General features: G+C 65.1%; 54 protein-coding genes (2 of these 54 running past the window's edge). 19 read left to right on the top strand and 35 right to left on the bottom strand.

What is annotated here, in order from left to right; genetic code table 11:
- Both DFR52_RS02140 and DFR52_RS02135 read right to left on the bottom strand, forming a co-directional pair.
- Positions 1-272, bottom strand: the 5' end (the start) of a protein-coding gene (locus DFR52_RS02140) for an LL-diaminopimelate aminotransferase (RefSeq protein WP_110031079.1). It extends 949 nt beyond the left edge of the window; only the first 272 of its 1,221 coding nucleotides appear in the window; it begins with the start codon at positions 270-272; its stop codon lies beyond the left edge, outside the window.
- Between the two features lie 80 nt (positions 273-352).
- Complete coding sequence (locus DFR52_RS02135) at positions 353-742, bottom strand: hypothetical protein (protein WP_146215525.1); 390 nt, start codon at positions 740-742, stop codon at positions 353-355.
- A 256-nt stretch (positions 743-998) separates the two neighbouring features.
- On the opposite strand from DFR52_RS02135, the gene phaC reads away from it, so the two are divergent.
- Positions 999-2,834, top strand: coding sequence for a class I poly(R)-hydroxyalkanoic acid synthase (phaC, locus tag DFR52_RS02130; protein ID WP_110030264.1), 1,836 nt, complete (start codon positions 999-1,001; stop codon positions 2,832-2,834).
- Positions 2,835-2,896: 62 nt separating this feature from the next.
- Here phaC and ilvD read toward each other — a convergent pair whose 3' ends face one another.
- From ilvD to DFR52_RS02100, 6 genes are all read right to left on the bottom strand, one after another.
- A complete protein-coding gene (gene ilvD, locus DFR52_RS02125) occupies positions 2,897-4,732 on the bottom strand; it encodes a dihydroxy-acid dehydratase (RefSeq protein ID WP_110030263.1) in 1,836 nt (611 codons plus the stop codon).
- 276 nt (positions 4,733-5,008) lie between these two features.
- Entirely contained in the window at positions 5,009-5,944 is a 936-nt protein-coding gene (locus DFR52_RS02120; protein WP_110030262.1) for a sulfotransferase domain-containing protein, read from the bottom strand.
- A gap of 105 nt (positions 5,945-6,049) precedes the next feature.
- Positions 6,050-7,435, bottom strand: coding sequence for an FAD-binding oxidoreductase (locus DFR52_RS02115; protein WP_110030261.1), 1,386 nt, complete (start codon positions 7,433-7,435; stop codon positions 6,050-6,052).
- Positions 7,436-7,505: 70 nt separating this feature from the next.
- Positions 7,506-8,135 carry a hypothetical protein gene (locus tag DFR52_RS02110; protein ID WP_210205746.1) on the bottom strand — a complete coding sequence of 210 codons (630 nt, stop codon included), beginning with the start codon at positions 8,133-8,135 and terminating at the stop codon, positions 7,506-7,508.
- Positions 8,136-8,336: 201 nt separating this feature from the next.
- A complete protein-coding gene (locus DFR52_RS02105; protein ID WP_110030260.1) occupies positions 8,337-9,668 on the bottom strand; it encodes a GAF domain-containing protein in 1,332 nt (443 codons plus the stop codon).
- On the bottom strand, positions 9,649-10,221 hold the full coding sequence (locus tag DFR52_RS02100) for a hypothetical protein (RefSeq protein ID WP_146215524.1): 573 nt from the start codon (positions 10,219-10,221) through the stop codon (positions 9,649-9,651). Before DFR52_RS02100 ends, DFR52_RS02105 begins: the two co-directional genes overlap by 20 nt.
- 177 nt (positions 10,222-10,398) lie before the next feature.
- Here DFR52_RS02100 and sfsA point away from each other — a divergent pair, with 177 nt between their 5' ends.
- From sfsA to DFR52_RS02080, 4 genes are all read left to right on the top strand, one after another.
- Positions 10,399-11,118 carry a DNA/RNA nuclease SfsA gene (gene sfsA / locus DFR52_RS02095; protein ID WP_110030258.1) on the top strand — a complete coding sequence of 240 codons (720 nt, stop codon included), beginning with the start codon at positions 10,399-10,401 and terminating at the stop codon, positions 11,116-11,118.
- A 51-nt stretch (positions 11,119-11,169) separates the two neighbouring features.
- Positions 11,170-12,003, top strand: coding sequence for a type I methionyl aminopeptidase (gene map, locus DFR52_RS02090; RefSeq protein ID WP_110030257.1), 834 nt, complete (start codon positions 11,170-11,172; stop codon positions 12,001-12,003).
- A 25-nt stretch (positions 12,004-12,028) separates the two neighbouring features.
- Positions 12,029-12,835 (top strand): RadC family protein, encoded by an 807-nt coding sequence (gene radC / locus DFR52_RS02085; protein ID WP_110030256.1) that lies wholly within the window; start codon positions 12,029-12,031, stop codon positions 12,833-12,835.
- 155 nt (positions 12,836-12,990) lie between these two features.
- Positions 12,991-13,443: a Fur family transcriptional regulator gene (locus DFR52_RS02080; RefSeq protein ID WP_110030255.1), complete on the top strand. Its 453-nt coding sequence runs from the start codon at positions 12,991-12,993 to the stop codon at positions 13,441-13,443.
- Between the two features lie 88 nt (positions 13,444-13,531).
- On the opposite strand, the gene DFR52_RS02075 is transcribed toward DFR52_RS02080, so the two are convergent.
- The 5 genes from DFR52_RS02075 to DFR52_RS02055 form a co-directional block, all read right to left on the bottom strand.
- Positions 13,532-14,332 carry a metal ABC transporter permease gene (locus DFR52_RS02075; RefSeq protein WP_170132222.1) on the bottom strand — a complete coding sequence of 267 codons (801 nt, stop codon included), beginning with the start codon at positions 14,330-14,332 and terminating at the stop codon, positions 13,532-13,534.
- Between the two features lie 41 nt (positions 14,333-14,373).
- On the bottom strand, positions 14,374-15,234 hold the full coding sequence (locus tag DFR52_RS02070) for a metal ABC transporter permease (RefSeq protein WP_110030253.1): 861 nt from the start codon (positions 15,232-15,234) through the stop codon (positions 14,374-14,376).
- Positions 15,231-16,136 carry a manganese/iron ABC transporter ATP-binding protein gene (locus DFR52_RS02065; RefSeq protein WP_110030252.1) on the bottom strand — a complete coding sequence of 302 codons (906 nt, stop codon included), beginning with the start codon at positions 16,134-16,136 and terminating at the stop codon, positions 15,231-15,233. The genes DFR52_RS02070 and DFR52_RS02065 overlap by 4 nt, the downstream gene beginning before the upstream one ends.
- Positions 16,133-17,041, bottom strand: a complete 909-nt coding sequence (locus DFR52_RS02060) for a metal ABC transporter substrate-binding protein (RefSeq protein ID WP_110030251.1) — start codon at positions 17,039-17,041, stop codon at positions 16,133-16,135. Before DFR52_RS02060 ends, DFR52_RS02065 begins: the two co-directional genes overlap by 4 nt.
- 217 nt (positions 17,042-17,258) lie before the next feature.
- A complete protein-coding gene (locus DFR52_RS02055) occupies positions 17,259-18,011 on the bottom strand; it encodes an SDR family oxidoreductase (protein WP_110030250.1) in 753 nt (250 codons plus the stop codon).
- Between the two features lie 131 nt (positions 18,012-18,142).
- On the opposite strand from DFR52_RS02055, the gene DFR52_RS02050 reads away from it, so the two are divergent.
- On the top strand, positions 18,143-19,036 hold the full coding sequence (locus DFR52_RS02050; RefSeq protein ID WP_110030249.1) for a LysR family transcriptional regulator: 894 nt from the start codon (positions 18,143-18,145) through the stop codon (positions 19,034-19,036).
- A gap of 53 nt (positions 19,037-19,089) precedes the next feature.
- Here the strand turns inward: DFR52_RS02050 and DFR52_RS02045 are convergent, their stop codons facing one another.
- The 9 genes from DFR52_RS02045 to hutC form a co-directional block, all read right to left on the bottom strand.
- Positions 19,090-20,034: a DMT family transporter gene (locus tag DFR52_RS02045; RefSeq protein ID WP_110030248.1), complete on the bottom strand. Its 945-nt coding sequence runs from the start codon at positions 20,032-20,034 to the stop codon at positions 19,090-19,092.
- A 228-nt stretch (positions 20,035-20,262) separates the two neighbouring features.
- On the bottom strand, positions 20,263-21,210 hold the full coding sequence (locus tag DFR52_RS02040) for an ABC transporter ATP-binding protein (RefSeq protein WP_110030247.1): 948 nt from the start codon (positions 21,208-21,210) through the stop codon (positions 20,263-20,265).
- A 19-nt stretch (positions 21,211-21,229) separates the two neighbouring features.
- Positions 21,230-21,865, bottom strand: coding sequence for an ABC transporter permease (locus tag DFR52_RS02035; protein ID WP_110030246.1), 636 nt, complete (start codon positions 21,863-21,865; stop codon positions 21,230-21,232).
- Positions 21,862-22,491, bottom strand: a complete 630-nt coding sequence (locus DFR52_RS02030) for an ABC transporter permease (RefSeq protein WP_110030245.1) — start codon at positions 22,489-22,491, stop codon at positions 21,862-21,864. The genes DFR52_RS02035 and DFR52_RS02030 overlap by 4 nt, the downstream gene beginning before the upstream one ends.
- 43 nt (positions 22,492-22,534) lie before the next feature.
- Positions 22,535-23,314 carry a phosphate/phosphite/phosphonate ABC transporter substrate-binding protein gene (locus DFR52_RS02025; protein ID WP_110031077.1) on the bottom strand — a complete coding sequence of 260 codons (780 nt, stop codon included), beginning with the start codon at positions 23,312-23,314 and terminating at the stop codon, positions 22,535-22,537.
- 39 nt (positions 23,315-23,353) lie between these two features.
- Positions 23,354-24,358, bottom strand: coding sequence for an ornithine cyclodeaminase family protein (locus DFR52_RS02020; RefSeq protein ID WP_110030244.1), 1,005 nt, complete (start codon positions 24,356-24,358; stop codon positions 23,354-23,356).
- A 118-nt stretch (positions 24,359-24,476) separates the two neighbouring features.
- Complete coding sequence (locus DFR52_RS02015; RefSeq protein ID WP_110030243.1) at positions 24,477-25,361, bottom strand: glycine betaine ABC transporter substrate-binding protein; 885 nt, start codon at positions 25,359-25,361, stop codon at positions 24,477-24,479.
- Between the two features lie 94 nt (positions 25,362-25,455).
- The gene (locus DFR52_RS02010; protein WP_110030242.1) at positions 25,456-26,961 is read right to left on the bottom strand and encodes an HAL/PAL/TAL family ammonia-lyase; all 1,506 of its coding nucleotides are present in this window, start codon (positions 26,959-26,961) and stop codon (positions 25,456-25,458) included.
- 209 nt (positions 26,962-27,170) lie between these two features.
- Positions 27,171-27,992, bottom strand: coding sequence for a histidine utilization transcriptional repressor HutC (gene hutC, locus DFR52_RS02005; protein WP_110030241.1), 822 nt, complete (start codon positions 27,990-27,992; stop codon positions 27,171-27,173).
- A gap of 113 nt (positions 27,993-28,105) precedes the next feature.
- Between hutC and DFR52_RS02000 the strand changes: the two genes are divergently transcribed.
- The 5 genes from DFR52_RS02000 to DFR52_RS01980 all read left to right on the top strand — a co-directional run bounded on the left by DFR52_RS02000 (position 28,106) and on the right by DFR52_RS01980 (position 34,075).
- Positions 28,106-29,065 carry a tripartite tricarboxylate transporter substrate binding protein gene (locus DFR52_RS02000; protein WP_110030240.1) on the top strand — a complete coding sequence of 320 codons (960 nt, stop codon included), beginning with the start codon at positions 28,106-28,108 and terminating at the stop codon, positions 29,063-29,065.
- A 137-nt stretch (positions 29,066-29,202) separates the two neighbouring features.
- Complete coding sequence (locus tag DFR52_RS01995; protein ID WP_158284834.1) at positions 29,203-29,622, top strand: tripartite tricarboxylate transporter TctB family protein; 420 nt, start codon at positions 29,203-29,205, stop codon at positions 29,620-29,622.
- Positions 29,613-31,121 (top strand): tripartite tricarboxylate transporter permease, encoded by a 1,509-nt coding sequence (locus tag DFR52_RS01990; protein ID WP_110030238.1) that lies wholly within the window; start codon positions 29,613-29,615, stop codon positions 31,119-31,121. Before DFR52_RS01995 ends, DFR52_RS01990 begins: the two co-directional genes overlap by 10 nt.
- Before the next feature lie 587 nt (positions 31,122-31,708).
- Positions 31,709-33,139, top strand: a complete 1,431-nt coding sequence (gene sthA, locus DFR52_RS01985) for a Si-specific NAD(P)(+) transhydrogenase (protein ID WP_110030237.1) — start codon at positions 31,709-31,711, stop codon at positions 33,137-33,139.
- A gap of 129 nt (positions 33,140-33,268) precedes the next feature.
- Positions 33,269-34,075, top strand: a complete 807-nt coding sequence (locus DFR52_RS01980; protein ID WP_110031076.1) for an endonuclease/exonuclease/phosphatase family protein — start codon at positions 33,269-33,271, stop codon at positions 34,073-34,075.
- Between the two features lie 46 nt (positions 34,076-34,121).
- Here DFR52_RS01980 and DFR52_RS01975 read toward each other — a convergent pair whose 3' ends face one another.
- From DFR52_RS01975 to DFR52_RS24400, 6 genes are all read right to left on the bottom strand, one after another.
- Positions 34,122-35,534: a mechanosensitive ion channel family protein gene (locus DFR52_RS01975; RefSeq protein ID WP_110031075.1), complete on the bottom strand. Its 1,413-nt coding sequence runs from the start codon at positions 35,532-35,534 to the stop codon at positions 34,122-34,124.
- A gap of 240 nt (positions 35,535-35,774) precedes the next feature.
- Positions 35,775-36,212 carry a hypothetical protein gene (locus DFR52_RS01970; protein ID WP_110030236.1) on the bottom strand — a complete coding sequence of 146 codons (438 nt, stop codon included), beginning with the start codon at positions 36,210-36,212 and terminating at the stop codon, positions 35,775-35,777.
- A 449-nt stretch (positions 36,213-36,661) separates the two neighbouring features.
- Positions 36,662-37,738, bottom strand: a complete 1,077-nt coding sequence (locus DFR52_RS01965; protein ID WP_110030235.1) for a sensor histidine kinase — start codon at positions 37,736-37,738, stop codon at positions 36,662-36,664.
- 127 nt (positions 37,739-37,865) lie between these two features.
- Entirely contained in the window at positions 37,866-38,009 is a 144-nt protein-coding gene (locus DFR52_RS24560; RefSeq protein WP_170132206.1) for a hypothetical protein, read from the bottom strand.
- Positions 38,010-38,149: 140 nt separating this feature from the next.
- Positions 38,150-38,587, bottom strand: a complete 438-nt coding sequence (locus DFR52_RS01960; protein WP_110030234.1) for a hypothetical protein — start codon at positions 38,585-38,587, stop codon at positions 38,150-38,152.
- Positions 38,588-38,888: 301 nt separating this feature from the next.
- Positions 38,889-39,053 (bottom strand): hypothetical protein, encoded by a 165-nt coding sequence (locus DFR52_RS24400; protein WP_158284833.1) that lies wholly within the window; start codon positions 39,051-39,053, stop codon positions 38,889-38,891.
- A gap of 401 nt (positions 39,054-39,454) precedes the next feature.
- Here DFR52_RS24400 and DFR52_RS24395 point away from each other — a divergent pair, with 401 nt between their 5' ends.
- The gene (locus tag DFR52_RS24395) at positions 39,455-39,619 is read left to right on the top strand and encodes a hypothetical protein (RefSeq protein ID WP_158284832.1); all 165 of its coding nucleotides are present in this window, start codon (positions 39,455-39,457) and stop codon (positions 39,617-39,619) included.
- A gap of 20 nt (positions 39,620-39,639) precedes the next feature.
- Positions 39,640-41,664 (top strand): hypothetical protein, encoded by a 2,025-nt coding sequence (locus DFR52_RS01950; protein ID WP_110030232.1) that lies wholly within the window; start codon positions 39,640-39,642, stop codon positions 41,662-41,664.
- Positions 41,665-41,787: 123 nt separating this feature from the next.
- Here the strand turns inward: DFR52_RS01950 and DFR52_RS01945 are convergent, their stop codons facing one another.
- The 3 genes from DFR52_RS01945 to tpiA form a co-directional block, all read right to left on the bottom strand.
- Complete coding sequence (locus DFR52_RS01945; protein ID WP_110030231.1) at positions 41,788-43,416, bottom strand: CTP synthase; 1,629 nt, start codon at positions 43,414-43,416, stop codon at positions 41,788-41,790.
- Positions 43,417-43,802: 386 nt separating this feature from the next.
- Positions 43,803-44,273 (bottom strand): preprotein translocase subunit SecG, encoded by a 471-nt coding sequence (secG, locus tag DFR52_RS01940; RefSeq protein ID WP_110030230.1) that lies wholly within the window; start codon positions 44,271-44,273, stop codon positions 43,803-43,805.
- A 118-nt stretch (positions 44,274-44,391) separates the two neighbouring features.
- Positions 44,392-45,156 (bottom strand): triose-phosphate isomerase, encoded by a 765-nt coding sequence (gene tpiA / locus DFR52_RS01935; RefSeq protein ID WP_110030229.1) that lies wholly within the window; start codon positions 45,154-45,156, stop codon positions 44,392-44,394.
- A gap of 253 nt (positions 45,157-45,409) precedes the next feature.
- On the opposite strand from tpiA, the gene DFR52_RS01930 reads away from it, so the two are divergent.
- Genes DFR52_RS01930 through DFR52_RS01910 form a run of 5 tightly spaced genes read left to right on the top strand, consistent with a single transcriptional unit; the run spans position 45,410 to position 50,893 of the window.
- A complete protein-coding gene (locus DFR52_RS01930) occupies positions 45,410-47,299 on the top strand; it encodes a peptidylprolyl isomerase (protein ID WP_110030228.1) in 1,890 nt (629 codons plus the stop codon).
- Between the two features lie 21 nt (positions 47,300-47,320).
- Positions 47,321-48,355: an anthranilate phosphoribosyltransferase gene (gene trpD, locus DFR52_RS01925; protein ID WP_110030227.1), complete on the top strand. Its 1,035-nt coding sequence runs from the start codon at positions 47,321-47,323 to the stop codon at positions 48,353-48,355.
- Between the two features lie 2 nt (positions 48,356-48,357).
- A complete protein-coding gene (trpC, locus tag DFR52_RS01920; protein WP_110030226.1) occupies positions 48,358-49,173 on the top strand; it encodes an indole-3-glycerol phosphate synthase TrpC in 816 nt (271 codons plus the stop codon).
- A 2-nt stretch (positions 49,174-49,175) separates the two neighbouring features.
- The gene (gene moaC, locus DFR52_RS01915; RefSeq protein ID WP_110030225.1) at positions 49,176-49,676 is read left to right on the top strand and encodes a cyclic pyranopterin monophosphate synthase MoaC; all 501 of its coding nucleotides are present in this window, start codon (positions 49,176-49,178) and stop codon (positions 49,674-49,676) included.
- Positions 49,676-50,893, top strand: a complete 1,218-nt coding sequence (locus DFR52_RS01910) for a molybdopterin molybdotransferase MoeA (RefSeq protein ID WP_110030224.1) — start codon at positions 49,676-49,678, stop codon at positions 50,891-50,893. Before moaC ends, DFR52_RS01910 begins: the two co-directional genes overlap by 1 nt.
- A gap of 310 nt (positions 50,894-51,203) precedes the next feature.
- Here the strand turns inward: DFR52_RS01910 and DFR52_RS01905 are convergent, their stop codons facing one another.
- The 3 genes from DFR52_RS01905 to DFR52_RS01895 form a co-directional block, all read right to left on the bottom strand.
- The gene (locus tag DFR52_RS01905; protein WP_158284831.1) at positions 51,204-52,166 is read right to left on the bottom strand and encodes a transporter substrate-binding domain-containing protein; all 963 of its coding nucleotides are present in this window, start codon (positions 52,164-52,166) and stop codon (positions 51,204-51,206) included.
- A gap of 310 nt (positions 52,167-52,476) precedes the next feature.
- The gene (locus tag DFR52_RS01900; RefSeq protein WP_158284830.1) at positions 52,477-53,559 is read right to left on the bottom strand and encodes an amino acid ABC transporter permease; all 1,083 of its coding nucleotides are present in this window, start codon (positions 53,557-53,559) and stop codon (positions 52,477-52,479) included.
- 20 nt (positions 53,560-53,579) lie between these two features.
- A complete protein-coding gene (locus tag DFR52_RS01895) occupies positions 53,580-54,752 on the bottom strand; it encodes an amino acid ABC transporter permease (RefSeq protein ID WP_110030221.1) in 1,173 nt (390 codons plus the stop codon).
- 81 nt (positions 54,753-54,833) lie between these two features.
- On the opposite strand from DFR52_RS01895, the gene DFR52_RS01890 reads away from it, so the two are divergent.
- Complete coding sequence (locus tag DFR52_RS01890; RefSeq protein WP_110030220.1) at positions 54,834-55,418, top strand: phosphatase domain-containing putative toxin; 585 nt, start codon at positions 54,834-54,836, stop codon at positions 55,416-55,418.
- 29 nt (positions 55,419-55,447) lie between these two features.
- On the opposite strand, the gene DFR52_RS01885 is transcribed toward DFR52_RS01890, so the two are convergent.
- Positions 55,448-56,575, bottom strand: the 3' portion of a protein-coding gene (locus tag DFR52_RS01885) for an HlyD family type I secretion periplasmic adaptor subunit (RefSeq protein WP_110030219.1). It continues 366 nt past the right edge of the window; only the last 1,128 of its 1,494 coding nucleotides appear in the window; the start codon falls outside the window, past its right edge; its stop codon occupies positions 55,448-55,450.

The raw sequence follows: 56,575 nt of genomic DNA, 5'->3' as shown, positions 1-56,575 counted from the left end.
GGATCGAGCTTGACCCCGAATCGGCGCTCGTAATAGGCCGCCTGGGCCCGGCGCAGGCCGGGAATGCCGCGCGAAGTGGAATAGCGGTGGGTGCGCGGGTCGCGGACCGCCTCGCAGAGCTTGTCGACGATCGCCTGCGGCGTGGGCAGGTCGGGATTGCCCATGCCGAGATCGATGATGTCGGCGCCGCCGGCGCGCGCCGTGGCCTTGAGGCGGTTGACCTGCTCGAAGACGTAAGGCGGCAGGCGGCGGACCTTGTGAAACTCTTCCATGACCATCCCCAGAATTGCAGGCCCATCGGCCAAGACCCGGATTTCATCGGTTTGCGTCCAAATCAAGCCGGACGCAAGCGCTATTTGACGATCTCCGCCTCCGCCTCGGCGGCATGGGTGGCGGCGACCTTGCGCAGATAGGCGCGCCGCTCCGCATAGGTCATCTGCGCGGAGGGCGTGCCCGCGCGGGCGCGCAGCAGATCAGCCATCTGCTTCTCTGCAGCCCGTTTCTCGGCGTCGCTCAACTGGGAATTGGCCGACTGCAGCGCCTCGAACCGCGGGAACTCGCCGGTTCTGCTGGCGCCTGTTGCAACGAAATCCCGTGTCTCTGGAATCGGCCGGGCGCTCGGCAGCACCGTCGGCAGCCCCATCCGGGTCGCAGCCGACGGCGCCGGCTCGACCGCCGCGGTTCCCGCATCCGCCGGAGCGGTCGCCGCCAGTTGCGCCCGGGTCGGGGCGGCATCTTCCAATGACGCAGTCTGGCAGCCGGCCGCGGACATCACCACGCCACAAAACAGGCCGACAAGAGAGGCTCGACATATGAGGGTCATCGCAGCGGTTTTCCGATCTCGATCCATTGACGGTCATGACAGCCGCCGCAAAAGGCCCTATCACAGAGTTGCGGGCTTGCCGAAGGTCAATCATGATTGTCTGGCAGTCCATCCAAGCCGTTTTAAGGCAAACTGCCAGCCGGACACAACAGCCGGCATCCGGGGAGAGGTATCGATGACCGACAAGGACAAGGCGAAACCGGAAGACGCGACGGTCTCTCCCGCCGAGGCCTATGTCGTCAAGGATCCCGAGGCCATGGCCCGCAACATCGCGCGCATGCTCGAAGAGCTCGGAAAGGCCGCCTCGGCATGGGTGGAGCCGCGCGAACGAGGCGAGATCAGCGACACCATGTCCGAGCCGATGGCCGACATGGTCAAGACCTTCTCGAAGGTCGGCGAATACTGGCTCTCCGACCCCAAGCGCGCCATCGAGGCGCAGACCAGCCTGTTGTCGGGCTATTTCGATCTCTGGTCGAAATCGATGCACAAGCTTGCCGGCGATCAGGCCGACACCCCCGCCGCGCCACCGCCCAGGCCCGCGGACAAGCGATTCGCCGATCCGGAATGGGAGACCAATCCGTTCTTCGACCTGCTCAAGAACACCTATCTCGTCACCTCGCAATGGGCCAACAAGCTTGTCACCGACAGCCAGGGTCTCGACGCGCACACCCGCCACAAGGCCGAGTTCTACGTCAAGCAGATTACCAGCGCGCTGTCGCCCGCCAATTTCCTGATCACCAACCCGGAGCTCTACAAGGAAACCGTCGCGTCCAACGGCGAAAACCTGGTTCGCGGCATGCACATGCTGGCCGAGGACATTGAGGCCGGCCACGGCGAACTCAAGCTGCGCCAGTCGGACCTGTCCAAGTTCAAGGTCGGCGAAAACATCGCCATGACGCCCGGCAAGGTGATTGCACAGGACGACATCTGCCAGATCATCCAGTATGCGCCGGCCACCGACAAGGTGCTCAAGCGGCCGCTGATGATCGTGCCGCCATGGATCAACAAGTTCTACATCCTCGATCTCAACCCGCAGAAATCGTTCATCCGCTGGGCCGTCGAGCAGGGCCACACGGTGTTCGTCATCTCCTGGGTCAATCCCGACAGGCGCCACGCGAAAAAGGACTGGGAGGCCTATGCGCGCGAAGGCATCGGCTTTGCGCTCGACACCATCGAGACGGTGACCGGCGAAAAGAAGGTCAACGCCATCGGCTATTGCGTCGGCGGCACGCTGCTGGCCGCCACGCTGGCGCTGCACGCCCAGGAGAAGGACCGCCGCATTGCCTCGGTGACCTTCTTCACAACCCAGACCGACTTCACCCATGCCGGCGATCTCAAGGTCTTTGCCGACGAGGCCCAGATCGGCTCGATCGAGGCGGCGATGGAGAAGAACGGCTATCTCGACGGCTCGAAGATGGCGACAGCCTTCAACATGCTGCGCGCCTCCGACCTGATCTGGCCCTTCGTCGTCAACAACTACCTCAAGGGCAAGGACCCGATGCCCTTCGACCTGTTGTACTGGAACTCCGACGCCACGCGGATGCCTGCGGCCAACCATTCCTACTATCTGCGCAACTGCTATCTCGAGAACAACCTCTCGCATGACCGCATGCAGCTCGCCGGCCATACGCTGCATCTGAAGGACATCAAGATCCCGGCCTACAATCTCGCCGCACGCGAGGACCACATCGCACCCGCCCGCTCGGCCTATATCGGTGGCCGGATGCTTGGCGGACCCGTGACCTATGTGATGGCCGGCTCAGGCCACATCGCCGGCGTCGTCAATCCGCCGGCGGCGGGCAAGTACCAGTTCTGGAGCGACGGCCCGGCGGACGGCGATTTCGACAAATGGGTGGACGGCGCCAAAGAAACGCCCGGCTCCTGGTGGCCGCACTGGCACGCCTGGGTGAGCGACCTGGCAGGCAGCAAGGTCCCTGTCCGCGAACCCGGCGGCGGCAGGCTCGAGCCGATCGAGGATGCTCCCGGCTCCTATGTCCAGGTCAAGGTGTAGGCCGCCCGCAGCCCCTGATGGGGCTGCGGAGCCCGGCCATCCAGGCTCCGCGACGGCTTGCCTCAGTCCGGCAGGATCCGCACCGCGCCCTTGTCGGCGGATGAAGCAAAGGCCGCATAGGCTTTGAGCGCCGTGGTCACATTGCGCCGGCGCGGAGCGGCCGGTTTCCAGCCAAGCGTGTCCTGCTCGGTGCGCCGCACCGCCAGCTCCTCCTCGGACACCGCCAGGTGGATCGTCCGGTTGGGAATGTCGATCTCGATGATGTCGCCGTTGCAGACGAGACCGATGGTGCCGCCCTGCGCCGCTTCCGGCGAGGCGTGGCCGATCGACAGGCCAGAGGTGCCGCCCGAGAAGCGGCCGTCGGTGATCAGCGCGCAGGCCTTGCCGAGCCCCATCGACTTGAGATAGCTCGTCGGATAGAGCATTTCCTGCATGCCCGGGCCGCCCTTGGGGCCCTCGTAGCGGATCACCACCACGTCGCCCTCGCCCACTTCCTTGCCGAGAATGCCCTTGACCGCCGCGTCCTGGCTCTCGAACACCACCGCCGGGCCCGAGAACTTCAGGATCGATTCATCGACTCCCGCGGTTTTGACGATGCAGCCGTCGAGCGCGATGTTGCCCTTGAGCACGGCCAGTCCGCCGTCCTTGGAGAAGGGATGCTCGACCGAGCGGATCACGCCGCTCTCGCGGTCGAGATCGAGCTCTTCCCAGCGCGCCGACTGGCTGAAAGCCGTCTGCGTCGGAACGCCGCCCGGTGCCGCCTTGAAGAAATCGCGGACGCTGTCGCTCCGGGTGCGGTCGGTGGCCCAATGGTCGATCGCGGCGCCCAAGGTCGGCATGTGCACCGTGGGCGTGTCGCGAAAAATCAGCCCGCCGGCATCGAGCTGGCCGAGAATCGCCATGATGCCGCCGGCGCGGTGGACGTCCTCCATGTGCACGTCCTGCTTGGCCGGCGCCACTTTCGACAGGCACGGCACCTTGCGCGACAGCGCGTCGATGTCGTCGAGGGTGAAATCGATCCCGCCCTCATAGGCCGCGGCGATGATGTGCAGCACGGTGTTGGTGGAACCGCCCATGGCGATGTCGAGCGACATGGCGTTCTCGAACGCCCGCTTGTTGGCGACATTGCGCGGCAGCACCGACGTGTCGTTCTGCTCGTAATAGCGCTTGGCGATGTCGACGATGAGATGACCGGCGTCAAGGAACAACCGCTTGCGGTCGGAGTGCGTGGCAAGCACCGAGCCGTTGCCCGGCAGCGACAGGCCGAGCGCCTCGGTCAGGCAGTTCATCGAATTGGCGGTGAACATGCCCGAGCAGGAGCCGCAGGTCGGGCAGGCGGAGCGCTCGATGGCGTCGACATCGGCATCGGACACGCTGTCGTCGGCGGCCACGACCATGGCGTCGACCAGGTCGAGCGCCTTGGTCTTGCCGTTGAGCACCACCTTGCCCGCCTCCATCGGACCGCCGGAGACGAAGACCGACGGAATGTTGAGCCGCATGGCGGCATTGAGCATGCCGGGGGTGATCTTGTCGCAGTTGGAAATGCAGACCATGGCGTCGGCGCAATGGGCGTTGACCATGTACTCGACCGAGTCGGCGATGATCTCGCGCGAGGGCAGCGAGTAGAGCATGCCGTCATGGCCCATGGCGATTCCGTCATCGACGGCGATGGTGTTGAACTCCTTGGCGATGCCGCCGGCCTTCTCGATCTCGCGCGCCACCAGCTGGCCCAGGTCCTTGAGATGCACGTGTCCGGGCACGAACTGGGTGAAGGAATTGACCACGGCGATGATCGGCTTGCCGAAGTCGCCGTCCTTGACGCCGGTTGCCCGCCAGAGGCTGCGGGCGCCGGCCATGTTGCGGCCATGGGTGGTTGTCTTTGAACGATAATCTGGCATGGGGCTGTCGACTTTCACTGGCATGTCGCTCTGAACGGAGCGGGATCACGGGGCATGAGTAAACATTCGCACTGCCCGATACCATAGCGGGCAGCGCGGCGGGAACCCATTCCTGAGCAATTTCGCCCCAATGTCCAGCCATCGGCGGCCGAAAGCACATCGCGTGAATTCGGATTCACGCGATGTGCTTTAGCTTTTGTGATCATACATGTCGTGATCCCGAAACCGCTGCCCGATTCGGGGGGAGACGGCCTGCATGCCGTCTGCATCCCGCGCTCAGGCGGCATCCCTCGGGCCCGAAACGGCGGCGACCGTCCCCCGGGCCAGCCACGCGGCGCAGTCCGGCCCCAGCTCGGCCAGCGCCCGTTCCTCGTAGGCGCGGCTTTCCGATGCGCTGAGCACGTCGTGCCAGCGCCCGTTGACGCCCTTGTGGATAAAGGTCTGCGCGCCGCCGTCCCAGAACGCACCGCCGAGCGGCACGCTCTTCGTCGCATTGGCCTTCATGTAGTCGAAGCTGCAATGCCTGAGGATCGCCGGCCAGGTCACCTCGTCGATGGCAATGCCGAGAAACCCGGCGATGCGCCGGATCTCGCCCGGCATGTCGGCCTTGAGGTCGGCGAAATGCAGAAGCATCACGTTCGGCAGATGCCGGATCTGCCACCAGGTGCGGATGTTTTCCCAGAACGACCAGAACGGGTAGCCGTCGCCGTCGAGCCATTCCCGGAAATACTGCCGCACCGAAGCCGGCGGCGGCGCAATCGGCGGGCCGACCAGACCGGGCGAATCGTTGACCGCCGCATACCAGGCCGCGTTGGCGTTGGCATGGTGGTTGAACAGCGAAAACAGCACGTCGCGGCCGTCGCGGGCGATGTAGATGTATTTCGCCCGCGGCGAGAAGACGAGCGCATCGACCGGCAGATGGGTCTTGATGAAGCGCCGGTGGGTCTGCGCCTCGACGGCCGGCAGCTTGATGTGCTTGGGCGGCACCCGCAGGTCGAGCCAGGGCGACATCTCGGCCACCTCCAGGTCCTCGGCGCCGTTGAAGATGAGCTGCGCGATGATCTGCTGCGTCCAGGTGGTCCCGGACTTGGCATAGGTGCCGATGACGATGTCGTCGTCCCGGAAGGTGAAATCGTTCCAGATGGTGGAATCGAAATGGTGGCTGTGCAATTCGCGCGTCTTGCGCGGCCGGGGGGTGGTGATCGCGGTCATGCTGGTCTCCTCATGGGGTGGGGTTGATGTCGGGAAATTGGCGCCTGTCGGCGGGGCGGACATCCGTCCCGCCGCCGGGCGATGCTTGGGTGTTGTCAGCGGTGCTCAGCCGGCGAGCCGGCTTGCCGCTTCCGCCCGCACGGCGGTCGGCCGGTCGAAGCGGCTTTCGGGGTCGTGGCGGCGCTGCAGCTGGCCAAGCCGGGCCCAGGCATCGGGCGCGAAGCAGTCGCGGGTCCGCTCGGGCCTTTCGAGGTCGGCCTCGCCGATGTAGTGGCCGAGCGAAACCGGAGCCAGCCGTTCGCTCGTCTCGCGCAGCCAGCCCATGTTCACCGCATCCCCGGATGCGTCCGACCAGGCCGCATAGAGTGCCGAGAACACCGGTGCGGCCATCGAGAAGGCGGCATCCGGCATCGGACCCGGCGGCGGCGGCAGCACCACGCCGAGCGCGAAGCACTGCGGCGTCGGCGCCGAAGCCACTGCCTCGGCCAGCCCCGACATCAGCGCCGGACCATCGGCGGACCAGTGGGTGTCGGCGGCAAACCGCAGCCCTTCCGGGAAAAACTGGCCCATGATCTGGTAGAGCGTGTCGAAGGGCGTCGCCATGGCCGGCTGCGCGAACAGCGGTTCCCGCGGCGCAAGCGCTGCGACACTCGCCAACACGGCGTCGGCCTCCGCCTCGTTGTCGGCGAACACCGTCGCCACGCCGGAGACCACCTTGGCGACCTTGCCGTCGAGCGGCGGCGGCGCGGCCGTCATCACCGCGGTGAACTCCAGGATGCTGGGCGCCGTGGCCATGGTGGCGGTCATCCAGCGCTCGACCTCGTCCGTCCGATCGATCGGATAGGCCCAGACGGCGGTGCGGATGGCGCGCGGCAGCGTGTACAGACGCACCCGGTAACGGGTGACGATGCCGAAGAACTCCGGTCCCGCGCCGCGCGCGGCCCAGAAGATGTCGGCGTTCTCGGATTCGCTGGCGGTGACCAGCGAACCGTCGGCAAGCACCACCTCGACCTCGAGCACATTGTGGCAGGCAAGGCCCACCGCGCCGGAATTCCAGCCGAATCCGCCGCCCAGCATGTAGCCGCTGACGGCGACGCTGGCGCAATGACCGACGGGAAATGCAAGGCCGAGCTCCGCCAGCTGGGCTGCGAGTTCGCCATTGGTGATGCCGGGCCCGATGACCGCAGTCATCGCATCCGCGTCGACCGTCACCCGGTTGATCCGCGACAGATCGACAAGCACACCGTCCTGCATCGACAGGAGCGCGAAGTGGTGGCCGCTGCCGCGCGCAGAAACCGTCAATCCGTTGGCGGCGGCATAGCGCACCGCCGCCTGCACGTCGGCGGCGCATTCGGCGCGAACCACGGTTCGCGGCGTCTTCGCGCTCTTGCGGCCGTTCCAGATCAGTGCGTCCTTCAGGGCGCGATAGTCGCGATCGGTCTGGGAGATAACAGCTCCCCTGACCTGTCGCTCAAGCATCTCGATGTTCATTTCAAGGTCCTTTCAGAGGTTTGATTCCGTCGCCATGCGTCGAGCACGGCGGAATTGCGGAGGAACGGGTTCAGTGGGTGTGGTGCGCATGCGCGCAGGTCACCGTGGGGTTGAACGGCATCAGGTCGCCGGCCGGGTTCTTGCGGAGCCAGACATGGTGGTCGAAATGCGGCTCGAAGCCATGCGCCTCGTCACCCTGCGTCGCCGGATCGTCGGCCATGTGATCCCAGTCGCGGCCGACAAGCTTCGGCGGCCCGTCATGGCCGGCAGCAAGCCAGGCCTTCTCGAAGACCAGGTTCTCCACGCCCACCAGTTCGAGCGAGCCGTCGGCCTGCGGTTCGTAGAGCAGGATGGCGGGCTCGCGGAAATCGGTGTGAATGCCGTGGCCGTCAACGCGCGGCGTGTCGGTGGTGACGCCGAGCCGGGCCATGTTCATGTAGTGGATGCCCATGGCGCCGACTTCAGCCGGCAGCCCGGCCATGGCCGCATCGACGCAATGGCCCGACGGATCGGGAATGAAGCCCTCGGCGAGCGCCACATTGACATCGGCATAGCGCGCAGCGGCGGCACGGATCGCGTCCACCGCCTTGGCCACGTCGTGATGGCCTTCATGGGCGCCGGCCGTGGAAAGACCCACGATTGTGGCGACCATCAGTGCAGCGATAAGCGGCACAGACGCCGTGCAAGGATTGGTGTTCATGATGATCTCCCTGTGCTGGTGCAGCCCCTGCTGCATCGATCCGCCACCGGGGCGGCACGGCATGGAGATACGGGATCACCCTCCCGGGCGCTTGCTAAAACACCCTCCAAGGTTTCTTAAAATATTGCTATTCAACCAGGATGACGGTCTGGTCGGGGCAGCCGGCGCATCACTGCAGCAGGCCGCGGGAAGGCCTTCGGGTCAGGCCTCTTCGAGCTGCAGCGTTGCATCGGTCGCCAGCCGGAAGCGGCCGCGCCCGGCCTTGCAGATCTGGATGCAGGCGCCGCGTTCGCTAAGCCTTCGCTGCAGCAGCAGCAGCCGCGCCTCGAGATTGTCGATGTAGTCGGGCAGCCTGAGCGCCTTGTCGAGCCGCAGCTCGCGGTTGGAAAATTCGGTCCGCCCTTCGGCGTGATACACGCTAACCAGCCTCCAGAAGATGGCGCCCGCCACCCCCTTGATCAGATAGGCCTGATCAAGGAAGACGCTGTTGTCGTGCGGATAATGGCGCACACGGACGACGGCGTCTCCGGCGGCCACCCGCCGCCGCTGCACAGCCGGCGGCGCAACCGGCCGGTCGTCCTGCTGTACCATCAGGATGCGCAATCCGAGATCACCCGTGACCAGCGCCAGCCCGTCCTCGTCGTCATAGCCGAAGCGGTTGGGTTCGAGCGCTTCGGCAAACAGCACGCCGATGGTCTTGCCGAGCGGCCGGATCGGCAGCGCGATCTGGCTCAGCGGCGCGGCCAGCCCCGGATAGGGAATGCTTGCCGCCGCCCAGTGCAGCCCCTGGCGCTCGGCGCTGTCGCGGATGGCCGCGCTGTAGGAATATTCGCCCGCCAGATGCCCGATCCGGATCGGCACTCCCTCGTTGGCCGCCACCCCGATCACCCCCTGCCAGGGCGCGATTTCCGATCCGATGCCGCTTGTGGGATAGCCGCGCGAAGCGACGGTGAACAGCCGGCCATCGGTGCCATCGGCAATCAGCACCATGGCGTGGTGGATGCCGAGATGGGTGTCGAGCGCGTCGAGCAGCCGGTCGAACAGATCGCCGAGATCGGTGGCCAGCGCCAGTTCCTGGGTGACGCGGCGGGCCGAGGACAACGGGTTGCGGACCGCCGGGTCGGGGATCAGCACCGACTGCAACGGGGTGATCGAGCGCACCCGGTAGATGTCGGCGCCCAGGAGCTTGAAGACGCCCTGCATGCCGAAATAGGAGGCGATGCCGGCGAGCTTGGCGCGCATCGCCTCGAACACCGGCCCGGTCTCCCGGGTCTCGAGATAGTCGAGATCAAGCCGGTACTGCGCGTTGGTGTCCGGATCGACGACAATCACCGAGGCCTTGCGCGTCGCCAGCACGTTGCGGCGGGTCTTGTTGAAGAACTGGTAGGACAGCGCCACGTGCCCGGAGTCGATATACTGCACCTGTGAAATCTCCGAGGCGTTGGGCAGGCCGTCGTCGTCGCAGGTCGCCATGAAGGAGGGGATGATGCCCTCGAGGCAGTTGCGGATTCGGTCAAGCGTCGGAACGGTCATCGCGCGCGTCATCCATGGCGACGCGGGTGCCCGCGCCCGGTCCCGGGGTCTGGGTGAAGGCCTGGTCGGGGGTATACTGGATCGCCACCAGTTCGGCGGGCTCGTAGCTGCAATAGGCGGCGGCGAAGGCATCGCCCAGTTCCAGGTCGATGATCATGTCCCGGAAGGCGCGGGCCTGCCGGGTGGCGGCGCGCAGATCCTCGGGCTGCACGGCGCCGATGACGGCATCGAGCCCCTTGAGCTGGATCGACCTGTGGTCGCTGATCCTGGTGAAGGTGGCGGCGATGCGGCTGTCCCGGGTCAGCGCCATCAATGCGTCGTCATTGGGCTTGCGCAGCACCAGCAGCCGGACCTGCCGGTTGTCGACGATCCGGCAGGCGAGGCCCAGACCGGCGATCGGGGCGCCGTCGAGCCCCCTCACCCCGAAGATGATGCTCGCCCCGACCTGGCAGAGCGCCACCACGTCCGCGGCAAGCTGGTGCTCCGCCTCTCCGCGATACGGGTGCGCGACAATATCCTGGTCAGGCGTAAAGGGCTTCTCGAAGCGCGACATCGTGAAATGGAACACCAGGGGCCGAGTGGTCAGACAGCGGCAAAACGATAACACGAATCCGACGCGGGGAAAACGACCGCGATGGAACGCCCGGAAAGCTTGCGGCGCGAACATCCCTCGCATCAGGGCGCGGACCGCCGGTTTGCCGGACTCCGCGAAGCCTGCTAATCGGCATCCATGAAATATGCCCAGCCGCTCAAGCCCGCAACGCTGATCCGCCGCTACAAGCGCTTCCTGTTCGACGCCGAGCTCGACAGCGGGGAGATCATCACCGGCTCCTGCCCCAACACCGGCTCGATGCTCGGCCTGTCCGAGCCCGGCTCGCGGGTTCATGTGCAGCTGCATGACTCGCTCACGCGCAAATACAAGCACAGCCTGGAGCTGGTCGAGGCCGACGGCACCCTGGTCGGCATCAACACCGGCCGTCCCAATGCGCTGGTCGAGGAGGCGATCCTGTCCGGCCTCATCCCGAGCCTCGCGGGTTACGAGACCCTCAGGCGCGAGCAGAACTACGGTGTCAGGTCGCGCATCGACCTGCAACTCGACGATCCGGTCCGCGGCCGCGCCTATGTCGAGGTCAAGAACGTGCATTTCCGCCGTCAACCCGGACTTGTGGAATTTCCCGATACGGTGACCGCCCGCGGCGCCAGGCATCTCGAGGAACTGGGCGCCATGGCCGAGGCTGGCCACCGCGCAGTGATGGTCTATCTGATCCAGCGCGGGGACTGCGAGCGGCTGTCGATCTGCGGCGATCTTGATCCGGCCTACGCATTAGCCTATGTGCGTGCCATGAAACGCGGGGTTGAAGCCCTCGCCGTCCGGTGCAAGATCAGCCTCAACGAAATTGCGCCGGACTCTCTGGTTCCCATTGAGGAACTGCCCGCCTCAAGCATATGATGAGCCGCCCGCCGATGCGGGTGCCGCCAGACAATCGAAACGAGCCAGACCATGGTCACCTATATCGACGCCGCATCCGCACCGCTGAAGAACACAGGCCAGATCCGCCTCTACGGCCCAGACGACTTCGAGGGCATGCGCAAGGCGTGCCAGCTGACGGCGCGCTGCCTGGACGCGCTGGTGCCGATCGTCCAGCCGGGCGTGACCACCAACGCCATCGACCGGTTCGTGTTCGAATTCGGCATGGACAACGGCGCCCTGCCCGCCACGCTCAATTACCGCGGCTACACCAAATCCTGCTGCACCTCGATCAACCATGTGGTCTGCCACGGTATCCCCAACGACAAGCCGTTGCGCGAGGGCGAGATCGTCAACATCGACGTCACCTACGTGCTCGACGGCTGGCATGGCGATTCCAGCCGCATGTATCCGGTGGGCGAGATCAAGCGCGCCGCCGAGCGGCTGATGGAAATCACCCATGCGACACTGATGCTCGGCATCCGGGCGGTCAAGCCGGGCGCGCGCATCGGCGCCATCGGCGACGCCATCCAGTCCTTCGCCGAGGCCGAGCGCTGCTCGGTGGTGCGCGATTTCTGCGGCCACGGGCTCGGCCGGCTGTTCCATGACGCGCCCAACATCGTCCATTACGGCCGGCCCGAGGACGGTCCGGAAATGCGCGAGGGCATGATCTTCACCATCGAGCCGATGATCAATCTCGGCCGTCCGCATGTGAAGGTGCTGTCCGACGGCTGGACCGCGGTCACCCGCGACCGCTCGCTGTCGGCCCAGTACGAGCACACGGTCGGCGTGACCCGCGACGGCTGCGAGATCTTCACCCTGTCGCCCGCGGGCCTCGACCGCCCCGGCCTGCCCCCGGCCCCGTGAGCGGCCGCGTGATCGGCATCCGCAGATGAGCTCCACCCCCCGCTCCGGTTTCCCAGACGAGGAAAGCGACACGGGCTTGCCCGACGAGCGGGATTTCTTTTCGGATCAGGCGCCGGCAAAGGGCAGGACCCGCGCCGAGCCGGAGCAGACGAACTCCGGCGCCGAGCATTATCACGGTCACCGCGAGCGGCTGCGCGCGCGGTTTCGCGACGGTGGCGACGCGGCGCTGGCCGACTACGAGCTGCTCGAACTGCTGCTCTTCCGGCTGATTCCGCGCCGCGACACCAAGCCGATCGCCAAGGCGCTGATCGCCCGCTTCGGCTCGCTGTCGGAGGTGATCGGCGCGCCCGTCCACCTGCTCACCGAGGTTAGCGGCGTCGGCGGGAATGTCGCCACCGATCTCAAGTTGATCGCGGCGATCGCCCACCGCATGCTCAGGGGCGATCTCAGGGGCCGCCAGGTGCTCGGCTCCTGGTCGTCGGTCATCGACTACTGCCGCGCGGCGATGGCGTTTGAGGCGCGTGAGCAGTTCCGGATACTGTTTCTCGACAAGAAGAACGCGCTGATTGCCGACGAGGTGCAGCAGACCGGCACCGTCGACCACACCCCGGTCTATCCGCGCGAGGTGGTCAGGCGGGCGCTGGAACTCTCGGCCACGGCCGTCATCCTGGTCCACAACCACCCCTCCGGGGACCCCTCGCCGTCCCGCGCCGACATCGAGATGACGCGGCTGATCATCGACACGGCCAAGCCGCTCGGCATCACCGTGCACGACCACATCATCATCGGCCGCGACGGCCATGCCAGCCTGAAGGGGCTGAAGCTGATCTGACGGGAGGAGCGGTTCGACCGGCGCCCTGACGTGACCCCGCTGCTCTCCCCCATCAGCCCTGGCGTTATTGCGATTGCGACGCAATTGGAGTATGGGTTGCGCCATGTTTCGGCATCGGGGGATCGCCGTGAAATGCCGGCGAACGGACCGATCAGATGACCAATTCTGCCAACAGCGACATTGCCAGGCTCTGCAAGGAGCACGGGCTGCGGCTGACCGGAGCCCGCAAGATCATCATGCAGGTGCTGCTCAAGTCCAACGACCATCCCGACGCGGTTGAACTGCACCGGCGGGTGAGCAAGATCGATTCCCGCGTGGCCATCGCCACCGTCTACCGCACGCTCAACATGCTGCGCGACAAGGGCGTGCTCGAGCGCCACACCTTCGCCGACGGCCGCGCCCGCTACGAGACGACGGACAACGAGCATCATGACCACCTGATCAATGTCGAAACCGGCGACGTGGTCGAATTCCGCTCCGACGAGATCGAGCGGCTGCAGGAGGAGATCGCCCGCGCCCACGGCTTCGAGATCGTCAACCACCGGCTCGAGATCTATGTCAGGCCGCTTGAGAAGCCGCAGCGGCGCGCCGGCCGCGCCAAGGCCTGACCGAGCGGCTGATCGCCGCTGACCGGCCGCGGGCGCTTGCCCCGAACGGCTGGTGGCGCCGCACCGCCGAAAGGCCGGCGCATTCCGATCAGACCGCCTCGGGGGTTTCGACCCGCGCCGCCTTTCGCGTGACATGGATGAAGGCCAGCACGAAGACGATGGACATGAGCAGCACGATCGTCGGCGCCGGCGCGCTGTCGATGAAGAACGACAGATAGACGCCGAGGAACGAACCGACGACGGCGATGGCGACGGCGGTGGCGAGCATGGTGCGGAACCTGCGCGTGAGCAGGAACGCGATGGCCCCCGGGGCGATCAGCATGGCGATGGCCAGGATGATGCCGACGGCCTGCAACGCGCCGACGATGGTGAGCGATATCATGCACAGCAGTCCGTAATGCAGCGCCCTCACCGGCAGGCCGAGCACCCTCGCCTGCGCCGGATCGAAAGCGTGCAGCAAAAAATCCTTCCACTTGACGGCGATGACGCCGGCTGTGACGACGGCGATCAGCGCCGACTGGGCGATGTCGGCCCATGAGACGCCGAGCATGTCGCCGAACAGGATATGGTCGAGATGAACCTCGGACTGGATGTTGACGAAGAGCACCAGGCCGAAGCCGAACATGCCGGAGAAGACGATGCCCATCACCGTGTCCTGCTTGATGCGGCTGTTCTCCGCCAGAAAGCCCGTCGCCACGGCGCAGACCATGCCGGCGACGAAGGCGCCGATCGCATAGGGGAAGCCGACGATGTAGGCAATGACGACGCCCGGGAAGACGGCGTGCGAGATGGCGTCGCCCATCAGCGACCAGCCCTTGAGCACGAGGAAGCAGGAGAGCAGCGCCATGGGAATGGCCACCAGCACCGAGATCACCAGCGCGTTGACCATGAAGGCGAACTGGAACGGAGCCAGCAGGGTATCGATCACGCTCACAGCCCTGCCTCCAGCGCGCGGGCGGCGCGGCGGCGGGCGGCGAGCATGCCGTGCTTGGGGGCGAACACGAACACCGCGAGGAAGATCAGGGTCTGCAGGCAGACGATGATGCCGCCGGTGGCGCCGTCGAGGAAGTAGCTGGCATAGGCGCCGGTGAAGCTGGTGACGGTGCCGATGGCCACCGCGATGACCAGCAGCCGCGGGAAGCGGTCGGTGAGCAGGTAGGCGGTGGCGCCCGGCGTGACCACCATGCAGATGACGAGGAAGGCGCCGACTGTCTGCAGCGCGGCCACCGTCGAGGCCGCAAGCAGCGTGAAGAACATGATCTTGAGCGCCGTCGGATTGAGTCCGATCGAGCGCGCGTGGCTCTCGTCGAAGAAGACCACCATCAGGTCCTTCCATTTGACGATGAGGATCGCCAGCGAGACGAAGCCGATGATGGCGAGCTGAAGCGTGTCGCCGGGCGTGATCGCCAGGATGTTGCCGAGCACGATGGTCTGGATGTTGACCGAGGTCGGCGAGATCGAGACCATGAACAGGCCGAGGCCGAAGAAGGCCGAGAAGATCAGGCCGATGATGGCGTCTTCCTTGAGCTTGGTGCGCTGGTTGAGAAACAGCATGGCGGCAGCGGCCAGTCCGCCGGCAAAGAAGGCGCCGATCGAGAACGGCAGGCCCAGCATGTAGGCTCCTGCCACGCCCGGCACGATCGAATGCGAGAGCGCGTCGCCGATCAGCGACCAGCCCTTGAGCATCAGGTAGCACGACAGAAAGGCGCAGACGCCGCCGACCAGCGCCGAGACCCACATGGCGTTGACCATGTAGCCGTAGCCGAAGGGCTCGAGCAGAATGGCCATCAGTGCCTGTCCCCGTTGCCCGTGTCGGGCGTCCGCGCCGTCGCCCTGCCGTCCTGGAACACCAGCGGCCTTTCGTCGTCGCTGAAGACGCCGATCGCCTGCGGCTTGCCGCCCGGGTCGCCGTTGAGCACGAAGTGGCGCAGCACGCCGCCGAAAGCCATTTCCAGATTGGCCTGGGTGAAGGTCTCGACCGTCGGGCCGTAGGCGAGCACCGTGCCCTTGATCAGGATCGTCTGGTCGCAGAACTCCGGCACCGAGCCGAGATTGTGGGTGGAGACCAGCATGACGCGGCCCTCGTCGCGCAGTTCCCTCAGAAGCGTGACGATCTGGTCCTCGGTCTTGACGTCGACGCCGGTGAAGGGCTCGTCGAGCAGGATCACCCGGCTGTCCTGGGCCAGCGCGCGGGCGAGGAACACGCGCTTCCTCTGGCCGCCGGACAATTCGCCGATCTGGCGCTTGCGCAGCTCGCTCATGTTGACCCGCGCCAGCGCCGCGGCCACCGCCTCGTGGTCGGCCTTGCGGGGGATGCGCATCATGCCCATGTGGCCGTAGCGGCCCATCATCACCACGTCCTCGACCAGGACGGGGAAGTTCCAGTCGACCTCTTCGGCCTGCGGCACATAGGCGATGAGCCTGCGGCGCAGCGCTTCCTCGACCGGCCCGCCGAGCACCCGGATGTCGCCCCGGGCGAGCCGCACGAAGCCCATGATCGCCTTGAACAGCGTCGACTTTCCCGATCCGTTGACGCCGACCAGAGCGGCGATGGTGCCGGTCGGAATCGCGAATGTCGCGTCCCGGATCGCCGTATGGCCGTTGCGGTAGACGACGGTCGCACCCGTCACCGCGATGCCCGAGCCGGCATCGGCGGATGCTGCCCGGACCTGGGGAACCACGGGAACGGTCATTGCGTAAGCCCCTTGGCGATGGTGTCGGAGGTCACGCGCAGCAGGTCGAGATAGGTGGGCACCGGGCCGTCGGCATCGGTGAGCGAATCGACGTAGAGGACGCCGCCGTAGCGCGCGCCGGTTTCGCGCGCCACCTGTTCGGCCGGAGCGGAGGGGACAGTGCTCTCGGAGAAGACCACCGCGATGCCGTGCTTGCGGATGGCATCGATCACCTTGCGAAACTGCTGCGGCGTGCCCTGCTGGTCGGCGTTGATCGGCCAGAGATAGAGCTCGCTCAAGCCGAAATCGCGGGCGAGATAGGAGAAGGCGCCCTCGCTCGACACCAGCCAGCGCTTGTCCTCGGGCACGGCGGCGAGCTCCGCCCGGATCGGCTCGACAGTGGCGGTGATCTTCGCCTTGTAGGCCTCCGCATTGGCCCGGTAGGTCTCGGCGTTGGCCGGATCGTGCTCGGCGAAGGCGTCGCGGATGTTGTCGACATAGATGAGCGCCGCCTGCGGCGACATCCATGCATGCGGATTGGGTTTGCCGGCATAGGGGCCTTCGGAGATTCCCATCGGTTCGACGCCCTGGGAGACGACCGCGCTCGGCACGTCGCTGAGGTTCTGGAAGAAGCGCTCGAACCAGAGCTCGAGGCCGAGCCCGTTCCACAGCACCAGTTGGGCGCCCTGCGCCCGCTGGATATCGCCCGGGGTCGGCTGGTAATTGTGGATCTCGGCGCCGGGCTTGGTGATCGATTCGACGGTCGCCGCCTCGCCGGCGACATTGCGGGCGATGTCGGCAATGACAGTGAAGGTCGTGACCGTCTTGAACTTCTCCTGCGCCGCGACCGGAGCCGCCGGGAGCATGGTTGCCGCCGCGGCGCTCACCAGTCCGGCCATGACCGACCGCCTTACCCTATCGAGCATTCTTCACTCCTCTGGCCAATGAGACTGAATTGCATCTGTCGGCAGACTTTCCGTCACGGGATCGAAACCACCGCTACGAGGACAACATCCAAGGCTGAAGTTATTCTGCAAATGCGAGTGAATTGCAATAAGAATTCGACACGGCGCGCGAAATGGCCGCGTTCACCCCGGTGCGGCGGGCGCTGCCGGCCTGCCGCACCGGGTTTTGGCCGAAGCCTCAGCCGTTGAGCGTCCGTCCGCCGTCGACCACGATTTCCGCGCCCAGCGTCCAGCGCGACTCGTCGGAGGCGAGATAGACCACGGCGTCGGCGACCTCGCCGGGCGTTCCGAAGCGGCCGGCGGGAATGCCCGCGCGGATGTCGCTGTCGACCTGGGCGCGGTAGCCGTCGGGTATGCCGAGCTTGTCGTAGAGCGGCGTGTCCACCGGACCGGGGCTGACGGCGTTGAAGCGCACGCCGCGCCCGAGCAGTTCCGTCGACAGGGTCTTGCTCATGGAGAGGAAGGCGGACTTGGTGGCGGCATAGACCGACGAGCGCGCAGCGCCGACATGCGCGTTGATCGATGTGTTGAGGACGACGGAGGCCGGGTTGGCGAACACCGGCAGCAGGGCCTGGATCAGGAAATACGGCCCCTTGACGTTGACGGCGAAGGACCGGTCGAACCCCTCCTCCGACCAGTCCTCGATCGACTGCCAGACGGAAACCCCGGCGTTGAGGAAAGCGATGTCGAGCGCGCCATATTCGGCGGCGACCCTGTGGCCGAGATCGCGTTGCGCTTCGACGCTGGCGGAATCGGCGCCGAGCACCAGGACCTCGGACCCCAGTTCCTCGCGCGCCCGGGCCAGGCTGTCGGGATTGACGCCGGTGACGATGACACGGGCGCCCTCCTCGAGAAAGCGCCTGGCGGTGGCGAGGCCGATGCCGCTGGTGCCGCCGGTGATCAGCGTGCGTTTGCCGGTAAGTCGTGACATGGAAAACTCCTGGGAACCGAAGGCGACGGATGTGTCGTCTTCTCTGCCCCGACCATGCACCTATGCGTCCTTCGCTATAAGCCAGTCGTTTTGCATAATATTCATACATGCACCGTATAAATGATCCGATGATGGATCGCTTCGTTCTGATGCAGTGCTTTGCCCGGACGGTGGAAACGGGAAGCTTTTCCGCCGCCGCGCGCGACCTCGGCCTCAGCCAGCCCAATGTCAGCCGCTACGTCGCAGCGCTCGAGGAGCATCTCCGCATCCGGCTGCTGCAGCGCTCGACGCGGACGCTCAATCTCACGCCCGAAGGCGAGCGCTACTATGCCGAAGCACGCCGCATTCTCGACGCGGTCAACGAGGCGGAATCCGCCATCGGCAGCGAGGTGGCGCCCTCCGGCCTGTTGCGGGTGGCCTGTCCGACCGCGCTGGCGCATGATTTTGTCATGCCGCTGGTCCCCACCTTTCTCAAGACCTATCCGGGCCTCGACCTCGACCTGCAGGTCTCCGACCGCTTCGTCAACCTGATCGACGAGGGCGCGGAACTTGCCTTGCGCATCGGGCACCTCGGCGACAGCGCGTTGCGGGCGCGCCGCGTCGGCCTATTCGGCCGCATCTGCGTGGCGGAAACCGGCTATCTGCACGACCGTGGCGTGCCGCAAACGCCGGAGGATCTCGCTGGCCACGACTGCATCGTCTACTCCCTGCTGTCGACCGGCGCCTCATGGAGCTTTGCGGGAACCGAGGTGCGTGTCTCGGGCCGGTTCCGCGTCGATTCCCCGCACGCCGTGCGCGAGGCTGCCATGGCCGGCCTCGGCATCGCGCTCGGACCCTCATGGCTATTCGAGGGCGGGCTGAGAACCGGACGGCTGCAACGGCTGCTCACGGGCTTCGAGGCCCCCCTCGTCCCGATTCACATTCTTTACGGCGGCCACCGCCTGTTGCCGCGCCGCGCCGGGGTATTCATGGATTTCATCGCCGCCGCCTTCGGCAGGATCGACGCCCTGAACGCCGGCGCCTAGTTCGAAGCAGGTCCGGCATTGCATCGAGGTCCGGTGCGCGTGCGCGCCGCCGGTCAGGGCTGTAAGGGCCCGGCACTGATCTCCGGCTCGCGCGCCTCGGCCAACACCTGCTGCCTGCGGCGCTGGCTGACCACATGCTCGCGCCAGACCGTGAAGACGCCGGAGGCCACGACGATCAGCGCGCCGACGATGAGGTTCAGCCCGAGCGCCTCGCCGAACACGAACACGCCGATGACACCGCCCGCCACCAGTTGCAGATAGCTGATCGGCTGCACGGCCACGGCGTCGAGCACGGCATAGGCCTTGATCAGCAGGAAGTGGCTGCTCATTCCGGTGATGCAGAGCAGGCCGATCCAGAACCAGCCCTGGGGATCGGGCCAGACCCAGAAGAAGGGTCCGATCAGCGCCATGACGACGACGCCGGGAACGCCGGTGTAGAAGAAGCTGGTGCGGGCGCTGTCGGTCTGCGAGGCGAGCCGCGTGGCGATGCCGTAGATGGCGAGCAGGAAGGCGCCGAGCACAGGCAGCAGCGCGGTCCAGCCGGCCGTGCCGCTGGCGGCCCAGACCCGGACGGGATCGAGCAGGATCATAACGCCGGCCAGGCCGATGAGAATGGCCAGCCAGCGCCGCCAGCCCACCTTCTCGCCCAGCACGGGCATCGACAGCAGGGCCACGAAGATCGGCGCTCCGGCAAAGATCGCCTGGCTCTGGATCAGCCCGACGCGGGTGAAGCAGTAGATGGCGACGATGATCTGCACGGCCAGCAGCACGCCGCGGAACCACTGCAGCAGCGGCCGCCTGGTGCGCGCCGCCTCGCGGATGCCGCCCGGCGCCCGCGCCGAGATCACCAGCACGAAGGCGCCGAAGGCGATGTAGCGCATGAAGGTGATGAAGACCGGCGGATACAGCCCGCCCAGATGCTTGGAGATGCCGTCCTGGATGCCGAAAATGACGATCGCCAGGATCGCGAACAGATAGCCTTGCCGGCTGGAATTCATGCCAAAGTTCACTATTCGAGAGGAGTGAGATCCGCGCCGGCCCTCCGGCCGGGAAATCATGGGAGTGGCCCAGCATCCCCCTCCTCCCGCCGATGTCAATCTCCGACGCGAATGCGCGGCCACATGGACACCGATCCGGACCGGCGCGCATGGGTGATTGCCGTTCCCTGGCCGCATTGGCGGCCGGCGGGCCAGGCTTGCACTGCAAGATCTGGGCTGTCGTGCCAACTATCCTGCCGCAGTATGGGCCGCGAAAAGGGCGTCACGGGAGAGATACCCGACCCGATGGCCATCGACGGTAACCACGTCCACACCTTCCAGATCGTCCGCAATGATCGTGGACAGGGCAATATGAAGGCTGTCCCCCGGATAGACCGTCGCGCCTTTCGGATTCTCTCGAGCGGGGGACATCATGCTTTCAACTTCAATCAGGCTCAGGCGCTTTATGGCGCGATCCTTGCCCAGAAAGCTGCGCACGAAATCATCAGCCGGTTTGGCGAGAATCGCCTGCGGCGTATCATATTGCAGAAGCCTTCCGTCGCGCATGATGGCGATGCGGTCGCCCATCTTGATCGCCTCGTCGAGATCGTGGGTGACCATGACGACGGTCTTGCTCACCTTTTTCAGGATCAGGCGGAACTCGTCCTGAAGCTTGACACGGGTGATCGGGTCGATCGCCCCGAAGGGTTCGTCCATCAGCATGATTTCGGGATCGGCGGCCAAGGCGCGGGCGAAACCCACACGCTGACGCTGGCCGCCCGACAGTTCGTGCGGAAGGCGCTTGCGCATCACGGCGGGATCCAGGCCCACCAGATCGAGCAGTTCGTCGATACGGCGACCGGTCCTGGCCTTGTCCCAGCCGAGCAGCCGCGGCACGGTCGCCACATTGCGTTCGATGGTCATGTGGGGGAAGAGACCGACCTGCTGAATCACATATCCGATGCGGCGGCGAAGATCGCGCGGGTCGATCCCGGAAATGTCCTCGCCATTGACGAGAACGCGACCGGCGCTTGGCTGCTCCAGCCGGTTGATCATCCGCATCGTCGTCGTCTTGCCGCAGCCGGAAGGGCCAATCAGCGCGACCGTGGTGCCATTCTCGATGTCGAGATCGAGGCCATCGACGGCGTGGCGGCCGCTGCCTTCGTAATTCTTGGTTACATGCTCGAGCTTAATCATCCAATGTGACCTTCCGGGATCAGCGTCTCTGGGTGAGCCAGCGCTGCAGCCAACCGAAGAAAACTTCGGCGAAAATGGCGAGCAGAGCGATAGGCAGGGCGCCGACGACAAGTCGTGGCATGTTCATGATGGCGATGCCGGCATTGATGAAATCACCGAGACCGCCGCCGCCGATAAAGGACGCAAGTGCGGCTCCGCCGATCACCTGGATCGCGCCCGTGCGAATTCCGGCGATGATGGAGGGAACGGCCAGCGGCAATTCGACCTGCCAGAGGATCTCGCGCCGGCCCATGCCCATGCCATCGGCGGCGTCGATGATGGACGGCTCGATCTCGCGGATACCGACCACCGTGTTGAGCAGAAGCGGTGGCACGGCCAGCACCACCAGCGCCACCACCGACGGCAGCAGGCCAATGCCGAGAAAAGGCATCGTCCCTGCCAGGATCGCCAGGCTGGGGATGGAGCGCAGCGACCCGGCGATGTTGATCGCAACGAAAGACGCCTTTTGCGAGCGGGCAACCCAAAAGCCGAGCGGCAAGGCGATTGCCGACGCAATCGCAAGCGAGATCAGGCACAGCGCCAGATGGCGGTTGAACGCGGAGAAAAACTCGGTCTGATGTGCGAGGATCCAGTTGAACGCTTCGACAACGATCATGCCGGCCTCCCATTTCTGCGGCGCAGATATTTTTCGGCCGAGGAGAGCAGATAGTCGGCGGACAAGGCCAGCGCGGAGGTCATCAGGCCGCCGGCAATGATCTTTTCCGGAAAGCGCTGATCGATGCCCTGGAAGATGATGGTGCCCAGCCCGCCGGCATTGATATAGGCGGCGACCGTGGCGATCCCGATCACCGTGACGACGGCAATGCGGATGCCGCCGACGATGAACGGCATGGCAATCGGCAGTTCCACCTCCCAGATGCGCCGGACCCGGCCATAGCCCATGCCATGGGCCGCTTCCATCACGTCGTCGGGAATGGACTGGAAGCCCAGGCCGATATTGCGGATCAGGATCATGAGCGAATAGAGCGAAAGACCGGTGATCGCCGGCGCCGTGCCGATCCCCATGACCGGAATGAAAAGCGCAAACAGCGCCAGGCTCGGAATGGCAAACAGCACGCCGGTGATGATGATGATCAGGCCGAAGCTGCGCGGGTGGCGGGCGCTGGCGATGCCGATCACCAGCGAGATCACCAGCGCGATGCCCACGGACGTGACGACGAGATAGAGATGCTGAAGCAGCGCTTCCAGCAAGGTATCAAGATGTTTGGGAACCCACTTCATCGTCCTGCTCCCTGATGTGTCGGCGACCTTGTCGCTTGTTGCGTCACCATGCGTCCCCCAGGGTTTCGGCGGCGCCGGCCGCGCGCGCCGGCAGTTCGTCCACCGCGGCAAGGTCCGGATCGGCGAAGCGGGAAAGGCCCAGCGCAGCAAGCCGGGCAAGGCCCTCAGGCTTTTGGTGAAGGCCTAGCAGGGCAATTTTCAAAGCGGCAATCATGTCCTGCGGTTGAGTGCGGCCTGCCACAAGCATGGGTGCGGGCGCTCGTTTCGTGGTCGCGATGATGTCGACCGCCTCCACCCGCCTGGGATCATGCATCTGCATCAGCTGGAACGCATAGGCGTCGATGGCGCCGATATCGATCCGGCCTTCGGTGAGCGCTGCGCCAATGCCGTCCGGATTGAGATGGGGTCCATCGGTCGCGACAGCCCGGTTCATAAGGGGCAAGCCGGCCAGATATTCGCGCAGGGCGTTGTATCCCGACTGGGAATCGCGAACCGTCCATCCCCACCGCAAATCGCCAAGCCCGTTCGCCTCGGGGGCTTCGCCCTTTCTGACCACCACATGGCTGGCATAACAGGGGCCGTCGCCTGACCACTCCCTGATCGAGACCGGCGCCGCCAGCGGCCGCGGCCTCTGTTCGACGGGAAGGATCGAGAACGGATACCCGCACATGAAGACGGCACCCAGGTCGGGCCTTGCCCAGAGGTCAGCCAGCGGCGCCGGCGCGGGATGGGCAATCACTTCCAGAGGGACGCCCGATAGGTCGGAGACATGGTCGAACAGCCCGGCCCAGAGGGCCTGAACCTCGGGGCCGACAGTGTACATCCGCGCATTGGCGATCGGCGAAGGCGTCATTCCGCGGCCTCAGGCGAAACGAAGGCGCTGGCCGATGCCGAGCTTTGCAGCCTTGTCGACCATCGCCGCGCCCAGCGCAACGTCGGTGGTGGAGAGGCCGCGATGCCAGAACAGGATCGATTCCTCGTCGTTTTCGCGACCGGGCCTGGCGCCACAGACGATCTGGCCGATTTCGGCATGCAGGTTTTCGGCGGTCACCTTGCCTTCATCGACGTGGCGGCGAAGCGCGCCATACGGCCGGCCGGGACCGCACTGACCCCAGTCGTCGACGACAACCTTGCTCATGATGTCGGTCAGGTCGAATTCGAGCGCGCTCATCGTGCCGTAGGGAACGACGAAGGCGCCCTTCTTGACCCACTCGGTCTTGAACAGCGGCGTCGGTTCCGGCAGACGGCTGGCCTCCACCAGGATGTCGGCACCCTTCAGGCAGTCCTCCCAATTGTCCGTCACGACGATCTTCTTGCCGAGATCGCGTTCGAGCCGTTCGGCAAAGGCGTTGCGGCTTTCCGGGCGGCGCGAGTGCACGCGAATTTCCTCGAAGTCAAACAGATGGTCGAGCAGCCGGACATTCCAGTAGGAGGTGCCGCGCGCGCCGATATGGCCCAGTATCTTGCTGTCCTTGCGGGCGAGATATTTTGCCCCTATCGCGGTGACGGCGCCGGTGCGCATGTCGGTGATGGCCGTGGCGTCGACAATCGCCTTGGGCACGCCCGTGTGCGGATCGAAGAGATTGAGCACCGCCAGTTCTGAGGGCAGGTCGACCTTGTAATTGTCGACGAAGTCGCCGACCACCTTCACGCCGGCATAACCCAGCGATTTGACATAGCCGCGCAGCACGTTGAAATGCCCCTTGTCGGAGCTTTCCGGCACCAGATGCACGCGCGGTTCGATCACCGTCTCGCCGCGCCCCTGATCAGCGAGCGCCTGTTCAACGGCGGACAGAATTTCCGCGTCGGTCAGGGCCAGCGCATGAACGTCGGGTCCATTGAGATAGTCGATCCAGATTTCCTGCATGTGATGTCTCCACGTGTTGCCGGCAGCATTGTGTTTGAAGCGCGCGACCCGGGTCGGGCGGTGCCTCGGGCATAGGCTTGCGGCAGGGCGAGAGGCGCCGCCGCAAGCCGTTTCAGTCCTACTTGATCAGGCCGATTTCCTTGAGAAACGCCTTGGCGACGTCCTCGGGCTCCTGATGGTCGACCTCAACCTGGGCATTCAGCTTGCGCATCGTTCCATTGTCGAGGTGGGAGCCCAGGGATTCCAGAACCTCGGTGACCTTCGGATTGGCGTCGAGCACCTGCTGACGCACCACGGGCGCCACGAAATAGGGGGGAAACAGGCCCTTGTCGTCTTCGAGCGCGACAAGACCCTTGGCGCCGATCTGCCAGTCGGTGGCATAGCCATTGGCCACATCGATGCTCTTCTGATCGAGAGCGTCATAGCGCAGGCCGAGCTTGGCGAACTGCTTGAACTCCTTGAACTCGATGCCGTAGACACTCTTCAGGCCCGGCAGGCCGTCGGCACGGTCTGGGAATTCCGGGCCGCCGCCCATGACGAGGGTGCCGGCGACCTTGGAGAGGTCCGACAAGGTCTTCAGGCCGTCGGCATCGGCGGTGTCCTTGCGCACGACCATGGCATAGCCATTGTTGATGCCGGTCGGCTTCAGCCAGGTCAGCTTGAATTCCTTCGAGTAGAAATCCTTGACCGTCTCATAGACTTTCTGCGCGTCCGGCGAGATGTCGCCCTTCACGACCGCGGAAAGAGCGGTGCCGGTATATTCCGGATAAAGATCGATATCGCCGTTGACCAGCGCCTGATGGGCGATCAGCGTGCCGCCGAGATTGATCTTGCGCTCGACCTCGAAGCCGGCGTTTTCAAGAAGGGCGGCGTACATTTCGCCGAGAATATACTGCTCGGTAAAATTCTTGCTGCCGACCTTAATCGGATCGGCGGAGGCCGGCGACGAAACGGCGAGCGCGATGGCGGCGGCAAGAATGGATGTCGGGATGGAAGGCTTCATTTTATTCCCTCTGGGTTGAGCCGCGGTCGCGGGTCTTGATTGCTGTCATTCACGGTTTGCGGTCTTTTTGACTCTTATGGTTGGAATAGCCTGCTCAGGCGCCAGGAGAATGAGTGCGCATGACATCGGCCATCAGTTGAAAGTCCGGACCCAGCGCCCGGTCTTCGGCAAGAGGCGATACGCAGTCGCGTATCCGCCGGTAGGCGAAAGACGCGCCCGCTCCCAGCCTGTCTTCGACCCCGCGCAGATCCACGGCCTGCGCCGCTGCAAGGAGCTCGATCGCGACAAGATAGGTGAAGCGCTCGATGATGGCGGCCGTCTTTGCCACGACACTTGGCGCAAGCGAGGCATGGTCCTCGATCCCATCGGCCACGGGAATGGGAGAAAAGGACACCGGATTGGCAAGGTGGCGGATCTCCGCCTCGAGCGCCGAGACCGTCTTTTGCGCGGTGGCAAAGCCGTTGCGGCTGGCGCCGAGCGGGGTGAGAAAGCGCGGCAGTTCGGAAATGCCCGGCGACATGATCTTCATCGTGCGGTGGGCGGTCGCGGCGGCGCAATGAGCGATGGCCAGGCCTAGCCGCTCGAAGGAAAGCGCAAATGCGGTGGTGTCGAAATTGCCGTTGGCGAGAATGAGGCCTTCGTCGACCAGGATGACCGGATTGTCGCCCACTCCGGCGAGTTCGATTTCGGTCGCCTGCCGGGCCTCGTCCGCCGCATGCAGAAGCGCGCCCCATATCTGCGGCGTGCAGCGAAAACTCAGCGGATCCTGAAGACGGCGCGCGGCGCCTTCATCGTTGAGCGCGCTGCCGGTCAAGAATGCCCGCAGGCGCGCTGCGGCCTCGACCTGTCCGAAGGCGGGACGGCGCGAAAGCGCCCGCTCGTCAAAGGCCGAGACATTGGCCCGGAAGGCTTCGAAATTCAGCGCTATTGCCGCAAGCGACCATTCGATCAGCCGTTCGAGATCGTCGAGGGCCAGACAGGCAAGCCCGGTCGACAGCGCATTGCCGACCACCAGGGCGTGACCATCGCGGGCAGCAAGCTCCACCGGCCGAAGGCCGGCCTTTGCCAGAGCATCGGCCGCCGGCAATATCTCACCAGCGAGCGCCACCTCGCCAGCCCCCATCAGCGCGCCGGCAATATGGGCGAGCGGCGCAAGATCGGCCGCCCCGATCGAGCCCAACGACGGGACGACCGGAACGAAATCCGCATTGAGGGCGTCGACCAGCGCGGCAAAGACGGACGGCGAAACGCCGGACCCGCCGGCGGCAAAGCCGGCGGCCCGCACAGCCATGACCGCGCGGGTCTCTTCCCTTGACAGGGCGGGCCCCACGCCCACTGATCGCGCCTGCGGCACACGCCGCTGAAAGCTGATCAGATCCGCTGCGTCCAACCGTGTATCCACTCCGGCCCCGAGGCCGGTTGTCAGCCCATAGACGGCGACATCGGAGGCAATATACTTGTCGATGACGGATCGCCCCCTGGCCACTTCCGTCATCAGCTCGGGAGCGATCGACAGGCGCGCACCATTGCGGGCCACGGCCACGATATCGCTGACCGTGGGCGCCCGGAGTGCAAGTGTGACGGCTCTGTCCGAAGTCATCGCGTGGACCTTTCAAGGACATCAACGAGGCAGGCTCTTTGATGTCTGTACCTGTATATACAACCACGCAAAATGCTTACGTGCAAGGCAGAAAACTGCATCGGCTGAAATTTAGGCGGCAGCCTTATCTATGGTTCGGACCCTCGCCGCGCAAGCCATCCCGGCCACGCCTCCCGACCGAGAAACCTTGCGGTCGAATGCAGGCAGGCTCAGCCGATCGACGGCGTGTTGTCGAAGGAATTGCGGCCACCGAGCGTCATCCGCTTGCCGGGATGGACCAGGCGAACATGGGTCACGACCATCTGTCCCGTCCGCGACGTCCGCTCCAGCACCAGGCACGGTTCGGCAAGATCGATGGCCAGATGCGCCGCCTCCTGCTTGCTGGGAAGCCGCGCCTCGATCGTCTGCTCGATTTCGGTGACCGGCAAGCGGCCCAACAGATAGTCGCTGGGTGTCCGATTGGTGAAATCCAGGCTGAGGAAATCCGGGGCGGCGGCCGGATTGACAAAGCGGTTTTCCAACTGCACCGGTTCGTCGTTTTCGAAATGCACGAAGACGGCGTGAAAAATCTCGGCGCCCTCTTCAAGTTCAAGCGAACGGGCCACGAAGGCGGAGGCCTCCATTTTTTCGATGGTCAGCAGGCGGCTGCTGTGGATATGCCCGCGTGCGATTATCTCCTCCGATATGCTGCGGATCTCGAGAATGGTGCCGCGCACCTTTGGCGGCAACACAAAGGTGCCGACGCCGGCAATGCGGATCAGCCGGCCCTCGTCCGTCAGTTCGCGGATGGCACGATTGGCCGTCATGCGCGAGATTCCGAAGGTTTCGGCCAGCGAGGTTTCCGAGGGGATCTTATCGTTGGGTTGCCACTTTCCCTTCTCGATCTGCTCGCAAACATATGTCTTCAGCGCTGCATAGCGCGGTACCGGAGCTTTGAACATCACAGCTGATTTGACCCGTTCCCTCAGTTGTATATACTGCACTATACGGCCGCCAACGATAAAAACAAGCAAAGCCCCTGCCCGGCGCATCTCCGTGGTCGTTACCGACGACGAGGTCCGTTCGGAAAGTCGGAAGCTCCCGGTCGCAACGCCGCAACAGCCTCCCGTTCGGCATTTGGACTCCAGAGAACAAGGAACATACCATGGTTTGGCTCACGAAGACACGGTTCGCACTGGCAGCGATTGTAGCGCTGGCGCTCGCTCCCGCCACCGCCCACGCACAATATCCGGAAAAGCCGGTGCAGATCATAGTGCCCTTCGGTGCTGGAGACGCGATCGACGGAACCGCGCGTGTGATCGCCCAGCTCTTGCAGAAGAAATTCGGCGTCCCATTTGTGGTGCGCAATACCGCCGGTGCCGGCGGCAGCGTGGGGACGGCCGAGGCCGCACGGGCTCCCGCGGACGGCTATACGCTTCTCGTCGCGTCGACCGGCGCACTGACGGCCCGCCCGATCATGGCGGATGCGGGCTACGAAACGGATGATTTCGTCGCGCTTGCCCAACTCGTGGAAACGCCGATTGCGGTTGCGGTGGCTGCCGGCAGCCCGCTGAAATCCATCGAGGACATCATTGCCAAGGCAAAGGATGGCGGAGCCACCTTCGCCACGCCCGGTCCCGGCTCGAGCCAGCATGTCAGCATGTCCGATTTTGCCGCCAGCCAGGGCGCCAAGCTCACCCATATCAGCGGCAACGGCGGCAAGGGCGCCGTCACCAAGGCCCTGTCGGGAGAAGTCGACTTTTCCTTCGTCGGCGCTCCGGTCTACGCAAGCCTTGCCAAGGCCGGTCAGATCCGCGTGATCGGCGTGGCGGCGGACCAGCAGGTTTCCTATCTGCCCGACGCTCCCACCTTCAAGGACCAGGGCTTTGATTTTAACGCCAGTGTCTGGTTCGGCCTGGTCGCCAGAAAGGGCACGCCGGACGATGTCCTGGCCAGCCTCGACGCGGCGCTGAAGGAAATTGCAGTCTCCGACGAACTGAAATCCCTTTATGCGAAATACAGCTACACGGATGCCTTCCTCGATGCCGACGGTTTCGGCAAGGTGATCGCCGCCTCGACGGAACAGAACAAGCGCATCCTGAACGATCTCGGCCTCGCCAAGTAGCGCGCAGCACTCGGGCGCCGGAGCAGACCCCGGCGCCTTTCGCGGCCGACGTTTCGGCGGCAATTCGGCCAGTCAGACCATTGGTGCCGTTCGGCGCCCAGCCTTCAGGAGAATCAGCCATGCGCGCTGATCGGTTCATGGGCGGCGTGCTGTTGCTCTTTGCAATGGCCACGTTGTGGTTCGCTTCCGAGCTTCGTATCCTGCCATCCAGCAGCACCACGGTGACCACACGCAGCCTGCCGTTTGCAGTGGGTGTGGTGATCGCGCTCGGCGCGCTCATTCTTATCCTGCGGCCGTCGCCGCGCCTGCTCGGCGAGACGCTGGCGCCGGTGTTGCGCCCCCAGGCCATGGCATTTGTGGCACTCCTCTTTGTCTACGCGCTGACCTTCCGATACGTGGATTTTCGCTTCGGGGTCTGGCTTTTCATGCTGGTCAGCATGGCGCTTCTGGGTGAACGCAGGCCCCTGATGCTGGCCATCATGCCGATTGCCTGTGCCGCCGTCATCTTCATGATCTTCCGCTATGGTTTCATCGTTCTGGTGCCGACATGGATCTGATCTCGCTTGACACGCTGGGCGCTGCTGCCGCCACACTGTTCGAACCGCATATTCTGCTTTGGTGCCTTGCCGGAGTCATCGCCGGCTTCGTCTTCGGCGCCTCGCCCGGCCTGACCGCCACCACCGGCGTTGCGATTGCAACACCGCTCACCTTCGGCGTCGATTTCAATTCCGCCATGGCACTGCTGCTGGGGATCTATGCCTCCGGCTATTATGCAGGGTCCATCCCCGCGATCCTTATCAACACGCCCGGCTCGCCCGGCAATGCGGCGACGGCGCTGCCCGGCTATCGGCTGGCCCAGCGCGGAATGGCCGATTACGCGATCGGATTGTCCACCGTCGGGTCATCGCTTGGCGGATTGCTCTCCCTGGTCGTCCTGCTGTTCTTCGCCCCTGCGCTTTCGACCTTCGCGCTGAAATTCACTTCCGTGGAATATTTCACGCTCGGCCTGTTCGGCCTGATGTGCGTCGCCGCGGTCTCCGGCGGATCGATGATCAAGGGCATGATCGCCGCGTCCTTCGGCATTCTGCTGAGCACGGTCGGCATCGACCAGGTCGACGGCACCACGCGCTTTGCCTTCGGCTTTCCGGCCATGCAGGCGGGCATCCCGCTGATCCCGGCTCTCATCGCCTTTTTTGCCATCGCCGAGATCCTGTCGCAGATCCACACCAATACCAGCAACAGGCCGCTCGTTGCCCAGGTGAGCTTTCCGGTCGCCGGTCTCGTCCCGGTTTTCCTGCGCAACTGGTGGGTGGTCATCCAGAGCGCCGCCGTCGGCACCTTCATCGGCATCCTGCCGGGCACCGGACCGACCATCGCATCCTGGATCGCCTATGGCATGGTCGGCAAGGGCCGGCGGGCCGCCGCGGGCGGTGATGACGCGGCCGCCGAACACGAACAGGACACCCGCCACCTGATCGCCACCGAGGTGTCCAACAATGCGGTCACCGGCGGAGCGCTGGTGCCGCTTCTCACACTCGGCATACCCGGCGACACGGTGACGGCCGTGCTGGTGGGAGCGCTGCTGATCCAGGGTATCGATCCGGGGCCGTTCTTCATCATCCAGAACACCGATCTCTTCGTTGTCATCCTGGGCGTGCTGCTGTTGTCGGCGATCCTGATCACCGTCATCGGGCTTTCAGCGCGCCGCGTCCTGCCCAAAATCCTGGCGATCCCGTATCCGATCCTGACGCCGATCGTGGCGATCCTCTGCATCACCGGGGTTTATGCGGTCAACAGCAGCTCGTTCGACGTCATTCTCGCGGTGGTGATGGGCATCCTCGGCTTCCTGCTGCTCGCCTTCCGCTTTCCGATGCCGCCGATCGTCATCGGATTGGTGCTTGGACCGATCATCGAAACCAATTTTCGCAATGGCCTGCTTGCCAATGGAGGAGATATTTCAGTCTTCGCGACGCGCCCGATCAGCGGCAGCCTGCTGGCGATCCTCGCCATTATCTTGGGCTGGCAAGTTCTTCGATCGCTTCGAAAGACGAGCTGAATTCGTTCTGGGAAATTGCCCTGGCAACGTCCATTGGTGATGCACCGCGGCGGGGTCCACGAGCTCCAGTTCGCCCTCCAAGGCCATCAGACAAGTCCTGGAGTGGTGTCGATGCTGCCATGAGACGGTCCGCGACCGGCGTCCACAGAACGCGCGCATCTGCGGCGACGGCAGGTGCGCTGCGGCTCTAACGCGTATCCGGATGAAGTCATTTCGAACCGAAGATGAACTCCGGCTTGAAGCTGCAGATCGCCACGACGCTCCGCGCCGCCGTTAGAACGCCGCGGAACCTATGACTGCTCGCGGGATCGAGATCCCGCATGCGTGGAAGCCCCGCCGCCTCGACATGGCCGGGATCGGCAGCGCTGCGATGGCCGCCATTGGCGGCGCCGACATCGAGACCCGCAGCTCGGCATGTCCGACCGAGATGGCCTGCAGCATCCGTGACGATATTCTGTCATGGGGAGTGGGCCGTGGCGGCACGGGCCGGCCGGGTTTTCCGGCGCGGCGGATTGCCTTGCGGGACGGCTTTCTAGACAGTCTTTTGCAGTGCAGCGTGATTCGGCATCAATCATCGGGGCAGATCCATGAACCAGTACGATCTTGTGGTGATCGGCAGCGGGCCTGCCGGCCGTCGCGCCGCCATCCAGGCAGCCAAGCTCAACAAGAAGGTTCTGGTGGTGGAAAAGGGCAGCCGCGTCGGCGGGGTCTCGGTGCACACCGGCACGATTCCCTCCAAGACGCTGCGCGAGACGGCACTCAATCTGTCGGGCTGGCGCGAGCGCGGCTTCTACGGCCGCTCCTATCGGGTCAAGCAGGAGATCAGCGCCGACGACCTGCGCCGGCGGCTGCTGATCACGCTCGACCACGAGGTCGATGTGCTCGAACACCAGTTCGCCCGCAACCGCGTGACGCAGATGCGCGGCGCGGCGCGGTTCGTGGACGCCCACACGCTGGAGGTCGAACGCGAGGACGGCGAAATCATCCGCGTCGGCGCCACCGCAATCCTGCTCGCCGTCGGCACCAGGCCGTTCCGCCCCGATTCGATTCCCTTCGACGGCGTATCGATCATCGACAGCGACGAGATCCTCGAGATCCTGCACCTGCCGCGTTCGATGATTGTCATCGGCGCCGGCGTCATCGGCATCGAATACGCCACCATCTTCTCCGCCCTCGACACCGCGGTGACCGTGGTCGAGCCGCGCGAGACAATGCTCGATTTCATCGACAAGGAGATCGTCGACGACTTCTCCTACCAGTTGCGCGACCGCAACATGAAACTGGTGTTCGGGCAGACGGTGGAGCGGGTCGAGCGCGATCCCGGCGGCAAGTGCCGGGTCACGCTGGCCAATGGCCGCAGCCTGTCGGCGGAGATGGTGCTCTACTGCGCCGGGCGCACCGGCGCCACCGACACGCTCGACCTGCCTGCCTGCGGGCTTGCCGCCGACAGCCGCGGCCGCATCAAGGTCAATCCGGAAACCTTCCAGACCGAGGTGGCTCACATCTATGCCGCCGGCGACGTGGTCGGCTTTCCCTCGCTCGCCTCGACCTCGATGGAACAGGGCCGCATCGCCGCCCGCCATGCGGTGGGCGTGCCCGGCAACGAGCCGCAGAAATTTTTCCCCTATGGCATCTATGCGGTGCCGGAGATCTCGACCTGCGGGCTCACCGAGGAGGAGGTCCTCGAGCGCAAGATCCCCTATGAATGCGGCATCGCGCATTTCCGCGAGACCTCGCGCGGCCACATCATGGGGCTCGATTCGGGGCTCTTGAAGCTGATCTTCTCGCTCAAGACCCGCCGGCTCCTCGGCGTCCACATCGTCGGCGAAGGCGCAACCGAGCTCGTCCACATCGGCCAGGCCGTGATCAACCTGAAGGGCACGGTCGAGTATTTCGTGGAGAACACCTTCAATTATCCGACGCTCGCCGAGGCCTACAAGATCGCCGGCCTCGACGCCTGGAACCGGATGGGCGAACTGGTGCGCGAGCCGGCGGCAGCGGAAGCCGCGGCGGAGTAAGGGGCGCAGCTGCGTGCTGCGGGAACCATCTGCGGCTCCGCTTGCGCCAAGGCCGGTCTCACCCATTGCGGAGGAGAGAGCCTAGCCCCCCGATTGACCGATCCGTTCCGGTCCCGCTACATCAGGCGCATGCGTATCCTTTCCCTCAACGCCTGGGGCGGCATGCTGCACGGGCCGCTGCTCGACTGGCTGCCGACCGTCGACGCCGACGTCATCTGCCTGCAGGAGATCTCGCGCGCGCCCTCCGCCCGCGGTCAGTGGCTCACCTATCGCGACGGCGCGGTCGAGCTGCAGCAGCGGGCACATCTGTTCGAGGAGATCGCCGCCGCCCTGCCCGGCCATGACGGCATCTTCGCGCCGGCGGCGCGCGGTCTTCTTATGGACGGCGACACGCCCCGCTGGCAGCACTTCGGGCTGGCGAGCTTCATCCGCAAGGAGCTGGCGGTGACTGCACAGGCGCTCGACTTCGTCCACGGCGGCTATTCGCCCGACGGCTTCGGCGACCATCCCCGCCCCCGCAATGCCCATTGCATGCGGCTTTGCGACCATGCGGGCGGATCTCCGGTCACGCTCACCCATCTGCACGGACTGCGCGACCCCGCGGGCAAGCATGACACGGCGGCGCGCGCCGTCCAGTGCGACAGACTGATCGAACTAATCGGCCGCGTCCGGCGCCCCGGCGACCGGCTCATCGTCTGCGGCGACCTCAACCTCCTGCCTGACAGCCGGACCTTTGCGCATCTGCAAGAGCACCTCGGGCTCGCCGACCTCGTCACCGGCGGCGGCTTCGACGACACGCGCACCTCCCACTACACCAAGCCGGGCCGCTTCGCCGACTACATGCTGGTCAGCAGCAATGTGGGGGTGAAGCGATTCGAGGTGGTGGCCGAGCCGGAAGTCTCCGACCACCGGCCATTGCTGCTGGACCTCGGCTGAGACCGGCGGGGGGTGGCCAATGGCGCCAGCGCAGAATGGCTCCGGCTCAGGCCTCCGGCCTTGCGCCCAGCTCGTCGGCCCCGCTCTCGGAGAGCAGGTCGGCCTCGGGCGCCTGCCGGCGCTCATTGTCGATCTTGCGCAGCACCGCGGTGTCGACCGCGGTGTCGGTGACCGCCGCCGTCCCGGCGGCAGACCGGGCGGTACCGGCAGAGCCCGTCGCCGGCCGCGCGCCCGCTCGCGGCGCCGGTGCACGGCCGGCCTCCGGCTTGATGTCCGGCAGCGCCGCCCCGGCGTCGAGCCGCAACCTGTAGATCGGCTCGGGCAACGCAAACCCGGCCTCTTCCAGCGCCGTCTTGACCGTCCGGATGGCCTCCGAGCGCGCCTTGACGAAATCGGTCTCGGTCTGGTTGATCCAGCCCGCGACACCGATGAGCACGTTGGAATCACCCACTTCCTCGATCCAGGCCGCGGGCTCGGGCTGGGGAAGCACGAAGCCGAGGCCTGCGAGCGCCCGATGACAGACCTCCAGCGCCTGGTGCAGCATGCTGTCGGCATCGATGCCGAGCTGAAAGGTGAAGCGGCGCTCGGGGTTGCGGGTGTAGTTGGTGATGTTGGCCTTGAACACCGTGGCATTGGGAATGCGGATATGGTTGCCGTCGGCATCCATCAGGATCGTCGCCCGCGATGTCAGCCGGATGACATAGCCCTGGACGCCTTCCAGCGCGATGATGTCGCGTGGCTGGAACGGCTGGCGCACCGAGAGCAGAATCGAGGCGATGTAGTTCTCGACCGTGTCCTTGACGGCAAAGCCGATGGCAAGGCCGATGATGCCGACTGCGCCGATGATGGTGCCCAGCACCGCAGTGGCGCCAAGTATGTCGAGCGCCACCACCGCGCCCAGCACGACGAAGGCGAGCCATACGCTCTGGCGCAGCAGGTCGGCGATGAAGGCATTGGGCGTGAGCCAGGTCCAGGGCTGCCTGCGCGAGGCCAGAATCCAGCCGGCAAAGCCGATCAGCAGCCAGGCAAAGCCGGCAAAGAGAACCAGCGGCAGGTAGTCGAGGCTCTGCTGCAGGCGCCGCTCGAAACGGCCGATCACCGGTCTCAGCCGCTCGGAAACGGCCGTCTGCTCGGTCAGCGCGTTCTCGATGGCGACGACGCCGGCAACCCGGCTGACCAGATCCTCCGCCTTTCTCGCCAGTGCCGCCTCCTCCACCTGGCCGCCGAGCGTGACCACGCCGGAGCTGACATCGACGCGGATGCCGCCCAGACCCTCGATCTGCGAGAAGATCGCCTCGATGCGGCTGCGGATCTCCGTGTCGGCCGTCACCGCCTCGCCGATCTCGATGACCGGCCCGGCGGGCGCCACCGCTTCCTGCGCCACCGCCGGCCACGGTCCGGCCAGGCCGAGCACCGCCAGCAGCAGCAAAGTGCGGAAAGATGAAACAATGAACGGCATGACTCGATCCCCGAACTGGTGGCGGTTGGGCCGGAACTGCACCATCGGCCGTTGCGACGGCTGCAGCGCCTCCGGCCGCGTGAGTGTTCCGGCCGGTCAAGCTAACCCGGCCACGATCATGCCGCCAATGCTTTGTGCCCCGTAATGCTCTGTGCCCCGCAATGCTCGTGGCACCGCCAGCCAGGGACCTCCGCGGCGGCAGGCTCCGAGACCAAACCACGGAAATGGTGGCGGGACTGCTCAGCAGCGGCCGGAAAAGGAGACGATGATGTCGACCTTGCCATTGCATTCGCTGAACGCCAGGCGGTCAACCAGCTGGCCGCGCTCCAGGGCCACATGATTGGCCGCGCGCTGGGCCCTGGCGCGGGCGGCCAGCAATGCCGCGCGGTTGGCGGGACGGCTGCCGTTGGAGATCACGTCGCGAAACACCAGCGAACCGAGTTCCCCGATGCGGGCCTCGCGCAGCCCCATCGACAGCGCGGTGTTGAGGGCGGCATCACCGATCCCGCCGGGGTGAAAGTCTGTCACCAGCGGCGTGCGCGATTCGGCTTCGAGGCGAACAAAGAAGAGGTTGTGGTCCTCGACCCGGATCGTGATGGCGAATTCATCGCGCTCGACGATATATCGATACTCCTCCGGCAGCTGAAAATCCGCGTTCAGATAGATGACCTTTGTCAACGTCAAAACCCCCTTAAACCCATGGGTATTGGATTGCATCAGGCGACCTTCACACGCACAGGACGCAGGCTCAACCCCCCGACCCCGGCCGCATGCGAAGCGCCGCCGGTCTTGCCGGGCTTTTCCCGTCAACTGCAATGACATGGTCAATGAGCGGTTACCGAAGCTGCGGACTGCTGTGCCGTTTCGGCATCCGGTTCCCGGGTGGAAAGCCCTCGGGAATTACCCTTCGGGTGCCGGGGCGGCGAGCGGCGCCTGTGAGAACCGCAGACGAAGCGAATCGTCGTCGCCGCGGGAACGCGACAACCGACAAGCTGATGCACGACCCCGGACCTGCGAAAAGGAGACGTGCTCAAGGCAACGGCACATGCAGTCGGACGGATTGCAGGGGCAGGACCGAGTGCGACCTCTGGAGCCTGCCCCGGCGCAGGCAGCGCACGAAGGCCGCTTCAGGCCGCGGTGGGGCCCAGGGCCACGCTGCCTGGCCTTGTGATGACGATCTTCAGCCCGTTGCCGGCAGAGTTCGCCTGCTCGATGGCGGCGCCGAGCTGCTTGACCAGCGATTGGACGATCGCGGTGCCCAGCCCGGAGCCCGGCTGGGCCGGCGCCGCCCCGCCCTTGCCGATACCGTTGTCGGAGACCGTCAGCCGCCAGCCATCGCCATCGACCTTGTAGCTGAGCCGGATGAGCCCGTCGGACCGAGGCGCTGGAAAGGCATATTTGATCGCGTTGATGACCAGTTCGGTGACGATCAGGCCGAGGCTGACGGCGGTGTCCGAGCCGATCTGGCCGGGATCCGCATTGACCTCGATGCCGATCGGCTGGCTCTCTCCGACCATGGAGGACGCCAGGCTGGCGCAGAGTTTCGTCAGATAGGCGCCGACATCGATCTGGTCGATTGCGGTGGTGGCGTGCAGGTGGCGTTGCACCTCGGCCACGGAGATGACCCGCTGATGCGCCTCCTGAAGATGCTGGCGGGATTCCGCCGACGAGACGGCGCGGGCCTTGAGCAGCAGGATGCTGGCGATGATCTGCAGGCTGTTGGCGACTCGATGCTGCATTTCCTTGAGCAGCGTATCCTTCTGGCGCAGCAACTCCTCCGTCTGGGCCAGGAGCAGCGCCTTCTCGCGCTCGATCCGCCGGCGGTCGGTGATATCCATGAAGGCAAGCAGGATCGTGGTGTTCGGGCCATGCTCATAGACCACCTGGCGGGCATTGAGCAGCATGGTGCGGCGGCCGAGACCAGGGAAATCATGCTCGACCTCGAATCCGTCCATCGCCGCGCGTTCGGGAATGATGGTCTCCAGCAGCGTGCGCAACGCCGGAATGTCCCACTGCCCGTCGCCCAGCGAGAACAGCATCCGACCAATCGTCTGCGTCGGCTCGACCTGAAAACTGCGGTAGAACGAGACGCTCGCGGCCAGCACGCGGAAATCGCTGTCGAGAACCAGAAGCGGTTCGTGGAGGGTGTTGACGATCGCCTGCGCGAGGGTCTGCGCGTATCCCAGGTTCTCGAACTCTAGCATGGCTTTGATTGAACCCGGTTTGGAGCGGCCAAAAACTGGCGCGGCCACTGTAGCAGCCCAAGCCTGTTGAACACCTTAACAAGGCCGCTGAAAACCAGCGAACCCTGGACCCGCTGCCGCGGCGAGCCTATTTCTGCTGGATGGAGATGCCGTTTTCGCCGAGATTGATCTCGACACCGGTGGTCTGCCGTTCCTTGTAGAGCTGGAAGCCTATGACGGCGACGCCGACGGCCAGAACGGCGATGACGATATAAAGCGTGTTGCGGTTCATCGATACGGATCCGGGAGCGTTAAGGGTGCAGTCCAGCGGCGGCTGTAGCACGGATTTTCGGCGGGCGGGCGGAAATATGCGGCGATCGGACCGACGATATGGAAGCTCCTGCCCTGCGTTCGCTCAGCAACGCTCCGCAGTCAGTTTCCGCCGCCGAAGCTGACGATGAAGTCCATCTTTCCCCGCCGTTCGCGCATCGAAACACCTTCGATCGTCTGTCGGCGCTCGCCGGCAAGAAACTCCGCCGCCCGCTGGACACGATTTCGCGCTTCGATCAGCGCCGGCCCGTTGTTGGGCTGAAGCCCGCCACGCACCATGTCAAGAAAAGGCAGACCGGACAGGCGCTTGACCGCTGCCTTGTCAAGGGCCCTCGACAGCGCACGCGCCAACGATTCCTCCTGCTGCGATCCCGGATTGAAATCCGAGACCACGGGGCCTGCCGCAGCCATTTCCAGCCGGACCCAGAAGATCGGATCGTCGGGCAGACTGACCTTTATCGAGAAATCATCCTGCTCGACCACGAACGGAAGAGCCGGCGCAGCCTGCCGGTAGGTCCTGATGGGAACGATCTTCGCCATTGCGCCGCCTCCCGGAGGGTCCGCCAGTGCCGATGGATTGCATCGAATTCATACTCTGTTAACAAAATACCGTCTTTCCCGGCGGGATTCAATGCACCATTTCCGGGCAGCGAAGCCACCTGGAGATCGAAATGCCGGCATGGGGTTCTGCTCATCGCGAGCGTGAACGCCGATGTTGCCGGATCATCCTCCCATGCCGAAACCATCCGGCCTGATCGACGCACGGCGGCACCGTCCCGTCAGCGAAGACGGCGCCCAATCTCAATGCCGCCGTGGCGGCATCGATCCTGTGCTTCCTGGGTTATCTCCACTCTTCCGGGATCGATTGCGCCGCCGCATCGTCCCGACCGTCGCGGGCGGATGGCTGAACCCGGTTGTAGCGATCAAGATAGGACTGGTTGGCCAGAGAGCGCAGGAAACCGACCATCTCAAGCGTGGTTTCGAGCCCGCCTCCGCGGATTGGCACCAGATCTCCCGGCCCGGCATGGCCGCGCGCGGCCCCAGACGACTTGGCGACCGGTTCCGGAAATCTGTAGATCTTGCCCATGTGCGACCCTCGTGCTTTGCCGCAGGATCGCCGCATTGACTTAATGAAGCCTTAACCATGATCGTCCGGCTTTTCGACGCCCAGGCTGCCCGTCGCGCAAGCAGACTTATTTTCAGCTTGTCTCCAACAACAATATGGTTAATTTTATTAGATACGGCATTGACGGAGATCGCCGATGTAGAAATGTTTGTGATTTGCCCGTTTGGAAACATAAATGGATCCGATGAAGAGAGAGTAATTCACATCGAGCGGACTGTTCTCAAGACAGAGAATGGGCGTTCTTTGCCCTGCGGTTCTATACGGAGTCGGTCAATTCCGGAATGTGCATCGACGCAAAGCCTTCAAGCGCCAGCTATGACAAGTTCAACCGCCCCTTCTATGAGCAGATCCGCGAGGAAGTCGACTTCCTCATTGCCGAAAACGTCGATGCCAGCCACGCCGCCTACCAGCAGCACCTGAGAGCTGGGCGGGAAGCCACAGGTTGACCAGCACCCCGGAGATGCCGATGAACGCCGTGACGGACGCTGACATCCCTGGCCCGATTGCTGCCATGAATCTCCGGATCGCCTTTGCCGGCATGCGCGAGATGGGCGCTGAGAGGGAACTTTTCGCGCAGAGGCTCGACGAAACCTATCGGGCGCTGGCGGCTGTCGCCGCCAGCATCGGGTCAACGCCAGTGGAGGGCAGTCAGGGCGAAACCGTGCTGCAGGCGCACGCGGACGCCCTGCCCGGCTGCGACGGAGTGATCGGCCTGACACTGCTCACCGGCTTCGCCGATGGCGCGGACCGGATTGCCGCACGCCGCTGGCGCGGGCTCGGCCTCGGCGACCTGCATGCGGTGTTCCCCTTCCGGGATCCGCCGGGTGGTGAACCCGTCAACGGCGAGACATATGCCTGGACCCACGGCCCGGACACCTCCGACACGGCCTATAGGGTAGATCTCAATTCGCCCGGGGATCTCGACGGCGGCTTTGACCGCTACACCGTGCTCGATGGCGCCGAAAGTGCGAAGGAGAAGCCGCCGCGTCACGGACATCTGGAGCAAACCCGCTTCCTGGCGCGCTGGGCGGACGTGGCCGTCGTGGCATGGGATGGGGAGGCAGCGGCCGGTCCCGGCGGCACCGCAGACATGGTGGCGCTGTGTCTTGCCAGAAGGATGCCGATCATCTGGATCAATCCGAACGAAGCGGGCGTGCCGATCCGCCAGATCTTTCCCGACGAGTTCTGGTCGGACGTGCATTTCGGTGAATTCCTGCATTCGCTGAGGACGCCGGAGATTTTGGATCTCAATGCTCCGCCGCTCGACACCACGGACCTCCTGCGGCGACTGCTGCCCGATTTCATGCCGCCCAAGCCCGTCGCCGCCCATCATGAGCCCCCGCGATCCGGGGCAAACGAGGCCGGAGTCGACAGCGCGGACGCAAAGCGGATGTTGCATGCGGCGGCGCACGGAGAGGAACCCGACCTGCGGCACCGATATGCGTCGGACGGAGACCGGACGTTGCCGGGAGGTCGGCTGATGGCGGCAATCTCCAAGCAACTCTGGTCGATCTTCTACAAGCATCCCGGCGGCGAGCCACCCGCCGCAGGGCCGGGCGCGGCAAACCACGGAGCGTCCAGGCCCGTCATCCATTCCGTGATCGAAACCGCATTCCGGACCGCCGACGAAAGGGCGTCGGTGATCGGGGACGCGCACAGGGGCACCCAGATCTTCATCCTGATGGTGGCGCCGCTGGCGGTGCTGCTGGCGACCATGCCGGGCATTCATCCGGCCGGAAAATTCTGGTATGTGCTCCTCGAACTGCTGCTGATCTGGTTTGCTTATACCCTCCACAAGAACCTTGTGGACTACGGCAGCCATCATTACTGGAGTGATGTCCGGCGGCTGGCCGAACGTCTGCGGGTTCTGCGCGCCACCTGGCCGCTGGCCTTCGACGTCGCCGACGCCAGGGCAGACCCGCCGGAGACCTGGACCGAATGGCTGGCGCGGGCCGTGCGGCGGGCGGCGGGCCCGCCCTGCAAGCTGCTCGATATCGATCGCAAGCGCAATGCGATCCGGTTTGCGCAACACGATCCGGAAGGGATCGTCAACAACCAGTTCGACTACCAGACCCTGACCGCGCTGCGCGCGGGCAAGCTGCATCGCCGCCTTCATGGCCTGGAGACCAGGCTCTTCCGGATTCTGGTCGGCTGTCTCGCCGTCTTCCTGGCGTGGTATGTGCTCGGCCCGCAGATACCCGGCTGGGGCAAGCCCCCGTCGTGGGTCGGCGGCCTCGTGATGATCGCCAGCGCCGTCATTCCGGTCATTGCCGCCATCTGCCTGGCGATCGAAGCCAAGTTCGACCTTCACGAGAGCTCGACAAAGGCGCGAGGCCTCGCCGGGCAATTCAGCCGGGTATCGGAGAGAATTGCGATGGAACGCAACCAGAGCCGTGACGAGGAGCTGCTGCGCGAGGCAGCGCTGATCCTGCTCAACGATGTGGACAAATGGCGAGAAGGCGCACTCAGGCGTGCCCCGGCTGTGCTGTAAAGCCGGTCAGGTGACGGCGCGGGGCGACCGAAGCCGTCGCACGCAATCGCGGTCAGGCACGGTGCGTCGGGTTTGCTTTTCGTGTCTCTTGTCAGCCGACGATTGCCGTCATGGCTCCGCGCGTCAGACCAGCCGGCTCTGTTCCAGAGCCGCCTCGATGAAGCTCGCAAACAGCGGGTGCGGGTCGAGCGGGCGCGACTTGAGTTCGGGGTGATACTGCACGCCGATGAACCAGGGATGGTCGGGATATTCCACCGTCTCGGGCAGCACGCCGTCGGGGCTCATGCCGGCGAAGTCCAGACCGCAGGCTTCCAGCCGCTCGCGATAGTCGATGTTGACCTCGTAGCGGTGGCGGTGGCGCTCGGAAATGTCGGCCGAGCCGTAGACCTTCTCGATCAGGCTGCCGTGCTTGAGTCGGGCCGGATAGGCGCCGAGCCGCATGGTGCCGCCGAGATCGCCGCTGGCGGTGCGTTTTTCCAGCTCGTTGCCGCGCAGCCATTCGGTCATCACGCCGACCACCGGTTCGCTGGTGGGGCCGAATTCCGAGGACGAGGCCTTGTCGATGCCGGCGAGGTTGCGCGCCGCCTCGATGACGGCCATCTGCATGCCGAAACAGATGCCGAAATAAGGCACCTTGCGCTCGCGGGCAAAGCGTGCGGCAAGAATCTTGCCCTCCGCGCCGCGCTCGCCGAAGCCGCCCGGGACCAGGATGCCGTGCACCTTCTCCAGCCAGGGCGACGGATCCTCCTGCTCGAAGACCTCCGATTCGATCCATTCGAGCTTGACCCGGACCCGGTTGGCGAGGCCGCCGTGATACAGCGCCTCGATCAGCGACTTGTAGGCGTCCTTGAGGCCGGTGTATTTTCCGACGATGGCGATGGTGACCTCGCCCTCGGGATTGTGGATGCGCTCGGAGACCTCTTCCCATGCCTGCATGCGCGGATGCGGCGCGGGATCGATGCCGAAGGCCGCCAGCACCTCGGTGTCGAGGCCTTCCTTGTGGTAGGCCATCGGCACGTCGTAGATCGAGGCGACGTCCAGCGCCTGGATGACCGCGGAGGCCCGCACATTGCAGAACAGCGACAGCTTGCGGCGCTCCTCGACCGGGATCGGGCGGTCGGCGCGCACCAGCAGGATGTCGGGCGCGATGCCCATGGCCTGCAGTTCCTTGACCGAATGCTGCGTCGGCTTGGTCTTGAGCTCGCCCGCAGCCGCAATGAACGGCATCAGCGTCAGGTGCACGTAGACGGCGGTGTTGCGCGGCAGGTCGTTGCCGAGCTGGCGGATAGCCTCGACGAAGGGCATGGCCTCGATGTCGCCGACGGTGCCGCCGATCTCGCAGAGGACGAAGTCGAAATCCTCGTTGCCGTCGATGACGAAATTCTTGATCTCGTTGGTGACATGCGGAATGACCTGGACGGTGGCGCCGAGATAGTCGCCGCGGCGTTCCTTGTCGATGATGTTCTTGTAGATGCGCCCGGTGGTGATGTTGTCGGCCTTGACCGCCGAGCGGCCGGTGAAGCGCTCGTAGTGGCCGAGGTCGAGATCGGTCTCGGCGCCATCGTCGGTGACGAACACCTCGCCGTGCTGGGTCGGGCTCATCGTGCCCGGATCGACATTGAGATAGGGGTCGAGCTTGCGCAGCCGCACGCGGTAACCGCGGGCCTGCAGGAGTGCACCAAGGGCCGCCGAAGCTATGCCCTTACCAAGCGAGGAGACCACGCCGCCAGTTATGAATACATATCGCGCCATGGGATTGAACCGTTACTGCCTGAATTCCGATTCTGCCACCCCCAAATATGGTGATGCAGGATTAATTGCGTCCGCGGCCCTGCCCGCGGCCGGATTCCCCGTCGCGGGCGCAAAAGTCCGCGCGACCGCCGCTGCTTACCCGTCGGCAGCCGATCGACCAACCGCCTTGTTGGACTTTCCACACCCTAACGGATTTCGCGCAGCGCAATCACACTCCGCCGCCGCCACTGCGGCGGCCGATGATCAACGCCCGGACATTCGAGAGGACGTCGAGGTGCTGCGAAGCGCCGGGTTGGATGGGGCCGACAAACCATTCGGGCCGCCCTGTTCCAGAGAACGGGGCGGCCCGGAACGAGACATGAGGGCGCCCTGAAGGCGCCTGTCGATCACTGACCGGTGGGCACGCCGGTCTCGGGAGCCGGCGCGGCGGGCGCAGCGGCATCCGCCGCCGGGGCAGTGGTGCCCTGCGCAGGGGCGCTGGAACCGGCAGCCGGCGCGGCGGGCGCATCGCTGGGCACCGACGACGGAGCAGAGGTTCCCTCAGCCGGAGCGGCGGCGCCGCCGAGCTGGTCGAGAACGCCGGTGCCGGATCCATCGGTCGTGGTCGGGATGCGATCGAGGATGTCCGTCGCCCGCTCGCCGTAGCGCGCCATGATGCCGAGCGTCAGCGAGGTGACGAAGAACAAGGTCGCCAGGATGGCGGTGGCGCGGGTGAGCGCATTGGCGGCACCGCGCGCCGACATCAGGCCCGATCCGCCGCCGATGCCGAGACCGCCGCCTTCCGAGCGCTGGATGAGCACCACGCCGACAAGCGCCAGCACGATCATGAGATGAATAACGATCAATACGGTTTGCATGAGTTCTTTCCTGCCCCAAAGGGGCGCAATCAACTTCAGTTGGCGGCTCTTTACACGAGGCGCGCCTGCTTTCCAAGTCCAAGACGCGACTCATGCCGCGGCAAACAGTCGTGGCGTGTCACTCCGCGTTGCACGCCCTACAGATGGCGAGGAAATCGTGAGCTTTCAAGCTGGCGCCGCCGACAAGCGCGCCATCGACATTGGCGATCGCCATCAGGGCGGCGGCGTTGTCGGGCTTGACCGAGCCGCCATAGAGCAATCGCATTGCGGCGCCCTCGCCGCCGAAGCGCCGGACCACCGTGTCGCGGATGAACTGGTGCGCCTCGGCGATGTCGGCGGGCGTCGGCGTCAGGCCGGTGCCGATGGCCCAGACCGGCTCGTAGGCGATGACCGTGCCGGCGGCCGTCGCCGCGTCCGGAAGCGAGGCTTCGAGCTGGCGGCCGAGCACCGCGAGGGTGTCCCCCGACTCGCGCTCCGCCCCGGTCTCGCCGATGCAGACGATGGCGACGAGGTGCGCGGCAAGGGCTGCCTCCGCCTTGGCGCGGACCATCGCGTCGCTCTCGCCATGCAGGGTGCGGCGCTCCGAGTGACCGACGATGACATGGGTGGCCAGGCAATCGGCGATCATGGCGGCCGAGACGTCGCCGGTGAAGGCGCCTGCGACCTGGTCGTGGCAATCCTGCGCGCCGATGTCGAGCGCGGAATCCTCGGTGAGCGCGGTGGCGACGTAGAGCAGGGTGAGCGGCGGGCAGATCAGTGCGTCGATGCTCTCTCCCAGGCCTGAATCAACGCCCTGGGCGATGGCGCGGATCTGGTCGAGCTCGCTGCGCTGACCGTTCATCTTCCAGTTGCCGGCCACCAGCGGGCGCACATTCGGTGTCATGTCAAAACCCCGTTTCATCAATCGTGACGACCGTCTAGCAGACGCCGCGCGGATTGCCAACGTAGTGGCCTGCGGGTGGCGGCGATGGTGGTTTGAGCGCGACATCCAAGCTGACACCCGGCCCGGCGCGCAATTGCCACGCAATTGTCGCATTGGCCTTCATTTCGCCGGCGGTTTCGTCTAAAGGGACATGAACTCAACGCGTGCGGAGCGGTTTGTCCGTACGCCCATGCCAAAGAAGCCGGGAGCTTCCATGCTTGACCTACTCCGAAGGGCCGCCCAAGGCTGGGTTGCCAAATTCCTGCTCGTGCTGCTCGTCGCCTCCTTCGGCGTCTGGGGCATTTCCGGCAGCCTGTTCAGCGGCATCGGCACATCGGTGATCACCGCTGGCGATACGGAGGTGACGCCGAACGAGTATCGCCTTGCCTATGACCGCCAGATGGCCGCCGTCGGTCGGCAGCTGGGCACGCAGCTGACCACCGAGCAGGCCCGCGCCTTCGGGATCCAGAACCAGGTAACATCGCAGCTGGTGGCGGGTGCCGTGCTCGACGAGCAGTCGCGTGAGATGAATCTCGGCCTTTCCAAGGACCGGCTCGCTTCCCTGGTCGCCACCGACCCGTCGTTTCACGATTTCAATGGACGCTTCGACCGCGGAAACTTCCAGCGCGTGCTGCGCTCGGTCGGCATGAGCGAGGAAGACTACCTCAAGAGCCGCAGCCAGGTGGCGGTCCGCACGCAGATCATCGAGGCGGCGTCCGACGGCCTGAAGGCCCCCGACACGCTGCTGGCGGCGCTGGCGCAACACCAGTCGGAAACGCGAGACGTCGATTTCCTGCTCATCACCCCGGACGTGCTCGGACCGATCGCTCCGGCCGACGATGCCGCGCTGCAGAGTTATTTCGAGGCCAACAAGGCCAGCTACGCCGCACCGGAATACCGCAAGATCACCTATGTGAAGCTGCAGTCGGAAGACATCGCCGACCCCTCCTCGATCACCGATGAGGCCGTGCGCGCCGACTACGATGCGCATCTGGCAAAATACCGGATCGACGGTGCGCGCACGGTCGACCAGCTGGTCTTTGCCGACAGGGCCGCCGCCGATGCCGCTGCATCCAGGCTCGCCTCCGGCACCAGCTTTGACGAGCTGGCCGCCGAACAGGGCAAGTCCGCCGCCGATATCCGCATTGGCGAATTCACCCAGGCCACCGCTCCGGACAAGGCAATCGGCGATGCCGCCTTCGCCATCAACGAGGCGGGCGGCGTCAGCCCCGTCATCGACGGCGCCTTCGGCCCGGTGATCATCCGGGTGTCGGCCGTCAAGCCTGAATCCGTGCAGGGCTTCGAGGACGTCGAGGCCGAATTGCGCAAGGAGCTGGCGCTGATTGCCGCCAACGAGCAACTGCTCAATGTCCATGACGGCTACGAGGACGCCCGCGCCGGCGGCATGACCATGGAGGAAGCCGCCGCAAGCCAGAAGCTCAAGACCGTCACCGTCGATGCCGTCGACCGCAAGGCGCAGGCACCGGACGGCACCGTGCTCAAGGACCTGCCGGAATCCCAGGCTCTGCTCAGCGAAGCCTTCGAGTCCGATATCGGCGTCGAGACCCCGCCGATCAACATGGGGTCCGAGGGCTTTCTCTGGTTCGAGGTGGTCGACATCATCGAGGCGCGCGACCGCACGCTCGACGAGGTCCGCGACCAGGTCGCCGCCGACTGGCTCCGCCAGGAGACGGCCAGGGCGCTCGACGCCAAGGCCGACGACCTCAAGACGCGCGTGGCCAACGGCGAGACGCTCGAGACGGTTGCCGCCGAGCTCGGCATCGCTGTCGAGAGCAAGCAGCGCCTCAAGCGAGGCGATTCCGATGCGGTGTTGGGCGAGTCGGCAGTGGCAGCCGCCTTCGGAGGCGGCAACGGCCATTCCGGCGTTGTCGCCGACGCGCAGGGCGACAACCGCATCCTGTTCAAGGTCAAGGCGGTCGACAATGCAGAGAGCGTGACAGCCGACAGCGTTCCCGAGGAGCAGCGGACGCAGATCTCGCAGCGCATCGGCGACGACCTGCTCGACCAGCTGGTGGCCGAACTCCGCGCCACCTACCGGATCTCGGTCAACCAGACGCTGATGGACAACTCGCTGGCTTTCTGAGCCGGCAATGGGGACACGACAATGGCTGATCTGAAGAGCTTCATCGCCACGGTGGCGGGCGGGCAGCCGCTCAACCGGGAGGAGGCGCGCCAGGCCTTCGGCGTGATGATGTCGGGCGACGCCACGCCGTCTCAGATCGGCGGCTTCCTGATGGCGCTCAGGGTGCGCGGCGAGACGGTCGACGAGATCTACGGCGCCGTCAGCGTGATGCGGGCCCGGATGCTGACCGTCGAGGCGCCGGCGGACGCCATCGACATCGTCGGCACCGGCGGCGACGCCTCCGGAACCTACAATGTCTCCACCTGCGCGGCGTTCATTGCCGCCGGCGCCGGCGTGCCCGTGGCCAAGCACGGCAACAGGGCGCTGTCGTCCAAATCCGGCGCGGCCGATTCGCTTTCGGCCCTCGGCGTCAATCTGGAGCTCGACCCAGCCGGGATCGCCGCCTGCATCGCCGAGGCAGGCGTCGGCTTCATGTTCGCCCCGGCGCATCACTCGGCCATGCGCCATGTCGGTCCCAGCCGCGTCGAGCTGGGCACGCGCACTATCTTCAATCTGCTCGGACCGCTGTCCAACCCGGCCGGCGTGCGCCGCCAGCTGCTGGGCGTCTTCGCGCCGCAATGGGTGCTGCCGCTGGCGGAAGTCATGCGCGACCTCGGCGCCGAATCGGTTTGGGTCGTGCATGGCGACGGCCTCGACGAGATGACCACCACCGGCGAGACCCAGGTGGCAGCGCTGGAGAACGGCCGGATCCGCCAGTTCCGCCTGACCCCGGAAGACATCGGCCTGCGCCGCGTCGAACTGTCGGCGCTCAAGGGCGGCGACGGCGTTCACAATGCAGCCGCGCTCCGCGACGTGCTGCAGGGCGCGCAAAACCCCTATCGCGACATCGCGCTGCTCAACGCGGCCGGCGGACTGGTGATTGCCGGCAAGGCCGAAGACCTGGCCGACGGCGCCAGGCTGGCGGCGCGCTCGATCGACAGCGGCGCCGCGCTGGCGACGCTGGAAAAACTGATTTCCGTCTCCCAGGCCCACGGGCCGGCGAAAAAGGAGGGCTGAGCATGGCCGACATCCTCAAGACCATCGAGGCCTACAAGCGCCAGGAAATCGCCGCGGCCAAGGCCGCCCGGCCGCTCTCCGAGCTCAAGGCCGCCTGCCGTGACATCGAGGCGCCGCGCGGCTTTCGCGCCAGCCTCGAGGCCCGGCACCGCGACGGCGGGTTCGCGCTGATCGCCGAAATCAAGAAGGCGAGCCCTTCCAAGGGGCTGATCCGGGCCGACTTCGACCCGGCGTCGCTCGCCCGCGCCTATCAGGCCGGCGGCGCGGCCTGCCTGTCGGTGCTCACCGACACTCCCTCCTTCCAGGGCGCGCCCGAATTTCTGGTCGCCGCGCGCCAGACCGTCTCGCTGCCCGCCCTGCGCAAGGATTTCCTGTTCGAGCCCTACCAGGTCCACGAGGCGCGCAGCTGGGGCGCCGACGCGATCCTGATCATCATGGCCTGCCTGAGCGATGACGAGGCCCGCGCCATCGAGGACACGGCAATCGAACTCGGCATGGACGCGCTGGTCGAGGTGCATGACGAGCGCGAGATGGAACGGGCCCTCGGACTCGAAAGCCGCCTGATCGGCGTCAACAACCGCGACCTGCGCAGCTTCGAGGTGTCGCTGACCGTCTCCGAGCGGCTGGCGCCGATGGCGCCGGAAGGAACTCTCCTGGTGGGCGAAAGCGGCATATCCGACCATGCCGACTGCGTGCGGCTGTCACGATCCGGCATGGCCACCTTCCTGGTCGGCGAGAGCCTGATGCGGCAGGCCGACGTGGAGGCCGCCACGCGGGCGCTGCTGACCGGCGAAGCCGCGATCATGGCCGCGGGCTAGAGATGGGCGAGACGGAACCGCAGCTGACCCATCTGGCGGCCGACGGCTCGGCCTCCATGGTCGATGTCGGCGACAAGGCCGACACGACGCGCATCGCCGAGGCCGAAGGTTTTGTGCGGATGCGGCCCGAAACGCTCGAGCTGATCCGCGCCGGCGACATGAAGAAGGGCGACGTCATCGGCACCGCGCGGATCGCCGGCATCATGGCCGCCAAGCAGACCGCGTCGCTGATCCCGCTCTGCCACCCGCTGGCGCTGACGAAGGTGTCGGTCGACATCGCGGTCGACGAGGCCCTGCCCGGCCTGCGCGTGACCGCCATGGCCAAGCTCACCGGCAAGACCGGCGTCGAGATGGAGGCGCTCACCGCTGTCTCGGTCGCGTGCCTCACCATCTACGACATGGCCAAGGCGGTGGACCGCGGCATGGAGATCTCCGGAATCCGCGTGCTGGCCAAGTCGGGCGGCAAGTCCGGCGACTGGAGCGCAGCGGGCGGGCCGCTCTGATGGCGCTGATGCCGGTCGAGCAGGCCTTCGAGCGCATTGTCGGCGACGCCGAACCATTGACCCGCACCGAACCGGTGACGCTGGCGGACGCGCTCGGGCGGGTGCTGGCGCGGGACCTGCTGGCGCTGCGCACGCAGCCGCCATTCGCCGCCTCGGCCATGGACGGCTATGCACTGCGCGCCGAGGATGCCGCCCGTGCGGGCGCCGAGCTCGACGTGACCGGCGAATCGGCCGCCGGGCACGGCTTTGACGGCCGGGTGGGGCCAGGCGAGGCCGTCAGGATCTTCACCGGCGCGCCGATGCCCGAGGGCGCGGACTCGATCCTCATCCAGGAGAATGCCGAAATCGTTCGGCCGGGCCGGATCCGCATCACCGCGCCGGTCGAAGCGGCCGCCTATGTGCGGCCGGACGGGATGGATTTCAGCTTCGGCGACGCAGGCCTGCCTGCCGGCCGGGTTCTCGATCCCACCGCGATCACGCTCGCAGCCGGCATGAACCACCCGATGCTGAGCGTGCTGGCACGGCCGCGCGTGGCGATTCTGGCCACCGGCGACGAGCTGCGGCTGCCCGGCCAGAGCCTTGCCGCGGGCCAGATCATCGCCTCCAACACCTTCGGCGTGGCCGCCATGGCGCGGCGGGCCGGCGCCGAGATCATCGATCTCGGCATCGCCGCCGACCGCATGGACGCTCTCGACTCGGCAATCGATTCGGCGATTTCGCAAGGCGCCGACATTCTTGTCACCATCGGCGGCGCCTCGGTGGGCGATCACGACCTTGTGCAGAAGGCGCTCGTCGGCCATGGCATGAACCTCGACTTCTGGCGCATCGCCATGCGCCCGGGCAAGCCGCTGATGTCGGGCAGTCTCGGCCCGATGCGGGTGCTCGGGCTCCCCGGCAATCCCGCCTCGTCGATGGTCTGCGGTCTCTTGTTTCTCGAGCCGCTGGTGGCGAGACTTGCCGGCCTCCCCGCCCCTGCCCGGCTCAAAAGTGCGTTTGTTGGCAGGGAGTTGTCGGCAAACGACCAGCGCCAGGACTACCTCCGCGCCCGCCTCGATACCGATCCCGAGAGCGGCCGTCTGACCGCGACGCCGTTCGACCAGCAGGACTCCTCGCTGATGCGGCTGTTCGCCGATGCCGACTGCCTGCTGATCCGGCCGCCGCATGCGCCGGCAGCCCGGATCGGGGAGACCTGTTCCGTGCTCGTCTTGCGCCCCTGACCGATCCGGACGGGTATCCGTCGGAACCGTCCGCTGTCTTTGGTCGAGTTCGGGCTTTCGCGATGTTGCCCGGCCTCGCGGTCGGGCATCGAAGGACCTGCCGGCACGCAAATTCGCAACCGGTGTCATCCACGACGCGCCGCCGATCATGATGGCACGGCAATGCCACGTGGAGGTGTCCTTCGCCGAAATGTCCGGTTCATCCGGTCCTCCACAGAATCTGGGGGACTGGATGCAGCAAAGAAGGGGCACAGTGTGCCCCTTCTCCTCCAAACCAGTGGTCGGGCAGCGCCCGCCCTGACTGCCGCAACTACCGGATCGGATAGGGGTAGTGAAGCCCGCCCTTGGAGGACAGACGGTTCGGCGTGACGGCGCGGTCGATGGCCATCGGACTTGCGGTTCCAATGGTGTTCTGGAAGACCTCGTCGTAGTTTCCGACCTGGCGGATGACTTCCACGGCCCAGTTCTCATTCAGACCGAGCTTGGCGGCCATCTCGCCCATGGCGGCGTCGCGGCCCAGAAGCCGTTGAACAGCCTTCGGCTGATTGCCGAGATCGGCAACAATCGCATCGACGTTCGAGGATGTGATATTGAGTTCCTCGGCCCAGAGCATGACCTGGAAGGCCCAGAAAATGGCGCCTTCGAGCTGGTGATCGGGACGGGTCACGATGGCCAGCGGCTCGTTGGAGATGATATCCGGCAGAAGCATGAAGTCATCCGGCTTCTCCGCCAGCAGGCGGTCCGACGCCAGCGCCGTCAGGTCACTGGACAGGACATCGCACTTGCCGCCGAAAAAGGCCTGCAGCCTCGCCGTCTTGTCGGCGATGTTCTCGATCTTGTAGTCCATGCCGCGATCGGAGAACCAGTCGGCGACATTCGAGAGCGTCGTCGATCCTTCCTCGGCACAGACCGTCGCGCCGCCAAGCCCGCTGGCGGCCGTTATGCCAAGCGATTTCGGGACCATGAAGCCCTGGCCGTCAAAGAAGGTGGTGACGACGAACGCCATTCCGGGATCGGCGTCCCGGGTTCCTGTTGCCGTGATGCTGCGCGAGGCCATGTCGGCTTCGCCAGACACGATGGTCTTCATGCTGTCGGAGAAGCCGATGCCGCGGATGTCGGCCTTGCCGGCGTCGCCGAATATGGCAGCGGCCGCCATGCGGCAGAACTGCGGATTGAACCCCTGATAGACGCCATTGCTGTCGGGCACGGAGAAGCCGGGCGAATTGCTGTTGACCAGACAGACGACCTGTCCGCGTTCACGGATCTCGTCCATCACCGTGCCGGCATGTGCCGGTGCACAGAGCGCGGACCCCAGAACACACAGCCCGGCCGCCAAAACATTTGATTGGAATTTTGCCATTGAAAAGTCCCCTGAAAAGAGTGGTCCGGTCATCGGATGGGTGAAAGGAAGCGACCGGAATTATTATGTATACATGTATACTTTTAGAAGCCTGTCAAGCGAGGCGGCAGCAAAGTGCTGATCCATTTGTTCAGGCGAGGCTCACGCATCCGACGATGCGGGAGCCGGTCTCGAAAAACTGCACTGGCGCCGGTCGTCCACCCAAGCGCGCAGTGCTCAGCGGCTACTTGCCGATGGTCAGCCATCCCGCGACATGCTGCTCCATGACGCGGCTGTGATGGGAAATCGCGGTGCAGACGACCAGATACAGAACGCCGAGGACGAACAGGCCTTCATATGCGAAGCGTTGCCACTCCGGATCGCTGTAGGCCATGCGCGTCGTCGCCAGCAGATCGAAGATGCCTACAATGGCCACGAGCGACGTGTCCTTGAGCCCGCCGATGATCGTGTTCGTCATCGCGGGGATGGAAACGGACAGCGCCTGCGGCAGGACGATCTTGCGGATCACCGTGACATATCCGAGGCCCAGGGACTCCCCGGCCTCTCTCTGGCCGTCTGGAACCGCCTGCAACCCGCCCCGCACACCCTCCGCGAAATAGGCCGCATGAAACAGGATCAGCGCCAGCAGCGTCGCCAACAGCGGCTCATAGCTCATGCTCGCCGGAAGGAGCAGCGGCAGAACGAAGATGCCGAAGAACAGCAACATGACCAGCGGAATCGATCTGATGACCTCGATATAGCCGGCGGCGCACCAGGAAAGAACCGGCGGACCATCCACGCGCGCCAGAGCCAGCAGGATGCCCAGGGGAAAGGCTGCGACGAGACTGAAGACGCCCAGGAAGGTGACGACGGCGATGCCGTGCCAGCGCACCATATTGACCTGCTCCAGGCCCAGCGGCCGCCCGTCCAGAAGGGAAAACAGCGCGGCAAAGGCAAAGATCAGGAGACAGGTGCTCAGCCGAGCGGGCCACCGCAGCCTCGCCAGGAGAAAAAGAACAGCCAGCACCAGCCCGACACCGGCGAATGGACGCCACATCTGATCCCTCGGAAACGAGCCCAAGAGGATCACGGACCACTTCTCCCAGATGAATGCCCAGCACGCGCCACTGTAGTCCGCACAGGCAGCGGGCGTTCCCGGGCCCCATTTCGCGGAGAATATCGACCAGTCAAGAAGCAGGAACAGGCTGTAAGCCGCCGACACGCCGAACAGCACGGTCCAGAACGTTGCCGTCCGGTTCTGGAAGAACTGCGCGCGCACCGTCTGCCATCTGCCCAGCGATGGCGGCGCCATCGACACCTCTTCCATCAGTATTGCCTCGGTCATGACTACCTTACCTTCAGTTGCATGCGGCGGTTGAATGCATTCAAACCGATGGACGCTCCGACTCCGATCAGGAGATAGACGGACATCGCCACCAGCATCAGTTCGACTGGCCGGAAGGTCTGGTTGATGGTGGTGTTCATGATCGACACCAGGTCCGAATAGCCGACCGCAAGCCCGATCGAGGTGTTTTTCAGGATGTTGACATACTGGTTCGTCATGGGCGGGATCATGACACGCAGGGCCTGGGGCAGGACGATCAGCCAGGAGATCTGGCCGCCCGTCAGCCCGAGCGCCTTGCCGGCCTCGACCTGGCCGCGTTCAACGGCCTGGATCCCGCCGCGCACGACTTCCGCCACCTGTGCACCGTGGTAAACGCTCAAGGAGATCACAAGGCTCAGGAACGGCAGGGAAACAAGATTTCCGCCCGTGAAGTTGAAGCCCTTGAATTGCGGCATCTCGAGCACGATAAATCCGGAAAGCAGCCCCCAGCCGACTGCCAGACACGCGGCCGGCAGATAACAGGCAAACACCCTGCTGGGCGTGCGGGCGCGCGCCCAGCGCCAGACCCCCACGCCGAGCGCCGCGCCCGCCACGAACAGAACTCCGCCACGAAGCGTCAGGGCCTGTGCAATGTCGAGCCGCAGCCCCGGCAGGTTCACCCCCCGGTTTGACAGATAGACCATGTCGAGGACGGTGACCGCGTCGCGGGCAAGCGGCAGATTGATCACCAGAAAGACGTAGACCGCCAGGAGAATCAGAAGCTTCGGCAGGTTGCGCATGGTTTCGACATAGAGCCGGCAGGCAATTGCGAAGACCCGGATCTCGCTCAACCGGAGGAGGCCAACGAAAACCCCGATCACGGTGGAGAGGACCACGCAGACAATCGCCAGATGAAGCGTGTTGAGGGTGCCTACGAGCAGCGCCCTTAAATAGCTGTTTCCGGCGCTGTAAGGGATCATGCTCTCGTTGACGTCGAAACCGCTCTCCCCCAGCAAAAACCCGAATCCGAGCTGACTTCCCTTCGCGTTCAGATTTCCCATCAGATTGGCGAGACCCAGAACGATCAGTAAGCCCACCACGGCCAGAACCAGCCATTGCAGCGCATTCTGGCGCGCCTTGCGTGTCACGAGCAGCAAACGCAGGCGGCCTGCGAGACTTTCACCAGAGGTTGTCATCGGCAACTTTCATGGGCTTGTCACATGCAGACGCTGCATGTATACGTGTATACTTCATATAATGGTCAAGCGAGCTCGTGAATGTCAACCCCTTCCTCCGCCCCGCTTTCGAGCACCGTAAAGCTCGAAAACACCGCCCTCTCGTTGGTGCTCATGTCCTGTCCCGGCGTGCGGGTCATCGATGGAACCCGGATCGCATCCGAACAGCACCTGAATGAAGACCTGAGCCGGCTTTGCGGTCGAAACGTTCGTCTGATGCTCTCTTGCCTGACGGAAGGAGAACTGCTTCTCGGCAAGGCGGCCTACCAGGACGCCGCGAACCGGCACGGCATCGCCTGGCGGATGATCGCGATTCCCGACATGTCGGCACCGACCGGGGAGAATGAAGAAGCGCTTGAGGAGGCGTTTGCGGCGGCCCGGTCGGTGTTTGCCCTTGGCGGGGCCGTTGCCATCCATTGCCTGGCAGGGCTGGGACGGACGGGAACCGTTGCCGCGCGCCTTGCTATGGAATACGGGCTCACCTCGGCCGAAGCGATTGCCTTCCTTCGGGACCGGCACGACAGCAAGACCGTCGAAACAATCGAACAGGAAACGCACCTGCGGAATCTCGATGCGGGAAGCGCGCACCGCGCGACGCAGCCGGGGCGCCCGCGACAGCCGGAATGAGTTGTCATGCACAGGGTTCTGGTGAAATCTCATCGCTCGCGAATTGCCTCGTCCTGATACCGGTTCAACGGCGACAAGAGATAGTCGATGATGCGGCGGCGCCCGATCTTGATTTCGACCCGGGCCATCATGCCTGGCGCAATGGAGACCTGTTTGCCGTCGACCCGGAAACCGCTTTTCCGGAGTGCGATCACGGTGTCGTAGACAAGGCCGAGGCCTTCCTTTTCAACCGCATCCTCGGAAATCGATGTCACCTCGCCCAGGATCGTTCCGTAGCGGGTGAAGTCGAAGGCATCAAACTTGATCTCGGCCGTCTGCCCTGAATAGATCACTCCCTTGTCGCGGTTGAGGATCTGCGCCTTGACCTCGAGCCGAGCCCCGTCGGGCACTATTCTCAGCAGCGGTTCAGCGGGGCGGACGACTCCGCCGATCGTGTTCACGTTTATGCCGTAGACGGTTCCGGAAACGGGCGCGGCGAGTTTCGTCACCTCTTCCCGCTTGAGAGCCTTGCGCAGCGCCAGATCGGTCTGGTCAAGTCGCCGCTGTGCCTCGGACAGATCGGTGTAGGCCTTTTGCAGGGTCTGCGCGGACAGCCCGGCGAGCTGCCTCGTTGCCGCCCGCAGGTTTCCCTCCGCCGCGGTGACCTGCAGTTGCTGCAGGATCAGAGCATGCTTGATCTCGATCACCTGCGCCTTGATCTGCTGCCAGGTCGATTTGGACGTATGGCCCTGAGCCATCAGGATGCGCGTCGTGGCTTCCCGCTCATCGACCAGGGGACGCAGCTCTTCCAGCTTGGCGATTTCGGCCCTGTCGGTGGCGATCTCCGAGGACCGTCTGGCAATCTCGGCATTGAGCGCTTCCAGCTGTGACCGGTAAAATGCCACATCCGCGCCGAGCCGGCTGCGGTGAATATCAACCAGCAGACGCGCGCCGCCGCTGACCACCGGCTGGAAGTCGAATGGCCGGCCGGCGACCGCCTCGACAAAGGCCTTCATCCGGATGAGTTCCAGGCGGGAATCGTCCCTTTGCCGCTGCAACTGATCGATATCGACCTCGCTGTCGGTGGCGTCCAGCTCCACCAGAAGCTGGCCGGCCGTCACATGCTGCCCATTGACCACATGAATGGCCACAACATTGCCGATCTCCAGCGCCTGCAC

Source organism: Hoeflea marina, from assembly GCF_003182275.1.
Lineage (GTDB): Bacteria > Pseudomonadota > Alphaproteobacteria > Rhizobiales > Rhizobiaceae > Hoeflea > Hoeflea marina.
The sequence above is the reverse complement of the archived record's forward strand: the minus strand, read 5'-3'. Positions and strand labels throughout refer to the sequence as shown.

Bases quoted from the DNA above. Each gene is read 5' to 3' on its own strand.
- DFR52_RS01995 (WP_158284834.1), top strand. From the start codon at position 29,203: ATGGGCGGCGTGCTGTTGCTCTTTGCAATGGCCACGTTGTGGTTCGCT.
- DFR52_RS02015 (WP_110030243.1), bottom strand. From the start codon at position 25,361: ATGAAGCCTTCCATCCCGACATCCATTCTTGCCGCCGCCATCGCGCTC.
- DFR52_RS02035 (WP_110030246.1), bottom strand. From the start codon at position 21,865: ATGATCGTTGTCGAAGCGTTCAACTGGATCCTCGCACATCAGACCGAG.
- ilvD (WP_110030263.1), bottom strand. From the start codon at position 4,732: ATGCCAGATTATCGTTCAAAGACAACCACCCATGGCCGCAACATGGCC.
- DFR52_RS02045 (WP_110030248.1), bottom strand. From the start codon at position 20,034: ATGAATTCCAGCCGGCAAGGCTATCTGTTCGCGATCCTGGCGATCGTC.
- phaC (WP_110030264.1), top strand. From the start codon at position 999: ATGACCGACAAGGACAAGGCGAAACCGGAAGACGCGACGGTCTCTCCC.
- radC (WP_110030256.1), top strand. From the start codon at position 12,029: ATGAGCTCCACCCCCCGCTCCGGTTTCCCAGACGAGGAAAGCGACACG.
- DFR52_RS01975 (WP_110031075.1), bottom strand. From the start codon at position 35,534: ATGCCGTTCATTGTTTCATCTTTCCGCACTTTGCTGCTGCTGGCGGTG.
- DFR52_RS01895 (WP_110030221.1), bottom strand. From the start codon at position 54,752: ATGACAACCTCTGGTGAAAGTCTCGCAGGCCGCCTGCGTTTGCTGCTC.
- moaC (WP_110030225.1), top strand. From the start codon at position 49,176: ATGGGCGAGACGGAACCGCAGCTGACCCATCTGGCGGCCGACGGCTCG.
- sfsA (WP_110030258.1), top strand. From the start codon at position 10,399: ATGAAATATGCCCAGCCGCTCAAGCCCGCAACGCTGATCCGCCGCTAC.
- DFR52_RS01990 (WP_110030238.1), top strand. From the start codon at position 29,613: ATGGATCTGATCTCGCTTGACACGCTGGGCGCTGCTGCCGCCACACTG.
- DFR52_RS02020 (WP_110030244.1), bottom strand. From the start codon at position 24,358: ATGCAGGAAATCTGGATCGACTATCTCAATGGACCCGACGTTCATGCG.
- DFR52_RS02100 (WP_146215524.1), bottom strand. From the start codon at position 10,221: ATGTCGCGCTTCGAGAAGCCCTTTACGCCTGACCAGGATATTGTCGCG.
- DFR52_RS02040 (WP_110030247.1), bottom strand. From the start codon at position 21,210: ATGATTAAGCTCGAGCATGTAACCAAGAATTACGAAGGCAGCGGCCGC.
- trpD (WP_110030227.1), top strand. From the start codon at position 47,321: ATGGCTGATCTGAAGAGCTTCATCGCCACGGTGGCGGGCGGGCAGCCG.
- DFR52_RS02000 (WP_110030240.1), top strand. From the start codon at position 28,106: ATGGTTTGGCTCACGAAGACACGGTTCGCACTGGCAGCGATTGTAGCG.
- hutC (WP_110030241.1), bottom strand. From the start codon at position 27,992: ATGCGCCGGGCAGGGGCTTTGCTTGTTTTTATCGTTGGCGGCCGTATA.
- DFR52_RS24395 (WP_158284832.1), top strand. From the start codon at position 39,455: ATGTGCATCGACGCAAAGCCTTCAAGCGCCAGCTATGACAAGTTCAAC.
- DFR52_RS01965 (WP_110030235.1), bottom strand. From the start codon at position 37,738: ATGCTAGAGTTCGAGAACCTGGGATACGCGCAGACCCTCGCGCAGGCG.
- DFR52_RS24560 (WP_170132206.1), bottom strand. From the start codon at position 38,009: ATGAACCGCAACACGCTTTATATCGTCATCGCCGTTCTGGCCGTCGGC.
- DFR52_RS01960 (WP_110030234.1), bottom strand. From the start codon at position 38,587: ATGGCGAAGATCGTTCCCATCAGGACCTACCGGCAGGCTGCGCCGGCT.
- DFR52_RS01930 (WP_110030228.1), top strand. From the start codon at position 45,410: ATGCTTGACCTACTCCGAAGGGCCGCCCAAGGCTGGGTTGCCAAATTC.
- DFR52_RS02120 (WP_110030262.1), bottom strand. From the start codon at position 5,944: ATGACCGCGATCACCACCCCCCGGCCGCGCAAGACGCGCGAATTGCAC.
- DFR52_RS02055 (WP_110030250.1), bottom strand. From the start codon at position 18,011: ATGTCACGACTTACCGGCAAACGCACGCTGATCACCGGCGGCACCAGC.
- DFR52_RS02060 (WP_110030251.1), bottom strand. From the start codon at position 17,041: ATGCTCGATAGGGTAAGGCGGTCGGTCATGGCCGGACTGGTGAGCGCC.
- DFR52_RS01980 (WP_110031076.1), top strand. From the start codon at position 33,269: ATGCGTATCCTTTCCCTCAACGCCTGGGGCGGCATGCTGCACGGGCCG.
- DFR52_RS02075 (WP_170132222.1), bottom strand. From the start codon at position 14,332: ATGGTCAACGCGCTGGTGATCTCGGTGCTGGTGGCCATTCCCATGGCG.
- sthA (WP_110030237.1), top strand. From the start codon at position 31,709: ATGAACCAGTACGATCTTGTGGTGATCGGCAGCGGGCCTGCCGGCCGT.
- DFR52_RS02105 (WP_110030260.1), bottom strand. From the start codon at position 9,668: ATGACCGTTCCGACGCTTGACCGAATCCGCAACTGCCTCGAGGGCATC.
- secG (WP_110030230.1), bottom strand. From the start codon at position 44,273: ATGCAAACCGTATTGATCGTTATTCATCTCATGATCGTGCTGGCGCTT.
- DFR52_RS01910 (WP_110030224.1), top strand. From the start codon at position 49,676: ATGGCGCTGATGCCGGTCGAGCAGGCCTTCGAGCGCATTGTCGGCGAC.
- DFR52_RS02080 (WP_110030255.1), top strand. From the start codon at position 12,991: ATGACCAATTCTGCCAACAGCGACATTGCCAGGCTCTGCAAGGAGCAC.
- DFR52_RS02065 (WP_110030252.1), bottom strand. From the start codon at position 16,136: ATGACCGTTCCCGTGGTTCCCCAGGTCCGGGCAGCATCCGCCGATGCC.
- DFR52_RS01890 (WP_110030220.1), top strand. From the start codon at position 54,834: ATGTCAACCCCTTCCTCCGCCCCGCTTTCGAGCACCGTAAAGCTCGAA.
- DFR52_RS02025 (WP_110031077.1), bottom strand. From the start codon at position 23,314: ATGTACACTGTCGGCCCCGAGGTTCAGGCCCTCTGGGCCGGGCTGTTC.
- DFR52_RS02010 (WP_110030242.1), bottom strand. From the start codon at position 26,961: ATGACTTCGGACAGAGCCGTCACACTTGCACTCCGGGCGCCCACGGTC.
- DFR52_RS01945 (WP_110030231.1), bottom strand. From the start codon at position 43,416: ATGGCGCGATATGTATTCATAACTGGCGGCGTGGTCTCCTCGCTTGGT.
- map (WP_110030257.1), top strand. From the start codon at position 11,170: ATGGTCACCTATATCGACGCCGCATCCGCACCGCTGAAGAACACAGGC.
- DFR52_RS02110 (WP_210205746.1), bottom strand. From the start codon at position 8,135: ATGAACACCAATCCTTGCACGGCGTCTGTGCCGCTTATCGCTGCACTG.
- trpC (WP_110030226.1), top strand. From the start codon at position 48,358: ATGGCCGACATCCTCAAGACCATCGAGGCCTACAAGCGCCAGGAAATC.
- DFR52_RS01900 (WP_158284830.1), bottom strand. From the start codon at position 53,559: ATGGAAGAGGTGTCGATGGCGCCGCCATCGCTGGGCAGATGGCAGACG.
- DFR52_RS02115 (WP_110030261.1), bottom strand. From the start codon at position 7,435: ATGAACATCGAGATGCTTGAGCGACAGGTCAGGGGAGCTGTTATCTCC.
- DFR52_RS02030 (WP_110030245.1), bottom strand. From the start codon at position 22,491: ATGAAGTGGGTTCCCAAACATCTTGATACCTTGCTGGAAGCGCTGCTT.
- DFR52_RS01950 (WP_110030232.1), top strand. From the start codon at position 39,640: ATGAACGCCGTGACGGACGCTGACATCCCTGGCCCGATTGCTGCCATG.
- DFR52_RS01905 (WP_158284831.1), bottom strand. From the start codon at position 52,166: ATGGACGAGATCCGTGAACGCGGACAGGTCGTCTGTCTGGTCAACAGC.
- DFR52_RS02050 (WP_110030249.1), top strand. From the start codon at position 18,143: ATGGATCGCTTCGTTCTGATGCAGTGCTTTGCCCGGACGGTGGAAACG.
- tpiA (WP_110030229.1), bottom strand. From the start codon at position 45,156: ATGACACCGAATGTGCGCCCGCTGGTGGCCGGCAACTGGAAGATGAAC.